The organism is Streptomyces lusitanus (genome assembly GCF_042647945.1).
GTDB lineage: Bacteria > Actinomycetota > Actinomycetes > Streptomycetales > Streptomycetaceae > Streptomyces > Streptomyces pseudogriseolus.
Window position 1 is genome coordinate 169,519 of sequence record NZ_JBHRWL010000019.1, and the last position, 54,122, is coordinate 223,640.

Genomic DNA, 54,122 nt, shown 5'->3' on the forward strand with positions numbered 1-54,122 from the left:
GACGACGCGTCACCGGACGGGCTGCCTGACGTCCCGGCGCTCGAGGCGTTCGTGCGGGACCACGAGGTCAGCGAGGTCGGGGTGCTCACCGAGTTCGACCTGGCCGCGGTGCGCAAGATCCGCGGCCGGTTCGCCTCGGTGTTCGCCGCTCCCGACGCCCGCGGCGCGGCCACCTTGATCAACGAGCTCATCGCGGCCGCCGGCACCACTCCCCGGCTCACCGACCACGACGGCTACGACTGGCACGTGCACTACTTCGCCCCCGGCGCCTCCGTGGCCGACCATCTGGCCGCCGACTGCGGGATGGCGCTGGCGTTCTTCGTGGTCGCCGGCGAGCAGGAGCGTCTGCGCCGCTGCGAGGCGCCGGACTGCCGGCACGCCTTCGTGGACCTGTCCCGCAACCGCTCGCGCCGCTACTGCGACAGCCGCACCTGCGGCAACCGGCTGCACGTCGCCGCCTACCGGGCGCGCCGCAAGGAGGCGGCGGGCTGATTCCTCCCGCGCGACGGGACGTCACCGGAGATGTCCGTGCCGACGCGGTCCCGACGGGTGACGCCGGGAACCGCGGGTACGGCTCAGAGCCACAGCAGGTCGTGCAACGCGGCCGAGAGCAGCAGACACCCGATCACCGCAAGGAAGATCATCAGCGGTGGCTGGGATAGGGCGAAGAGGCATCCGCGCGGCTCGTCCTGCGGCGGCGCGGCATCGCTCTGTGTCGTGTCCAGCATCTCGCCGCGATGATGACGCATCGGACGGGCAGGACGCGATCAACACCCACGGAAATCGTGTCGGTACACGGAAAGCGCGGTCTACCGGTCAGGGCGTGATCGTTTCCGCGCGGTCCGGGACCTGCTGTGACGCATGTGGTCCCGGGCGGTCATATGCCGTGCTTCTTGAGGATGGCCTCGATGTCGCTGAAGTCGTCGTCGCCCTGCGCGGCCTGCTTCCGCCGGGGTGCGGGGCTCTGCCCGCGGGAGGCGGCCTGTCCCAGGGCGGGCGCGGACGCGCCCGGCGCCGTGGCGGCGGGGGCGCTCGTCTCCCGTGCCGCCTCCCGGGCCGCCTTGCGCTCCTTGCGGGTGCCGCCGCGCCGGCGCTCGACCGTGCGGGTCGTGGCGAACAGCAGCCAGGACAGGCCCAGCACGCCGAAGCCCGCCCATGCCGTCGGGCTGAAAGCGGTGTCCGCGAGCCACTCGACGACGCCGGTCATCACCAGCCCGAGCGGCACCAGCGCGTACGCGGCGATGCGGGTCGCCGTGAGGTAGCGCTTGCGGTAGGCCGCGACCACCGCGATGCCCAGGCCTGCCGCGGCGACGGCGGAGCAGACGGTCTCGGCAATCATCCGGTCCTCCAGGGCAGCGTGCGTGCGGTCGCGAGGGTCTTCGTCTTCCGTCCCTTCCATCCTGCACCCGGTGGGCCCGGAGCAGCCATGGCCGGGGCGGACATCAGGGACATCTCCGGGTCACTGCTCCTCCGCAGGTGCCGGTCGGCCCGCACCTGAGGGATCTCAGGGTTGTGGGCGCGGGCCGCGGAGCCCGGGGGCCGGATTGGGTGGTGCCGGGGACCGGCTGGAAGACTGTCGGCATGAGCGACTCCTCCCCCGCCCGCCCGGCCGCCCCCGTCCTCGACGTGTGGTGCGAGCTCCAGTGTTCCGACTGCCGAACCGCCCTGGACGACCTCCGTGCCCTGCGGGCCCGGTACGGCGACCGGCTGGAGATCCGGCTGCGGCACTTCCCGCTGGAGAAGCACAAGCACGCCTTCGCCGCGGCCCAGGCCGCCGAGGAGGCGTGGGAGCAGGGCCGGGGCTGGGACTACGCGGAGGCCGCGCTCGGCCGGGTCGAGGAGCTGGAGCGCCGGGGCGAGGAGGTCCTGGTCGAGGTCGCGCGCGAGCTGGGGCTGGACGCCGACGAGGTCGACACCGCCCTGATCGACGGCCGGCACATCCTGGTGGTCGACGCGGACCAGGCCGAGGGCAAGGCGATCGGGGTGACCGGGACGCCGACGTACGTCATCGGGGGTGAGCGGCTCGACGGCGGCAGGAGCCAGGAGGGGCTGCGCGAGCGGATCGAGGAGATCGCGGACCGGCTGCTGGCCGGGCAGGGCGCCTGACCCCGCCCGTTCTGTCCGCCCGTCCCGGCCGCCCTGCGGCTACACCAGCGGCTTGTACAGCGAGTACCGGGTCGCGGTGTAGCCGAGCGAGTCGTAGAGCCGTTCGGCCGGGGTGTTGCCGGCGAACACGTTGAGGCCGATGGTGCGGTTGCCCGCGGCGGCCGCCTGGGCCTCGGCGAGGAGCATCAGGCTGCGCCCGTGGCCCCGGCCGCGGTGGGCGGGCCGGGTCTCCACGTCGAACACGTACGCGCGCTCCCCGCGTACGGCGAGCCACAGCGTGCCGACCACGGCGCCCTCGTGCTCGAGGACGCTGAGGAGCATGTCCTCCGTGGCGAGGCCGTCGGGCAGCAGTGCCGCGTGGTCGGCGGCGGCCTTGGCCCGTGCCTCCTCCTCGGGCACCCCGCGCCGTGCCCACTCGCGCGCGTAGTCCGCGGAGCTCTCGGCCTGCCAGGCGTCGTACTCGTCCGCGGTCATGGGTCGTGCGCGGGTGCCGTCCGGCAGGGCGGGCGGGGTGTCGCCGAGGGCCTTCTCCATGTTCCGGTTGCGCACGACGTAGCCGAGCGCCGTGGCGAGGGCGAGGGCGGTGCCCGGTTCGGCGGGGACGGTGGCCTCGATGCGGCGGCAGCCCCAGCCGCGGGCCACCTCCTCCGCCGCGAGGGCGGCCACCGTGCCCCGGCCGCGCCCGCGGTCGGGTTCGTCGATGCGCAGGGAGATGATCCGGGCCACGGCGTCCCCGAAGACGGGGTCCGTGCCGAGGCGCACCTCCCCTACGGGACGGCTGTTGACGCAGACGTGGAAGTGACGCGAACGCGTCCCGTCGGGATTCTGCCGGAGCGGCTCGGTCGGCCGCAGGGTGGTGGTCATCAGAGGTGTTCTACCCCGACGCGCGCCGCGCTTCAGCCGGTTTTCCGGCCCCTCACGGGTCGATGTCCGCGGCGGACCGCTCGTCGAAGATCCGCATGGCCTTGGCCGTCACCGGGCCGGGGGTGGCGGACAGTTCGCGGTCGTCGACGCGGTGCACCGCCTGCACGTCGCGCAGGGTGGAGGTGAGGAAGATCTCGTCGGCCTCGCGCAGGACGTCCAGCGGCAGGTCGGTCTCCTTGGCGCCGGTCCACTCGGCGACCAGGGCGCGGGTGATGCCCGCGAGGCAGCCGGAGGCGAGCGGCGGGGTGTGGATCTCGCCGTCGAGGACGACGAAGACGTTCGACCCGGTGCCCTCGCAGAGCTGTCCGACGGTGTTGGCGAACAGCGCCTCGGTGGCGCCGTGTTCGTGGGCGCGGGCGAGGGCGACGACGTTCTCGGCGTACGAGGTGGTCTTCAGGCCGGTGAGCGCGCCGCGCTCGTTGCGGGTCCAGGGCACGGTGACGACGGCCGTGGTGTCCGGGCGGCGGGCGGTCCCGCCGAGGGCGACCACGAGGGTCGGGCCCTGGTCGCCGCGGTCGGAGCCGAGCGGGCCGTGTCCGCCGGTGTAGGTCAGGCGCAGCCGGCCGAGCGGCACGGGGTTGGCCTCGAGGACGGCGGCGCAGGCGCGGCGGACCTCGTCGAGGTCGGGGTCGGGCAGCCCGAGGCCGCGGGCCGAGCGGGTCAGCCGGTCGAGGTGCCGGGTGAGGGCGAACGGCCGCCCGTCCACGGCCTTCACCGTCTCGAAGATGCCGTCGCCCACGGTCAGTCCGTGGTCGAAGACGGAGACGCGGGCGGTCTCGGAGTCCCGCAGCGCGCCGTCGAGCCAGATCTTCACGTCCGGATCCTTTCGCTCACCTGGTACGTCCCCGACGCTACCGCGAGCAGCCGGGAAGCCTTCAGTTCGGTCTCGCGCCACTCCCCCTCGGGGTCGGAGCCCCAGGTGATGCCGGCGCCGGTGCCGAACCGCAGCACGGCCGCGCCGTCCGTGCCCCGGTCGATCCAGAAGGTGCGGATGCCGACGGCCAGCACGCCGGTGCCGCGGTCGGCGTCGACCCAGCCGATCCCCCCGCAGTACGGGCCGCGCGGGGCGGTCTCCAGCGCGTCGATGATCCGCAGCGCGCTGGACTTGGGCGCTCCGGTGACGGAGCCGGGCGGGAAGGCGGCGCGCAGCAGCGCGGGCCAGCCCTCGCCGTCGCGCAGTTCGCCGCGGACCGTGGAGACGAGGTGGACCAGGCCCGGGTGCTTCTCGACGGCGCAGAGGTCGGGGACGGTGACCGTACCGGTGGCGCAGACCTGTCCGATGTCGTTGCGGACCAGGTCGACGATCATGACGTTCTCGGCGTAGTCCTTCTCCAGCAGGTCCGCCTCGGTGCGGCCGGTGCCCTTGATCGGCCCGGACTCGACGACGCGGCCGTCCCGGCGGAGGAACAGCTCGGGCGAGGCGGTGGCGATCTCCACGCCGTGCCGCGGCAGCCGAATCGTTCCTGCGTACGGCGCGGGGTTGCCGCGCGCCAGCAGGGCGGTGAGGGCGTCCACGTCGGCGTCCGGGGGCACCGGCGCGGACAGGACGCGGCAGAGGTTCGCCTGGTAGACCTCGCCCGCCGCGATGTGGTCGCGGATCCGGCGCACCGCCGTCGTGTACGCGTCGCGGTCGAGGGAGGACGTCCAGTCGCCGGCGGCCGGTCCCCGCCAGGCGCCCGGGGCGGGCGGCGGCACGGGCTCGGTACGGACGTCCCGGAACCGGGCGCAGGTCAGGCGCCCCTCGAAGTCGGCGGCGACGGCCCAGAAGCCGGTGGAGTCCAGGGCGGCGGGGTCGTCGGTGACGTCGGCGAGGCCGGTGGCGACGCGGTCACCGAAGCGCGCGAGAGGTGGCAGGTCGTGCACGCCACGAGTCTATGGCGGGGGCGCGCGGGTGACGTGACCACGCCCCTGAGCAGGCGCAGCGCAGCACGCTGCGCAAACGGGTTTTTGTGCTGGCCCCGGAATCCGCTAGAGTTCAGTTCGTCGCCGGGACGCGCAAGCGGACCGAAACGACAGGCGGACGTAGCTCAGTTGGTAGAGCGCAACCTTGCCAAGGTTGAGGTCGCGAGTTCGAGCCTCGTCGTCCGCTCGAAGGAAGAGGGGGCTTCCCGGTCCCCTACACTCCTGGTGGAGTGGCCGAGAGGCGAGGCAACGGCCTGCAAAGCCGTCTACACGGGTTCAAATCCCGTCTCCACCTCCAAGGACGATTAGCTCAGCGGGAGAGCGCTTCCCTGACACGGAAGAGGTCACTGGTTCAATCCCAGTATCGTCCACTGGATCTCCGGATCCTGGATCTGCGAAGATCCGAACCCCGCGCGATTAGCTCAGCGGGAGAGCGCTTCCCTGACACGGAAGAGGTCACTGGTTCAATCCCAGTATCGCGCACGCAGTGCCCATGACCGGCTCCGCGGAGTGGTCATGGTCCCGAGGACGATTAGCTCAGCGGGAGAGCGCTTCCCTGACACGGAAGAGGTCACTGGTTCAATCCCAGTATCGTCCACACGGCTCGAAGCCCCCGGTCCTGCGACCGGGGGCTTCGTCGTGCGTCCGTCAGCTGGAGAAGAGCATGTGGCCGAAGCTCTTGTGACGGCGGTGGCCGTACTGGCCCCCGTGCGGCGCTCCCCACGCCGGGGCCTGCGGCGCCGCGGGCGGGTAGGCCTGGGGCGCGGCGGGCGGGGGCGGGGCGGGCTGCGACCACTGGGACTCGAGCCGGGTCAGCGCCTCGAGCTCGCCGTAGTCGAGGAAGATCCCCCGGCACCCGCTGCACTGCTCGATCTGGACACCGTTGCGGTTGTACGTGTGCATGGGGGCACGGCACTTCGGACACTGCATGGTCGGGTCAACTCCTCGCCGGTCGTACTGCTTCGCGTATCAGCTGGACAGACTCTGTCCGACTGTGGGCCGGTTGCACCCTACGTCGGGGAAATCTGTCTCAGTCCGCCGGGGCGACGGCCGGTGCGGACCGCATACGGGCACAGGCGTCGACCAGCCACTCCTCCACCTCGTCCAGCTCCCGGCCGGCCGCGGCCGCCTTGGTGACGGCGCGGGCGGCGGTCTGCGCGGTGAGCGCGCGGGCCGGGACGTCCAGCTGCGGCCAGGGGTCGCCGTCGGGCGGCACGGCCGGGCCGCCGGCGGCGCGGTAGGCGGTGAGGAAGCGGTGCCAGGCACCGGGGTCGAGCATCCCCACGGCGTACCAGGCGGCGGGGCGGGCCAGGTCCCAGACCGGCGGGCCCGCGCCGAGGTCGTCCACGTCGATCAGCAGCCAGGGGCTGCCCGGGGCGGGGTCGCGTATCAGCTGGCCGAGGTGGAAGTCACCGTGGCAGAGGCGTGCGGGTCCCGGCGCGGGCGCCTCGCCCCGGGCCCACGGCGGGAGATCCGCCCAGGCGTCCAGCACCGGGCCGGCGGCGGGGTGGCGCGGGGCGGTGTCGCTCAGGAGCGCGACGGCGCGGGCGGCCTTCTCGGGTCCGCGCACGGGCGGCACGGTCTCGGGGAGCGGGGCGCGGTGCAGGCGGGCGAGGAGGACGCCCGCCTCCTCCAGGGGGCGGCGTCCGGGTCGTCCGGGTCCACGGGCGTGCCGTACGGCCAGTACGTGACCGGGCGGCCGTGCAGTTCGGCGGGGGCCGGTGCGAGCGGGGGGAGCAAAATGCCGGGGAGCCGGGCGGCGACGGCGAGCCGGAGGCCCAGCTCCGCGGGGTCGGTGCCGGGGGCGTGCGCCTTGGCCACGGCGGCGGCGTGCCGGACGACGGTGGCGTCCTCGCGGTGGGCGAGGGTGGCCGCGGCGCAGGGGCAGGCGGGGTCGCGGGCGTGGGCCGCCTCCGTGGCGCGGGCGGTCAGGGCGGGGAGGAGGTCCTCGGTCACGGGGTGAGGCTACGCGGGCCCGCCGGGGGCGTGCCGGGCGCGAGCCGGGGGCACGCCGGGCGCCGGGGGAAAAGCAATGCCGGCGCAGCTCCCCAGCTGCGCCGGCATCTTGCCGTCCGCCGCACCCCCGTCCCCACGGGGTTTCATGGGTGGATGTCCCCGCCCGGACCGCTCTTCCGGGCCTGGGGTCGCTGGATCAGCGCCCCAGCATCTCGCCCACGGACGACGCCTGTGTGGTCACCGTCTCCCACCCGTCGAAGACGAGGAGGAGCAGGACCGCCAGGGGCAGGGCCATGAGCGTCGCCACCAGCGGGTGCCGGCGGCCCTGGCCGCGATCCCGCGTGCGGAGCAGTGTCCGCGGTGCCGTGTACGCCATGGTCCCTTCTCCTGACCGTTTCTGTTGTCCTTGGCAGCGGCGGGCGTCCGACCTCGGGGGACGAGTGCTGCACCCGCCGCTTGACCTCAAATCTAGGGTGCCTGCGCTTCCGCCACGTCATGCCCTCGTACCGATCGGTGGGCCTCCCCGAGGATGAGCGGGGCTACGCGCCGTACTCCCCTGGGTGGAGACGGCGTCCTACGCCTCGGGGACATCCCCGAGGGGACGGCCGGCGCGGCCCGCTCCCTCCGAGGTGTCCTGGCGCGGGACGGGCTGCTCCACCAGGGCGAGCACCCGGTTCGCCATGAAACGCGCCGTGCGCACCACAGCCCCGGTTCGGGTGACTTCGCTCACTTCGACCACCCCTCGTCGCACCGCCGTCTCGACCCTGCGCCCCGCCCGCGAGGCCACCACCTCGTACGTACGCGTCGTGTCCCCCGCGTCCACGACGATCTCGACCCTGTCACCCTTCACGCGATCAATCCCCCTTCGCTGTCGGGTGGTTGGGACCGGACGGGCCCGCCCTCGCGCGAACCCGGCCTGCTCACGCGCTCCCTGACCACTCTTCAAGTGTCCCACCGCCCACTGACAATCCGCCGAACGCGGAGGGCGCGGCCTCTGCGCACGGACGGCTGTGGAAACGTAAGCTGTGGCACGTCACAGGACCGGGCAGCGGGGATGAACATGGCGATGATGCGCCTGAGGCGCGAGGACCCGCGCGTCGTCGGCTCTTTCAGGCTTCACCGACGGCTCGGCGCGGGCGGGATGGGCGTGGTCTATCTGGGCTCCGACAAGAAGGGGCAGCGGGTCGCGCTGAAGGTCATCCGCCCCGATCTGGCGGAGGACCAGGAGTTCCGCTCACGGTTCGCCCGCGAGGTCTCGGCGGCCCGGCGCATCCGCGGTGGCTGCACGGCCCGGCTGGTCGCCGCCGACCTGGAGGCCGACCGTCCCTGGTTCGCCACCCAGTACGTCCCCGGCCCGTCGCTGCACGACAAGGTCGCCGACGAGGGTCCGCTCGCCGCCGCCGAGGTGGCCGCCGTGGGCGCGGCGCTCTCGGAGGGGCTGGTCGCGGTGCACGAGGCCGGTGTGGTGCACCGGGACCTCAAGCCGTCCAACATCCTGCTGTCCCCGAAGGGGCCGCGGATCATCGACTTCGGCATCGCCTGGGCCACCGGCGCCTCGACGCTCACGCACGTGGGCACGGCCGTCGGGTCGCCCGGCTTCCTCGCGCCCGAGCAGGTGCGGGGTGCGGCCGTCACGCCGGCCACGGACGTGTTCTCGCTGGGCGCCACGCTCGCGTACGCGTCGATGGGCGACTCGCCCTTCGGGCACGGCAGTTCCGAGGTGATGCTGTACCGCGTGGTGCACGAGGAGGCCCAGCTGCAGGGCGTCCCCGACGCGCTGGCCCCGCTGGTGCGGGCCTGTCTGGCGAAGGACCCCGAGGAGCGGCCGAGCACGCTGCAACTGTCGCTGCGGCTCAAGGAGATCGCCGCGCGGGAGGCACAGGGCCTCGCCGACGTCCGGCCGCCCGCGCCGCGCACCCCCGAGTCCGAGCGGGCGAGCGCACGCCTCGCCGACACCTACCCCGATCGGGACGCGCGCCGGCAGGGGGGCAGGGCCACGTCCCCGCGCGACGGTTCCGCCTCCCGTGGCGGCGGCCCGTCGTCCTCACGGGGCGGCAGGAGCGTGCCCCCGTCCCGGGGCGGCGGGTCCGAGCGGAACGGAGCGCCCCGCCAGGGCACGCCGGCCCGCCCCAGGCCGCGCACCGGCACGACGTCCCGCAACGGAACCCGCCCCGGCACCGGCACGGGCGGCCGCCGCCCGTCCCCCCGCACCGGCTCGGGCCTGCGCCCGGCCAATCCGCGGCTGCTGCGGCAGCGGCTGTTCGTGTTCGTGGTGGTGACGCTGGTGGTGGCGTTCGGGATCGCGCTGGTGCAGGGGTGCCAGGGGCCGTCCTGAGGGACGCCTCGCCGTGCGGTGGGGGGCGTCTGCCCCGGGCGGGCTGCGGCGGTGTGATTGCCGTAGCGGCTCAGCGGGCCGGGGCTGATGGACGCCTTGCGGGGACACGCTCGCCTGGTCGGCGGGGGTCCGGCGCCCGGCGGTTGTGGAGGGGAGCCGCTCGTTGGCCATCCGGCCGGAGGGGCGCCCGCACGTTTCGGTACGGGGAGCCGATTGCCCGGTCGGCGGGCGTCCGGCGCCCCGAACTTGGAGCGGGACTGCACGCCCCTCACCCGGCCGGAGGAGCGCCCACCCGTCCTGGTGCGTGAAGCCGCTCGCCCGGTCGGAAGGCGTCAAGCGCCCGGCCCTGGAGCGGGGATCCTCGCTGCTCACCCAGCCAGAGGGGCGCCAACCCGTCTCGGTGCGAGGAGCTGATCGGCCGGTCGGTAGCCCTGGACCGCCTTGCCGGCCCAGGCAAGCGACCTGCTGAGCGGCCGGCAGGCGAAGGCGCTCACCCGTCCGAGAGGCCGGAACAGGCAGCCGTCCGGCGGGTTCGGGTCGCCGTCCGTTCAGTGGGGCGGAGCCATCGGCCCCGTCCGGCAGGGACCGGCCGCTGTCCCCTCCGAGGGGCGGGACAGCGCACGCCGGTCAGAAGGGCGGAGCCCCCTACTCCTGCGGCCGGCCCGCCGTCACCGCGTAGAAGGCGACCGCCGCTGCCGCGCCCACGTTGAGGGAGTCCACGCCGTGGGACATCGGGATGCGTACCCAGGTGTCGGCGGCGGACAGGGCGCGGCGGGACAGGCCGGTGCCCTCCGCGCCGAGCATCAGGGCGACCCGGTCCATGCGGTGCGGGGCCGTCTCGTCGAGGGTGCGGGCGCGGTCGTCCGGGGTGAGGGCGAGCACGGTGAAGCCCGCGTCCTGCACCGTCGTCAGGTCCTTGGGCCACGTCTCCAGGCGGGCGTACGGCACGGAGAAGACGGCGCCCATGGAGACCTTGACGCTGCGGCGGTACAGCGGGTCGGCGCAGTCCGGGGAGAGCAGGACAGCGTCCATGCCGAGGGCGGCGGCCGAGCGGAAGATCGCGCCGATGTTGGTGTGGTCGTTGACCGACTCCATGACGACGACGCGGCGGGCCGTGCGGAGCACGTCGGCGGGCTCGGGCAGCGGACGGCGCTGCATGGAGGCAAGCGCGCCGCGGTGCACGTGGTAGCCGGTGACCTGTTCGGCGAGCGAGGGCTCCACGACGTACACCGGGGCGTCGGAGCGGTCGATGACGTCCCGCATGACGTCGACCCACTTCTGCGTCAGCAGCATGGAGCGCATCGTGTACCCGGCGTCCCCGGCGCGTCGGACGACCTTCTCGCCCTCGGCGATGAACAGGCCCTCGGCGGGTTCGCGGCGACGGCGCAGCTCGACGTCCGTGAGGTTCGTGTAGTCGTGCAGGCACGGGTCGTCGGGGTCGTCGACGGTGATGATCTCGCCCATGTCAGGCGGCCGTCCCGTCCGGGCCGACGGCCACGACGTCGCCGATGACGATGACCGCCGGCGGCTTCACCTCCTGGGCGACGACGGTCTCGGCGACCGTGGCGAGGGTCGCGTCGACGCGGCGCTGGGCGGCGGTGGTGCCCTCCTGGACGAGGGCGACCGGGGTGTCCGGGGACTTGCCGTGCGCGACGAGGGTCTCGGCGATCCGGCCGATCTTGTCGACGCCCATGAGGATCACCAGGGTGCCGGTCAGCTTGGCCAGCGAGGGCCAGTCGACCAGGGAGCGTTCGTCGTCGGGGGCGACATGGCCGCTGACCACGGTGAACTCGTGCGCCACACCGCGGTGGGTGACGGGGATGCCGGCCGCGCCGGGCACGGAGATGGAGCTGGAGATGCCGGGGACGACGGTGCAGGGGATGCCGGCCTCGGTGAGGGCGTGCAGTTCCTCCATGCCGCGGCCGAAGACGTACGGGTCGCCGCCCTTGAGGCGGACCACGGACTTGCCCTGCTTGGCGTGCTCGATCAGCGCGTTGTTGATGGCCTCCTGGGCCATGAACCGGCCGTACGGGATCTTCGCCGCGTCGATCACCTCGACGTGCGGCGGGAGTTCGGCGAGCAGGTCGCGCGGCCCGAGCCGGTCGGCGATGACGACGTCGGCCTCGGCGAGCAGGCGTCGGCCGCGCACGGTGATGAGGTCCGGGTCGCCGGGGCCGCCGCCGACGAGGGCGACGCCCGCGGTGCGGGTGCGGTGGTGCGGGGCGACGAGGGTGCCGTCGCGCAGTCCCTCGACCACGGCGTCGCGGATGGCGGCGGTGTGCCGGGGGTCGCGTCCGCGCGCGTCGGTGGTGAGCACCGCGACGGTGACGCCCTCGCTGTGGCCGGTCGCCGGAGTCCAGGCCGTGGCCTGGTCGGCGTCGTCGGAGCGGACGCACCAGACGCGGTGGTGCTCCGCCTCGGCGGAGGCCGCCGCGTTCGCGTCGGGGTCGCTGGTGGCGATCAGCGCGTACCAGGCGTCGGCGAGGTCGCCGTCGGCGTACGGACGGCGGTGCCAGGTGATCTCGCCGGCGTCCGCCATGGCCTCCACGGAGGGGGTGGCCTCGGGGGACACCAGGTGGATGTCGGCGCCGGCGGCGATCAGGGCGGGGAGGCGGCGTTGGGCTACCTGGCCGCCGCCGAGGACGACGATCCGGCGGCCGGTGAGGCGGAGGCCTACGGGGTAGGCGGGGTGTTCGGCCATGCGGGACGGCTCCTCTTGCGGCGTGCGGTAGCCCTGACGTGCGAATTTTAAAGGGGCCGGGGTTCTGGCGGGTCCGGTGTCCGGTGGGTGGGCAGGGGGACGCCGGGTGCCGGCTGTGGGGTGGTCGTGCCCACCCGTTCCGCCTGGGGGTACCTCCCAGGCCCTTAAGGCGCTGGGGGAGGAACGACTGCCCACGACCACCCGGCGTGTGCCCACGACCACCCCAGGCCTCGATGAGGCGCCTTCTACTTCTCCGTCACGCCCGCCGAGTCGAAGGTCGCGACCTCGTGCATGGCGCGGGCCGTGCTCTGGACCAGGGGGAGCGCGAGCAGGGCGCCCGTGCCCTCGCCGAGGCGCAGGTCGAGGTCGACCAGCGGGCGCAGGCCCAGCTTGTTGAGCGCGGCCACGTGGCCGGGCTCCGCGCTGCGGTGGCCGGCGATGCAGGCCGCGAGGACCTCGGGCGCGATGGCCCGGGCGACCAGCGCGGCGGCGCCGGCGCTGACGCCGTCCAGGATCACCGGCGTGCGCAGCGACGCACCGCCGAGCAGCAGGCCGACGATGGCCGCGTGTTCGAAACCGCCGACCGCGGCCAGCACGCCGAGCGGGTCGGACGGGTCCGGCTGGTGCAGCTCCAGCGCGCGGCGCACCACGTCGGTCTTGCGGGCGAGGGTCTCGTCGTTGATGCCGGTGCCGCGGCCGGTGACCTCCGCCGGGTCGGCGCCGGTGAACACGGAGATGAGGGCCGCGGACGCGGTGGTGTTCGCGATGCCCATCTCGCCGGTGAGCAGGGCCTTGTTGCCGGCCGCGACCAGGTCGCGGGCCGTCTCGATGCCCACCTCGACGGCCTGCTTGGCCTCCTCGCGGGTCATCGCGGGCCCGGCGGTCATGTCGGACGTGCCGGCGCGGATCTTGCGCGGCAGCAGGCCGGGCGTGGCCGGCAGGTCGGCGGAGACGCCCACGTCAACCACGCAGACCTCGGCGCCGACCTGGGCGGCGAAGGCGTTGCACACCGCTCCCCCGCCGAGGAAGTTCGCCACCATCTGCGCGGTGACCTCCTGCGGCCAGGGGGTGACGCCCTGGGCGTGCACCCCGTGGTCGCCGGCGAAGATCGCGACGGCCGCGGGCTCCGGGATCGGCGGCGGGCACTGCCGGGACAGCCCCGACAGCTGGGCGGAGATGATCTCCAGCATGCCGAGCGCTCCGGCCGGCTTGGTCATGCGCTTCTGGCGCTCCCAGGCCTCGCCGAGCGCCTTGGCGTCCAGCGGGCGGATCTGCGCGACGGTCTCTGCAAGCAGGTCGTGGGGGTCCTCTCCGGGCAGGGCGCGGCGGCCGTACGTCTCCTCGTGCACCACCCACGACAGGGGGCGGCGCTTGGACCAGCCGGCCTGCATCAGCTCGGGCTCGTCCGGGAATTCGTCGACGTAGCCGACGCACAGGTAGGCGACGACCTCCAGGTGCTCGGGCAGGTCCAGGGCGCGGACCATCTCGCGCTCGTCGAAGAAGCTGACCCAGCCGACGCCGAGCCCTTCGGCGCGGGCGGCGAGCCAGAGGTTCTCCACGGCGAGCGCGGAGGAGTACGGCGCCATCTGCGGCTGCGTGTGGCGGCCGAGGGTGTGGCGGCCGCCGCGGGTGGGGTCGGCGGTGACGACGATGTTCACCGGGGTGTCGAGGATGGCCTCGATCTTCAGTTCCTTGAACTGCTTGGCCCGGCCCTTGGGCAGCGTCTTGGCGTAGGCGTCGCGCTGACGCATCGCCAGTTCGTGCATCCGGCGCCGGGTCTCCTCGGAGCGGATGACGACGAAGTCCCAGGGCTGCGAGTGCCCGACGGAGGGCGCGGTGTGGGCGGCCTCCAGGACGCGCAGCAGCACCTCGTGCGGGATGGGGTCGCCACGGAAGCCGTTTCGGATGTCCCGGCGCTCGCGCATGACCTTCAGCACGGCCTCGCGCTCGGCGTCCGCGTAGCCGGGGGCGGCCGGTCCGGCGGGCTCCGCCCGCGGGGCGGGCTCGGGTTCGACGCCGACGCCCTGGGTGTCCATGTCGTCGGCGTTCTGCGCGACCTCGGCCTCGGCGTCGGCGGCGGGCGCCGGCGGTACGACGGCGACGGGCGCCTGGTCGTCCACGGGCACGGCCGGGGCCTCCGCGGGGGCGGCCGGGGCCTCCGCGGGGGCGGTCTCGGCGGGCGCTTCCTCGGGGACGGTCACGCCCTGCGGCGGGGTGGGGGCGAGATGGGGCGCGGTGGGCACGGTGCCGTCCACGGGGACGAACCGGCCCAGCGACTCGTCCGCCTGCGGCTCGAGCGGCAGGGTGCCGGGCAGCGGGGTCGCGTGCGCGGGCGTCTGCTGGGGGCCCTGCACGGCGTCGGGGGCGGTCGGAGGCTCCGGGGTCGCCCGGGGCTCGACCGGGGTCGCGGTTCCCGGGGCGGGCTCGGGAGCCGGAGGGGTCTCCGCGGCCGGGTCCGCCGCGGGGGCCGCGGCTTCCGGCGCGGGCGCCTGGTCCGTGGCCTGCTCCTGCTCAGGGGCCTGTTCCTGATCCGGGACCGGGGCGGCCACGGTCGCCGGGTCCTCGGCGGCCGGTACGGCGGTGTCGACCGCCGGTACGGCGGCGTCGGCGGCCGGGGCCTCCGGCGCCTGGGCGCCCTGCGCCGCTACGGCATCCGGCACCGGCGCGGGTTCCGGCGCTTCCGGCGCCTCCGGTGCGGGAACGGCCTCGGGCGCGAGGGTTTGGGCGACAGGGGCGTCCTGCGGCACGTCGGCAACGGCGTCGACGTGGGCCGGGGCCTCCGGCGTACCGGCGGTCTCGTCAGCGGGCGCCTGCGGCGCGGCGACGTCGGCCGCCTCGGCGACAGCGGCCTGGGCGGCGGCGTCCTGCCCGTCCGCCACGACGGCCTCCGGCGCCTGGGTCTGCTCGGGCACGACCACGGCCGCCCCGGTGTCCTGCGGCTCCTGAGCGACGGGCTCCTGAGTGACAGGCTCCGGGCCGACAGGCTGCTCCTGGACGGCCGACACCTCCGGAACCACAGCCTCCTGCGGCCCCTCCGCGCCCTCGCCCTCAGCCACGGGCACGTCACCGTGCCCCACCTCACCGGCGTCCGGCGCGTCCGGCACCACAGCGCCCACCGGCGCCGCGTCAGCAGCAACGTCCACCGGCACCGACGCCCCAGCGTCACCGCCCGAGTCGCCACCGCCCGCGTCGCCAACGCCCGCGTCACCACCAACCACCGCGTCCCCGGGCGCACCCGGGCCCGGCACCACCGGCGCGACCGGCGCGGCCTGCTCCTCGTGAGCCGCCGCAGGCGTCTGCTCGCCCTCGGGGGCGACCGCCGTGCCGACCGCCTGGGTGGCGACCCGGGCGACGGCCGCCTGGGCCGCGTCCGCGAGCGCCGCGGCCGGAGCCGCCGCGCCCTGGGCCACCCACGGCGTGGCGTGCGAAGACGCCGCCTCAGGCGTGCGCGGGACGTCGAGGTACTCCGGGCCGAGGGTCGGCGGGCCCGGCTGGCGGGCGGGCAGGTCGGCGGGGCCGCGGTCGGCGAGGGAGCGGACCGGGCTCGCGGACAGGTCGGGCAGCGGCGGGCCGAGGTGCAGCGGACGGCGCGGCGTGGCCGGAGCCGCGGACGGCGCAGGCGCGGGCGCCGGCTGCTGCGGCTCGGGCGGGCGGACGCCGCCGAGGTCGACGGAGCCGCTGTCGCGGCCGTCCGTCTCGTGCGGGCCCGGCTGGTGGACGGTCTCGACGACCGGCGCGGGCGCGGGCGGCGCGATCTCGTTGCCCCAGGCGCCCTGGGCGCCCGGCAGCAGCAGGTCTACGTCCTCGGCGGGACTGTCGGAGAGGTAGGTGTACGCGTCCGGCGCGGTGACGCCCGGCTGCTCCACCCTGCCTGCGTTCTCCGGCAGTCCCTCGCCCGGGACCTGGCCGGTGTCGGTCATGCGTACCCCTCGCCCATCGGTTAGTGCTCCTACGACCAGCTCACCCGGAACGGCGCACCGACCGCCCCACACTGAAGAACGAGCGTGCGTCCCCAGCGGCACGAACGGCCCGCCCGGAAAAGGCGACAAAGCCATTCACTGGCATTGTCGCGGGCGCACCGCCGTCGCGTCAGCTTGATCGGCGACGGTTCCGCTGTGGACTGCGCCACGTTGCGCGTCCTCCGGTTCCTGCCGTACCACGACCCACCCCAAAACGGGCGCGCTTTTTGGACATTGGCCGACGAAGCGTCGGGTGACCAGTGCGGTACAACGATCGGCCAGCCTACCGCGCGCGGTAAGACAAACCGATCACGGGGACGGCAATGCGGCTCAGCGGCCTCGGGCGGGCAGCACCCCGCTGAGCAGGAACGCGACGCTCCGTTCCTTCTCCGTCCAGGCCCGCGTGTCGAGTTCGACGGACTGGAGCAGGGCGCACTCGACGCGGTAGCCGTGTTCCGTCAGGTTCCGGCCGATCAGTTCCGCGGCGTCGCGGGTGGCGGCGTGCGTGACGATGCGCTGCGGGCGGCGGTCGGCCACGGCGGAGACCACGGCCGCTCCCCCGCCGCCGACCCGGACCACGTCGGGTTCGGGGAGGTTCTCCAGGACCTGCGGCGCGGTGCCGTGGACGATCTGCATCTGGACGCCGTGGCGGCGCGCGGCGGCGTCGGTGCGGGCGCAGGCGTCCCGGTCGCGGTCGACGGCGATGACGGCCGCCCCGGCCCGTGCGGCGTCGGTGGCGAACGCGCCGGAGCCGCAGCCGATGTCCCAGACGAGGTCGCCCAGGCCCGGCCCGAGGCGGGCGAGTTGGCCGATGCGGACGGGCTCCCGCTCGCCCTCGCCGAGGTCGCCGCCGTACTCCCCCGCGGGCAGCGTCCAGCCGCGCGGTCCGGCGGAGGGGTCGCGTCCGGCGATCCAGCCGGCGGTGTCGCCGGCGGCCACCGGGCCGCCGATGACGATGACCACGTTGGGGTCGCGCCAGGTGTGGTCGGCGGCCTTGTCGGAGGTGACGACAGTGACCTGTTCGCGCTCGGTGCCGAGTTCCTCGCAGATGACGAAGGAGCGGTGCACGCCCTCCATCAGCAGGCCGAGTTCGGCGGGTCCGGCGCCGGGCGAGGTGAGCACCGCCACCTTGGTGTGGGCCCGGCACACGTTCACCGCGCGGCGCAGGGTGCGCGGGTGGGCGACGACCACCTCCGCGTCGTCCCAGGGCATGCCGGCCCGGGCGAAGGCGGCGGCGACCGAGGAGACGGCGGGCACGACCTCGACCTCCAGGCCGAACTCCGGCGCGCGCAGGGTGCGTACGACGCCGAAGAAGCCGGGGTCGCCGTCGGCGAGCACGACGGCCGTGCCGCGGTGCGCGGCGATACGGCGGGCGGCGAGGGAGACGGAGCCGAGGCGGATGCGCTCGGCCGCGGCGGGCACCTCGGGGAGCGCCAGGTGGTGTGCGGCGCCGGCGACCAGCGTGGCGGCGCCGAGTGCGGCGCGTGCCGCGTCGGTGAGCGGCGAGCCGTCCCAGCCGATCACCGTGACCCGGTCGGCCATCGTCGTCAGTCTCCTGGGGTTCGCGCAGGTCGTCGTCGGCTGTTCCGCCCGGAGGCGGTCTGCTGAGATTACCTGGTGCGGTCACGGGCCGCTTCGCCGGTGTGGTCCGCCGGACGCCCCTCGGACTCAGTTCCAGTCGGTGTAGCCGGGGAAGCCTCCGCTGTCGGCCAGTTGTCCGTCCGCGCCCTCGATGTCCTCGGGCAGCAGGCTCCACACGATGTAGTCGGTGCGCACCTCGCTCCAGCCGCCGTCCTCGCCGCGGACGCGGGCTATGCAGGCGTTGCGCAGCACGCCCTCGCTGATGCAGCCGATCTTCTGGGCGACCTGCTGGGCGGCGGTGTTGTCGGCGGCGGTGCGCAGCTCGACGCGCTGGAGTTTCTGGTCGCCGAACAGCCACTGCGCCGTGGCGAGGGCGGCCTCGGAGGCGTAGCCCTCGCCGCGCGCCCAGGGGGCGACGATGTACGACAGCTCGGTGGAGCGCACGTGCCAGTTGGTGCGGGTGAGCCGGATGAGGCCGACCAGGCGCTGGGTGAGGAACTCGGCGACGGCGAGGTCGAGGCCGTGCCCCGCGGCGCGCTCGGCGGGCGCGTACTCGGTGATCCAGGTGCGGGCGGTGTCCTCGGTGAACGGCTGCGGGACGGCGGTCCAGGCGCCCACCTGCTCGTCGCTCATCATCGCGGCGAGGGCGGGGACGTCGTCCGCGTCGAGGGGACGCAGCACCAACCGCTCCGTGCTGAGGGAGATGTCGGGGAAGGTGCTCGTCATGCGTGGCTCCGTAACCTGAGAGACCGTCGGGTGCTGCTGAACTGCCCAGCATGCAGCATGAAAGCACCGGAACGCACGACGGGGTCCTCCCCCGTCGCCGAGCGGCGCGGAGTCGGACCCCGTGGCGGGTGTCGCGGTGCGGTGAGGGCGGACCGGAACGGACCGGAGCGGATCAGAAGGAGGGGAGCACCGAGCCGGCGTAGGTGTCCTCGATGAACTTCTTCACCTCGGGCGAGGTGAGGAGCTTCGCGAGCTTCTTGACGCGCGGGTCGTCCTCCTGGCCCTCCTTGACGGCGAGGAGGTTGCTGTTCGGGTTGTCCTTGGCCTTCTCGAGGACCAGGGCGTCCTCGGCGGGCTTCAGGTCGGCCTCGATGGCGTAGTTGCCGTTGACCACGGCGGCGTCGACGTCGTCCAGGGAGCGCGGGGTCTGGGCGGCCTCGAGCTCCTTGAAGGTGAGCTTCTTGGGGTTCTCGGTGATGTCCGCGGGGGTCGCCGAGGTGCCGACGCCGTCCTTGAGGGTGAGCAGGCCGTTCGCGGCGAGCAGCTGGAGGGCGCGGCCCTCGTTGACGGTGTCGTTGGGGATCGCGATCGTCGCGCCGCTCTTCAGCTCGTCGGCCTTCTTCACCTTGTGCGAGTAGAGGCCGAGCGGCTCCAGGTGCACGTCGACGACCGACACGATGTGGGTGCCGTTCTTCTTGTTGAAGTCGTCGAGGTAGGGCTGGGTCTGGAAGTAGTTGGCGCCGACCGAGCCGTCCTCCGTCGCGGTGTTCGGGGTGACGTAGTCGGTGAACTCCTTGACCTCGAGGTCGAGGCCGGCCTTCTCGGCGAGGTTGTCCTTCACGAAGTTCAGGATCTCGGCGTGGGGCACGGGGCTCGCGGCGACGACCAGCGGGCCGGAGGTGTCGGAGGCGGCGTCCTGGTCCGCGCCGCAGGCGGTGAGCCCGAGGGTGAGGGCTCCGGCGGCGAGGACGGCGGTGGTGATCTTGGCGGTGTTACGCACGAAAAGCGCCTTTCCTTGGGTGGTGCGACCCCGTCTTGGTGCACGGGGAGTCCGGGGAGGGGGGCCGGGCGGCCCGGCCGGCGGCTACGCGACCTTGCCGACGTCGGCGGTGGCGGGCTCGCCGCTCTTCAGCAGCCGCAGCCTCGGACCGGGTCCGGAGCGGGCGCCGCGGCGGTGCAGGGCGCGGGCGGCGAAGTCGCCGGCGAACTGGATCAGCGAGATGGCCACGGCGAGGACCGCGACGGTGATCCACATCAGGCCGGTCTCGAAGCGCTGGTAGCCGTAGCGGACGGCGAGGTCGCCGAGTCCGCCGCCGCCGACGGTGCCGGCCATGGCGGAGTAGCCGATGAGCGCGATGACCGTGGTGGTGGTGGAGGCGATCAGCGAGGGCAGCGCCTCGGGGACGAGGACCTTGCGGACGATGGTCCAGGTGTTGCCGCCCATCGCCTGCACGGCCTCCACGAGCCCGTGGTCCACCTCGCGCACGGCCGTCTCGACGAGCCGCGCGAAGAAGGGGATGCCGCCGATGGCGAGCGGCACGATCGCGGCCTCGCTGCCGATGGTGGTGCCGGTGACCCAGCGGGTGAAGTTCATCAGGGCGACCATGAGGATGATGAACGGCAGCGAGCGGCCGATGTTCACGATCTGCCCGATGACCTTGTTCACCACGGTGTTCTGGAGCAGTCCGCCCTTGTCGGTGAGGACCAGCAGGATGCCGAGCGGGAGGCCGCCGACGACGGCGATCAGGGTGGACCAGCCGACCATGACCAGCGTCTCGGTACAGGCCTGTTCCAGCAGCGGCTGCATCTCGGACCAGGTCACTTGGCACCCTCCTTCACCAGCGCGGGCTCGTCGTGGCCGACGACGTCGATCTGCAGGCCCTGCTCGCGCAGGAAGCCGATGGGCACGACGTTGTCCTCGTAGCGGCCGGGCAGTTCGATGCGCATGCGGCCGACCTGGAGTCCGCCGACGGTGTCGATGGCGGCGCCGAGGATCGATATGTCGATGTTGTAGGTGCGCGAGAGCTGGGAGATGACCGGCTGGGTGGCGCTCTCGCCGTGGAAGGTCACGTCGAGGACGGTGCGGTCGTCGCCGCTCGCCTCGCCGCCGACGGGGAACAGCGCGGCGGCGAGTTCCGAACCGGGGGTGGCCAGCAGGTCGGCGACCGTGCCGGACTCGACGATGCGGCCCTTCTCCATGAGGGCGGCCGAGTCGCAGACCGACTTCACGACGTCCATCTCGTGCGTGATGAGCAGGACGGTGAGGCCGAGCTGGCGGTTGAGGTCGCGCAGCAGCGTCAGGATCGAGCGGGTGGTCTCCGGGTCCAGGGCGCTGGTGGCCTCGTCGGAGAGCAGCACCTTGGGGTCGCCGGCGAGGGCGCGGGCGATGCCGACGCGCTGCTTCTGGCCGCCGGAGAGCTGGGCGGGGTAGGCCTTGGCCTTGTCGGCGAGGCCGACGAGGTCGAGCAGTTCCAGCGCCTTGCGGGAACGTTCCTTCCCCGACGTGCCGAGGATCTCCAGCGGAAGTTCGACGTTGTCCTGCACGGTGCGCGAGGACAGCAGGTTGAAGTGCTGGAAGACCATGCCGATGCGGCTGCGCGCCTGGCGGAGCTCCCGGCCGGCGCGGGGGCCGCGGCCGGCGAGCGCGGTGAGGTCCTGGCCGGCCACGGTCACGGTGCCGGAGGTGGGACGCTCCAGCAGATTGACGCAGCGGATGAGGGAGGACTTGCCGGCGCCGGACTGGCCGATGACGCCGTAGACCTCGCCTTCGCGGACGTGCAGGTCGACGCCATCGAGGGCGGTGACCTCGCGGCCGCGTGAGCGGTGAGTCCGATAGACCTTCGTGAGGCCCGAGGTGGTGATCACGTGGGTTTCCGTCACTGTCGAGTGCGCGGCGCGTCGTGGGCGCCGGGCACGGGCATGCAGGGAAGGGCGGCAGGGCGGCACGGATCCCGCGGACATGCGGGGGTCCGGAAGGAAACGTGCGCGGGGCGTGGCTCGGTCGCGCGTGCGGGGCACGCGGGCGGACGTGAGCCGGCTCTCGCTTCGGGGCGCGAGGCTCAGGCGGTGCGGGGGCCCTCTAGCAGGCGCGCATTCGGCGCGGACACATACAACGAGCACCGGGCGTCATGGTCGCCTCGGTCGCAGGGGTGCGGTCGCTCGTCGTGGTCATGCGGTCAGTAAAGCAGACGTTCACTGCTGAACGGACCCGGCCGTCCGCATAGTGGACGGCCGTGGACACGCGCAGCCGCACGTCAGGGCCGTACGGAGATCTCGATCCCGGTGCCGGTGACCAGTGCGGACAGGGCCGACAGGTCCGTCACCACCAGGTCGGCGGTCAGCTCCTCGGCACGGTGGGTTGTGGCCAAGGCCACGGTCGTCATGCCGGCGGCGCGGCCGGCCTGGAGCCCGGCGGGGGCGTCCTCGAAGACGACGCAGTCGGCGGGGTCGACGCCGAGCGTGCGGGCGGCGAGCAGGTAGGGCTCGGGGTCGGGCTTGCCGCGGGTGATGTCGTCGGCGGCGATCAGGGTCTTGGGCAGGATGCCGACGGCCGCGAGCCGGGCCTCGGCAAGGCGCCGGGTGGCGGAGGTGACCACGGCCCAGCGCTCGGCGGGCAGTCCGGCGAGGAACTCCTCGGTCCCGGGCAGGAGACGGACCCCGCCGTCGGCGACGTCCTCCACCTCCAGGTCCTCGATGCGCGCGACGGCCTGCGGCACGACATGGGCGGGCAGCAGGTCGGCGGCTATCTCGGCGGCCGGCCGCCCGTGCAGCTCCACCCGCGCGAAGTCCTCGGCCGTGAGCCCGTACTCCACGGCCCACCGCGTCCAGCAGCGGTTGACGGACTCCAGGGAGGAGACCAGGGTCCCGTCGTTGTCGAAGAGCAGGGCACGCGCATGAATGGTCATGCCATCGACCATACGGTCCCGCCGGACGGGGCCGGATCCGGCCGTGGCGCATCATGACGGCATGAGACCCGAGGTGAGCGCCTTCGTGGCGGACGGACCGCTGCCCGGCGAGGAGACCGGGGAGGAAGCCGAGATCGACCGCAGGGCGCGGCAACTGGACGCGATCCCGCGCCCGTTGAGCCTCGCCGAGGCGGAGGCCCTGGCCGGCTGTTTCGGGCCGGACGACTGCTACGGGCTCGCCTGGACGATGGCCCGTCTGATCGAGACCGCCCCGGGTCCGGTGCGCACGCCGGCGCCGGCGCCCGGCGGGGGCGCGCACGCGCGGATCCACAGATGGGCGGTCGCCGCCGGACTCGTCACCGAGGGCCCCGGGCCCGTTGCTCGCGGGGGCGGGGACGGCGGGGCTTTTCCGGCGTAATAGGCTCCCTGCCATGCTGGATGTCCTGACCGTGGTGACCGCTGTCGCCGCGCTGCTGCTCGCCGCCTGGTGCGGCTGGGCCGCCTACCGTGACCAGCCGACGAAGGACTGGCACTTCATCGGCATGGCCGTGGTGACGCTGCTGGCGCTGGTGCAGCTGGTGGTCGGGATCGTGCAGCTGGCCCGGGGCGAGAAGCCGGAGCAGGGCACGACGATCTTCGTGGCGTATCTGCTGGGCTCGTTCGCCTGTGTCCCGGCGGCAGGCTTCCTGTCGCTGGGCGAGCGCTCCCGCTGGGGATCGTTGACCGTCGCCGCGAGCGGCGTGGTGCTGGCCGTGCTCGAGGTGCGGCTGTTCGACATCTGGGGAGGCTGAGATGACCGCGACCCACAAGAGGCCGGGGCGGACCCGGCTGGCGAGCGGGCCCGGACTGCTGCTGGTCTGGCTGTACGGGGTGATGGTGGTGGGCGCCGTGTCGCGCTCGGCCTACCAGATCGCCACCGAGTTCGACCGCGCGCCGCTCGCCTACACGCTGTCCGCGCTGGCCGGCGTGGTCTACGGCTTCATCACGTACACGCTGGTGCGCGGCGGGGAGAGGGCCCGCAGGGCGGCGCTGGTGTGCTGCGCCGCCGAGCTGGTGGGCGTGCTGACCGTCGGCACCTGGACGCTGGTGGAGCCGTCCGCCTTCCCCGACGCCACCGTGTGGTCCGACTACGGGATGGGCTATCTCTTCATCCCGGTGCTGCTGCCGCTGACCGCCGTGTACTGGCTGCGCCGGGCGCGCGTCGAGGAGCCGGCCGCCTGACGGGCGGCGGCCGGCCGGTCCGTCGCGGACGCTCGGTCAGGCGGTCGTCGCGTACGTCTCCGCCGTCTTCTCCAGCACGATCATCGGTACGCCGTCGGCGCCGCGGGACGTGCCCACGCGCTGGTAGCCGACCTTGCTGTAGAGGCGGAGGTTGCTCTCGCTGCGGTGACCGGCGTGCAGCCGGAAGGTGCGGGCGCCGCGCTCGCCGGCGAGGGCCGCCTCGGCCGCCTTGAGCAGCCGGGCGCCGATGCCGTGGCCCTGGAGACGGGGGTGGACGCAGAGCTTGCCGATCGCGGCGGCGCCGTCCTCGGTGATCCTGCCGTGCACCGACCCGACGATCTCGTCGCCGAGACGCGCGACGAACACGCAGTCCCCGGCGACCTCCTCGCGGACCGAGTCGAGGGTCTGGACCAGGGGATCGATGCGGTAGTTGCCGTAGAGGGCCGCCTCGCTCTGGAAGCACAGGTACTGCAACCTGAAGATCTGCTCCGCGTCCTGCTCGGCCGCCGCAGAGATGGTCACGCTCATGCCCATGTGCGCACGCCTCCCGCTCACCTGATCACCTGTTGTCCCTCACTCCTATCCCCGTCCTCAGCCCGCCGCAACCTCCGCCGCGAGTAAACGACGCAGACATCCCAGGCATCTGGAGCGTTCCGGGCCGAGACTGCCCTGTGAGATACCCAACTCCCCTGCGATTTCCCGGTATGTCGGATCGTGCGGGGACAGCAGCGCGGCGAGCAGGCCGGGGCAGCGGCCGGGGAGCCTGCGCACCGCGTCACGCAGGGCGCGGCGGCGGGCGGCGGCGAGCGCGAGCCGTTCCGGGTCGTGCCGGCCGGCGTCGGCGGGTTCGCGGGTCAGCGCCGTCTCACGGCGGGCGGTACGGCGGACGCGGCGGGCCTCCGCGCGGACCGCGCGACGCAGCCACAGCGGCGGGTCGTCCGGCGGTCCGTCACGGTGGAGCCGCTCGAGGAGCCGGAGCCAGACCGCCTGTTCCAGGTCGCCCGGTTCGGCGCCGCCTCCGGACGCCTCGGCGGCGGCCTCCGCGACGAGCAGCGGACCGAGCAGCGCCATCAGGCGCGGCACGGCGACCAGGTCGTGGGCGAGCGGCGGGTCGTACGCGAGCGGCGGGTCGGTTGTCCTCACACGCGCAACGACCCGTCCGCCCCGGGCGGGGTTGCCCGGGACGGACGTACCTCACCCCTTCCGGGGCGGGGCGGGTCAGCGGTTGACGAAGTCCTCGCGGGCCAGCAGCCCGGTGTCCGGGTTGTCGGTGAAGACGCCGTCGATGCCGGTGGCGAAGTAGACGCGGTAGGCGCCGAAGACGTCGCCGTAGGCATCGGGGTCGGAGCCCTTGCGGAACTCCGCGGACAGGAACGGGTTCTCGTTGCGCATCGTGTACGGGTGCAGGATCAGGCCCGCGCGGTGGGCGTCACGGACCAGGGTGGTGGGCTCGGTGAGCCGGCCCGAGGCGTCGCGCGGGATGACCAGGTCGAGCGTGGGGCCGATGCCCTGCGCGTAGGAGGCGATCTCCTTCAGACCCTTGGGGGTGACGAGGTCGGCCGTGGTGCGCGGGTCGCCGGTCTCGACGAAGTCCCAGGGGCGGCTCGCGGCGTCGGACAGCAGCACCACCAGCGGGTTGTCCACGAGCTTGCTCAGGCGCCGGACGCTGGTCGGCTCGAACGACTGGAGGATCACCGGCGAGTTCCCGCGGTCCTTGCGGTGCTTGCGCAGCAGTCCCACCACCCGCTCCTCCAGGCCGAGGCCCAGCTTGCGGAAGTAGGTGGGGTGCTTGAGCTCGGGGTAGATCCACACCTGCTTGCCGCGCGCACGGGTCTGCTCGTCCTGCCAGCGCAGCGCCTCCTCGAAGGTGGGGATCTCCCAGCGGCCGTTGTACAGGGTGTTGTGCGGGCGGTTGGCGGGGATGCGCTCCACCGCCCGCAGCCGCTTGAGCTCGGCGAGCGTGAAGTCCTCGGTGAACCAGCCGGTGACCTGGACGCCGTCCAGCGTCTTCGTGGTGCGGCGGCCGGCGAACTCGGGGTGGTCGGCGACGTCGGTGGTGCCGCCGATCTCCGGCTCGTGCCGGCAGACGAGGTGGCCGTCCTTGGTGGCCACCAGGTCGCCGGCCTCGACGATGTCGGCGCCCATGTCGAGGGCGAGCTGGTACGAGCCGAAGGTGTGCTCGGGCCGGTAGCCGCTGGCGCCCCGGTGGCCCACGATCGTCGGCACGGGCAGGCCGCTCAGGCCCCGGCCGCGTCCCCGCGCGGGCCCGTGTCCGGTGTTCGGGACCGCGCCGGCCGTGCCGCCGAGTCCGAGGACGGTGCCGCCCGCGCCGAGGACCGCCGCCCCGAGCAGGGCCCGCCGTCCGGTCCCGCTCGCCTGTTCGTTCGACTCCCGTGTCGCCATGAACGCCTCCTGTGTCGGCTGGTGCGGTGCGGGCCGATCGTAGGTGCGCACGGTTGACGCGGGGGAGGCATCGAGCCGAACAGACGGGTGGTGTCGCGTGACGTACGCCCTCCTGTGTTTGACGTACGTCTGTCGTATTCCGGGGGTGATGTGATGGGGCGTCCGGTTCGCTCCGGGGGGTGCGGGTACCCGGCGGGGCGCGGGCCTGGGCGAGCTGCGTCACAGCGTGACGGTCGCTTTCCCGTCGCACGCGGGCGCGGGCGCGCAGGTGGACCCGGGTCAAGAGACCGCAAGACCTCGGTCAACTGCCACGAGCCCGATGTGCGCGACTCCCCGGACCGCGAGTAATGTCCTCACCTGCACAGACTCATACGGCATTCGTCGACGTCCGCTTCCCACCGGAGGGCCCGTTGTCCCGCTTCGCGCTCATCAAGGCAGTGCTCGGTCCGATCATGCGCCTGATGTTCCGCCCACGGGTGGAGGGCGCGGAGCACATCCCGGGCGACGGTCCGGTGATCCTGGCCGGCAATCACCTCACGTTCATCGACTCGATGATCCTTCCGCTGGTCTGCGACCGGCAGGTCTGCTTCATCGGCAAGGACGAGTACGTCACCGGCAAGGGCCTCAAGGGCCGTCTGATGGCGTGGTTCTTCACCGGCGTCGGCATGATCCCCGTCGACCGTGACGGCGGCCGGGGCGGGGTGGCCGCACTCATGACCGGGCGCCGGGTGCTGGAGGAGGGCAGGGTCTTCGGCATCTACCCCGAGGGCACCCGCTCCCCCGACGGCCGCCTGTACCGCGGCCGCACCGGCATCGCCCGGCTGACGCTGATGACCGGCGCGCCGGTGGTGCCGTTCGCGATGATCGGCACGGACAAGCTGCAGCCGGGCGGGGCGGGGCTGCCCCGGCCGGGGCGGGTCACCGTGCGGTTCGGTGAGGCGATGGAGTTCTCGCGGTACGAGGGGATGGACCGCGACCGGTACGTGTTGCGGGCGGTCACCGATTCGGTGATGGCGGAGGTCATGCGGTTGTCGGGGCAGGAGTACGTGGACATGTACGCGAGCAAGGCCAAGGAGGCCGCGTAGGTGTTCGGCCGGGCCGCGGTTGCCGGTTCCCTGCGGGTAAGTGGGGGCTTGTCGCGCAGTTCCCCGCGCCCCTTGCGGGTGTGACTGCGGGGCTTGTTGGTCAGGTGTTGGGGAGCTTCTCGTCGCGGAGCATGAACCACGCCGCCGCTGACGCCGTCAGGAGGACCGCCGCTCCTGCTCCCGCTGCCAGGGTGAGGCCGTTGACGAACGCGTCGCGGGCCGCTTCCAGCATGGGTTCCGCGGCGGAGGCGGGCATGCGGGTCGCCGCTTCCACCGCGCTGCCCAGGGACTCGTGCGCGGTGGCCGGGGTGCCCGGTGGGGCGGGGAAGTCGCGGTAGACGCCCGTGACGATGGAGCCCAGGACGGCGATGCCCAGGGCCGCGCCGAGTTCGTACGCCGTCTCGGAGACGGCGGAGGCGGCGCCCGCCTGTTCCTTGGGGACGCTCGAGAGGATCACGTCCGCCGTCACCGTGAACGAGAAGCCCGCGCCCGCGCCGACCACCAGCAGCGCCGCGCCGAGCAGCGGATAGCCGGTCGACCGGCCGATGACCGTGAGAGCGGCCAGGGCCAGGCCGATCGCCGCCAGGCCGCCGGCGACGACCGAGCGCACCGAGAAGCGGCGGGCGGTCCGGCCGGCGATCAGACCGGCCGCCACCGCGCCGATCGCGGCGGGCAGTTCCGCGAGACCCGCCTCGAACGGGCGTCGCCCCTGGACCAGTTGCAGGTACTGGGAGAGGAAGAACACCAGGCCGGACAGGCCGAGGACGGTCAGCAGGTCGGCGAGCACCGCCCCGCTGAAGCCCCGGCTGCGGAACAGCCGCATGTCCAGGAGGGGCTTCGGGAGGGTGAGCTGGCGGCGGACGAACAGGTACAGCGCCGTCGCGCCCAGCAGGCCCGCGGCCAGGGCGGACGCGGCGGGGCCGTGGCTGGCGGTCTCCTTCACCGCGTAGACCACGCCGATCATGCCGGCCAGGGACAGGGCCACGCTGGTCAGGTCCCACGGGCCCGGTTCGGGGGTGCGGGACTCCGGCAGCAGCTTGATGCCGACGACCACCAGGACCGCCATGACCGGCAGGTTGATCAGGAAGACCGAGCCCCACCAGAAGTGCTCCAGCAGCAGCCCTCCGAGGATCGGTCCGACCGCCGTGCCGGCGGACGCGGTCGCGCCCCAGATGCCGATGGCGAGGCTGCGCTCACGCGGGTCGTGGAAGAGGTTGCGGATCAGGGCGAGGGTGGCCGGCATCAGCGTGGCCCCGGCGACGCCGAGCAGGGCGCGCGCCGCGATCATCACCTCGGGCGTGTGCGCGTAGGCGTTGAGGATGGAGATCAGGCCGAAGGCGGCGGCGCCGTACAGCAGGATCCGCTTGCGGCCCATGCGGTCGCCGAGGCTGCCCATCGACACGAGCAGTCCGGCGAGCACGAAGGAGTAGACGTCGCCGATCCACAGCAACTGGGAGCCGGTGGGTGAGAGGTCCTCGCTGATGTACGGGGTGGCGAGGCCGAGGACGGTCGCGTCGACGGCCACCAGCAGGACGGCGAGCACGAGGACCGACAGGGCGAGCCAGCGGCCGGGGCGGCGCGCTTCCTCGGTCGTGGTCCGCGGCCGTATGGCGCTGGTCATGATTCCTTCCTCGACGCCGGTTCCTCCGGGCGTCGTACGCCGCCGAGCAGCAGCTCGACGATCATGTGGGTGAAGTCCTTGGGGGCGACCCTGCCTTCCGCCACCGCCCAGGCGGCGGAGGCGAGCAGGCCGTAGAGGGCCTCGGTGAGCCAGGCCGGGGTGAGGTCGATGCGGAACTCGCCGCTCGACTGGCCGCGCCGGAACAGCGCGGCGACGCCCTCGTCGATCCTGGTCCAGCCCTCGTTCTGCTCCTCGCCCTCGAACAGCTGGTTCTCGGAGTAGAGGAAGGCGAGCAGGCCCGCGTGCGGCTCGATCTCGGCGACCAGGCGCCGTACGGCGTCGGTCGCGGGCCCCTCGTCGGTGCGGGCGGCGGCGAGGGCGGCCTCGCACTCGGCGATGCCCAGTGCTTCCAGGGCGCGGACCAGCGCGTCCCGGCCGGCGAACTGCCGGTGCAGGGTGGCGCGGCTGATCCCGGCGGCCCTGGCGACCTCGTCCATGGTCGCGGTGGACTTACGGGTCAGCAGGGCCGCGGCGCTGCGCAGCACATGGTCTCGGTCGACAGCCATGAGACGACGGTACCGCATGTGAGACATCTTTGTCTCATTCGGGGTGTGGGCGTCTCAGAGGATGCGCGCTCCGACGCGGTGGCTGTCAGTGCCAGGGCAGCGTGCCTCGGTGCTGCCAGTACGCCTCCGGGGTCTCCGCCAGCGGGGCCAGGCGGGCGAGCTGGTCGTCGGTGAGGTCGACGGCCGCCGCGTGGAGGTTGGAGGCCAGCTGGACCGTGGTCGCCGCGCCGGACAGGACGACGCCCGTCCAGGGCAGGCGGAGCACGAAGGCGAGCGCGACCGCGTCGCAGCCCAGGCCGGTCTCCTCGGCGACGGCGCGCAACGGCTCGGGGGCGTGCGGTCCGGCCAGGCGGCCGTTGGCCATGCCCTCCTTGACGATCACGGTGAGTCCGGCGTCGTGGGCCTCGGCCAGCGCGGGGCCGGCGGAGGTCTCCAGGACGTTGTAGGTGGACTGCACCGTGCGGAAGAGGGGTTCGCCGTCGACGGTGACGGCGAGGGCCGCGCGGACGGCGTCCGCCTGACGGGGGCCGCTGGTGGAGAAGCCGACGGTCAGGCCCTGCGCCGCCGCCTCGGCGAGGCGGGCGTGCAGGTCCTTGTCGGTGAGGGCCGGGCTGTCCGGGGTGAGCGAGTGGATCTGGTAGAGGTCGAGGCGGTCGCCGAGGATCGCGTCGGTCTCGGCGCGCTGGCGTTCGTACGCGGCGAGGGAGTGGTCCTTGACCTCGTGCCGCTCGGCGTCGGTGGTCCAGCCGGCGGTGTAGGTGTAGCCCCATTTGCTGCCGACGACCACGTCGGTGACGTCGGGGCGGCTCGTCAGCCAGTCCGCGAGGAACTCCTCGCTGCGGCCGTAGGAGCGGGCCGCGTCGATGTAGCGGACGCCCTGGGCGTAGGCGGCGTCGAGGAGTTCGTGGGTGCGGGTGCGGAGGTTCTCGACCGTGCGGTCGTGGCTGTCGCCGAGGTCGGCGGCTCGGTCGAGGGTGATGTAGCCGGGGCGGCCCACCGCGGCGAGGCCCAGGCCCAGGTGGGCGGTGGGGGTGGTGGCGGTGGCCAGGCGGGCGAAGGGCATGTCGACTCCGTCGGTTGGCTACGGTTCGGCGGTGCCCAAGGTAACCCGGGGGGTGGTTTGCCCTGTGCAGGGCGGGGCTGTTTTGCGCAGTTCCCCGCGCCCCTGGAGGGGGGGTGGTCCCCTCCGGGGCGCGGTACGTGCGGCGGCGTGGGGGTTTCTCGCGCAGTTCCCCGCGCCCCTGGAGGGGGTGGTCCCCTCCAGGGGCGCGGTACGTGCGGCGGCGTGGGGGCTTGGCGCGCAGTTCCCCGCGCCCCTGGGGAGGGTGGTCCCCTCCGGGGCGCGGTGCGTGCGGCGGCGTGGGGGCTTGGCGCGCAGTTCCCCGCGCCCCTGGAGGGGCGCGCCCCTCAGGGGTGCTGTGCCTTGGCCCAGTTGTGTTGGAGGGAGACGTTTTCCTTCAGCTCTGCCAGTTGGACCGCCACCGCGCTGGGGGCCGTGCCGCCGCGGCCGTTGCGGGAGGCCAGGGCGCCGGGGACGTCGAGGACCGTGCGGACCTCGGGCGTCAGGTGGGCGGAGATCTTCGCGAACTCCTCGTCCGTGAGGTCGTTGAGCTCCTTGCCCTCCGCCTCGGCGACCTTGACGCACTCGCCGGCGACCTCGTGGGCCACCCGGAAGGGCACGCCCTGCCGGACCAGCCACTCGGCGATGTCGGTGGCGAGGGAGAAGCCGGCCGGGGCCAGTTCCTCCATCCGCTCGCGGTGCACGGTGAGGGTGGCCATCATCCCGGTGAACGCGGGGAGCAGGATCTCCAGCTGGTCGATCGAGTCGAAGACCGGCTCCTTGTCCTCCTGGAGGTCGCGGTTGTACGCGAGCGGGAGGGCCTTGAGCGTGGCCATCAGGCCGGTCAGGTTGCCGATCAGGCGGCCGGACTTGCCGCGCGCCAGCTCGGCGATGTCCGGGTTCTTCTTCTGCGGCATGATCGACGAGCCGGTGGAGAAAGCGTCGTGCAGGGTCACGAAGGAGAACTCCTTCGTGTTCCAGATGATGATCTCCTCGGCGATCCTGGAGACGTTCACGCCGATCATCGCGGTGATGAAGGCGAACTCGGCGACGAAGTCCCGGGAGGCCGTGCCGTCGATGGAGTTGGCGGCGCTGCCGTGCTCGAAGCCGAGGTCCTTGGCGACCGCCTCCGGGTCCAGGCCGAGGGAGGAGCCCGCCAGGGCGCCGGAGCCGTACGGCGACACCGCCGTGCGCTCGTCCCACTGGCGCAGCCGCTCGGCGTCCCGGGAGAGGGACTGGACATGGGCGAGCACATGGTGGGCGAAGAGCACCGGCTGGGCGTGCTGGAGGTGCGTGCGGCCGGGCATCGCCACGTCCGGGTGGGCCTCCGCGAGCCCCACCAGCGCGTCCTGGAGGTCGGCGATCAGACCGCCGATGATGCGGGCGTGGTCGCGCAGGTACATCCGGAAGAGGGTGGCGACCTGGTCGTTCCGGGAGCGTCCGGCGCGCAGCTTGCCGCCGAGGTCGGGGCCGAGCCGCTCCAGCAGTCCGCGCTCCAGGGCGGTGTGGACATCCTCGTCGGCGATGGTGCCGGTGAAGGCGCCGGAGGCGACGTCGGCCTCGAGCTGGTCGAGCCCTTCGAGCATGCGGGTCAGCTCGTCCTCGGTGAGCAGCCCCGCCGTGTGCAGCACGCGCGCGTGGGCGCGGGAGCCGGCGATGTCGTAGGGGGCCAGCCGCCAGTCGAAGTGGACGGACGCGGACAGCTTCGCCAGGGCCTCGGCGGGACCGTCGGCGAACCGCCCGCCCCAGAGCCGTACGTCACCGCTGCTGCTGCTCACTACCTGTGCTCCTCAAGGAAGGTGATGTACAAACGCGCCCCGAAAGGGGCGCGGGGAACTGCGCGATCAACCACGACGGACCCGCAGTTCCCCTCCCACAGCGACCGAACCGGTCAGGCCAGATCCCGCTTCGCCGCGATCTTCGCCGACAGGCTGTAGATGTCGATGAACCCCTTGGCCGCCGCCTGGTCGAACGTGTCGCCCGTGTCGTACGTCGCCAGGTTGAAGTCGTACAGCGACGACTCCGAGCGCCGCCCGGTGACGACGGCGCGACCACCGTGCAGCGTCATCCGGATGTCGCCGTTGACGTGCTGGTTGGCCTCGGCGATGAAGCCGTCGAGGGCGCGCTTCAGCGGGGAGAACCACTGGCCGTCGTAGACGAGCTCGCCCCAGCGCTGCTCGACCTGCCGCTTGTAGCGGGCCAGCTCGCGCTCGACCGTGACGTTCTCCAGCTCCTGGTGGGCCGTGATCAGCGCGATCGCGCCGGGGGCCTCGTAGACCTCGCGGGACTTGATGCCGACGAGACGGTCCTCGACCATGTCGATCCGGCCGATGCCCTGGGCGCCGGCGCGCTCGTTGAGCTGCTGGATGGCCTGGAGCACGGTGACCGGCTTGCCGTCGATGGCGACGGGGACGCCCTCCTTGAAGGTGATGATCACCTCGTCGGGCTCCCGCGGCACGGCGGGGTTCTGCGTGTACTCGTAGACGTCCTCGATCGGGGCGTTCCAGATGTCCTCCAGGAAGCCGGTCTCGACGGCGCGACCGAAGACGTTCTGGTCGATGGAGTACGGGGACTTCTTGGTGGTGGCGATCGGCAGGCCCTTGGCCTCGCAGAAGGCGATGGCCTTGTCACGGGTCATCGCGTAGTCGCGGACCGGGGCGATGCACTTGAGGTCGGGGGCGAGGGCGACGATGCCGGCCTCGAAGCGGACCTGGTCGTTGCCCTTGCCGGTGCAGCCGTGGGCGACGGTGGTGGCGCCGTGCTTCTGCGCGGCGGCGACGAGGTGCTTGACGATCGTCGGCCGGGACAGCGCGGAGACCAGCGGGTAGCGGTCCATGTAGAGGGCGTTGGCCTTGATCGCCGGGAGGCAGTACTCCTCGGCGAACTCGTCCTTGGCGTCCGCGACCTCGGCCTCGACGGCACCGCAGGCGAGCGCGCGCTTGCGGATGACGTCCAGGTCCTCGCCGCCCTGGCCGACGTCGACCGCAACGGCGATGACCTCGGCGCCCGTCTCCTCGGCGATCCAGCCGATGGCGACGGAGGTGTCCAGACCGCCTGAGTAGGCGAGTACGACGCGCTCGGTCACGGGTTTCTCCTCACAGTGCATTCGCTGACATGCATGAGTATGCAGGAGTCCGCATGATTCGTCAATCCGCCTGGTCACGGAACGGCGGCCGGGAACGGCCGGAACCCGGCCGGGACCCGGCCGGGCCGCTTCCGCAGGGAAGGTGAACGCGGCAGACGGCCGGCGCGTATGGCTCGTCGGACGCGGAACGCCCCGCCGGCCCCGACCCCCTTGCCGCCTGCACACTCACCACGTGAGGTGACAGGCGCCGCGGCCGCCCCGTACAAGCGCCGGCCGGGGCGGCCGCGGTCCCCTTCCCGTGCCGCAAGGCCGTCAATTATTTAGACAGGCGAAGGATCTGCCCGGATAATGCGTGGACATGGGAAAAACGTATGAGCGCATCGAAGGCCGGCTCCGCACCTTCATCGAGGAGCAGCCGGTCTTCTTCACCGCCACCGCGCCGCTGTCCGCCGACGGCACGGTCAACCTCTCCCCCAAGGGGCTCAAGGGCTCCTTCGCGGTGCTCGACGAACTCACCGTCGCCTACCTCGACTTCGCCGGATCCAACGCCGAGACCGTCGCCCACCTCCGGGAGAACGGCCGGATCACCCTGATGTGGTGCGCCTTCCAGGGGCCGCCGAACATCGTGCGCGTGCACGGCCGCGGGGAACCCGTGTTCCGGGACGACCCGCGCTTCAAGGAGCTGCTCGACCGCTTCCCCGCCATCGACCCGTGGACCCACGGACTGCGCGCGGTCGTCGTCGTGCACGCCGAGCTGATCCGGGACACCTGCGGCTACGCCGTGCCCTACATGGCGTACGAGGGTGAGCGGGATCTGCACGAGAAGCGGTTCGCCAGGGAGGACGACGTCTCCCTCGACGCCTACTTCACCAAGAAGGAGCACGTCGCGACCAGTCTGGACGGACTTCCCGGGCTGCCGTTGCCGCTGCCCCCGTCCAGCATGTGAGCCATGCGCCCACGTCGTGTCTCCGTCGCCGTCCTCGTGTTGTCCCTGTCCCTGCTCTCGCTCGGCACCGCGCAGCGGCCCGCGTCGACGCTGCCGGAGCGGATGGCGGACACCGGGGGCGACACCCAGCTCGTCACCGCGGTGGCGGCGCGGACCGGGTCCACCACCGGCACGGTCACCTGGTGGGACCGCAGGGGCGGACGCTGGGTGGCGGCCGGGTCCGCCAAGGCCCGCTTCGGCGCGAACGGGCTCACCGAGGGCACGACCCGCAAGCAGGGCACCAGCACCACCCCCACCGGGCTGTACGGGCTGCCGTACGCCTTCGGCGTCGAGGCGGCCCCCTCCGGCACCCGGTACACCTACCGGCCCGTGCGTCGGAACTCCTGGTGGTGCCAGGACAACTCCTCGCGCGTCTACAACCGCTGGACCGAGCCCCGGGCGGCCGACTGCCGGGCGAGCCAGGCCGAGCACCTGATCACCTACCGCACGCAGTACGCCCACGCCCTGGTCGTGGACTTCAACTACCGCCGCCCGGTGCGCGGGCGGGGCGCCGGCATCTTCCTGCACGTCAACGGGCGTGGCGCCACGGCGGGTTGCGTGTCGGTGCCGAGGAGCGCGATGCGGAGGATCCTGCGCTGGGCCGACCCCTCGCGGGCCCCGCACCTCGCCGTCGGCACGACCGGCGGGCGCACCGCGATCACCCGCTACTGAAACGGGCGACGAATCCACGGTTTCCGCTGAACACTCCAGCGTGGCGGCACGTATGTGAGGACCAAGGGCCGAGTCCCACGGAGGAACCGTGACCACCACGCTCGCCGGCGGCCGTGCCGCCCGCCGCCAGACGATGCGCCGCATCCGTCCACGCCGCTCCCCCGCCGTCCCGCTGCTGCTCGCCGTGGGTGCGGGCGCGGTGGCCGTGCTGTGGCTCTGGTGGACGAGCACACCGTCCATCGCGGACACCACCGGGAAGATCATCGCCGCCGGGCGGATCACCGGCCTGCTCGCCGGATATCTGATGGCCCTGGTCGTGCTCCAGATGGCGCGGGTGCCCGCGCTGGAACGGCGGGTCGGCTCGGACCGGGTGGCCCGCTGGCACGCGATGAGCGGCCGCTACACCGTGAGCCTGGTCGTCGCCCACGTCTTCCTGATCATGTGGGGCTACGCCCGCCAGGCGGGCAAGACCCTCGCCGACATCGTGTCCCAGACGGTCACCTCCATCAACACGCTGCCGGACATGGGCAAGGCCGCCGTCGGCACCGGCCTGCTGTTCGTCATCGCCCTCCTCTCCGTCGGCCCGGTCCGGCGCCGGCTGCCCTACGACGGCTGGTACCACGTGCACCTGCTGACGTACGCGGCGGTGTTCCTGACGTTCTGGCACCAGATCACCACCGGCAACGAGTTCGCCGTCACCCCGTCCGCCAAGACCTTCTGGTACGGGCTCTACGGCGCCGTGACCGTGCTGGTCCTGTGGTACCGGATCATCACCCCGGTCCGGCTGAACCTCCGGCACCGGATGCGGGTCCAGGCGGTCATCGAGGAGACGCCCGGCGTGGTGTCGGTGCTGATCGGCGGGCACCGGCTGCACCGGATGGGCGCCGAGGCGGGGCAGTTCTTCCGCTGGCGGTTCCTGGCCCCCGGGATGCGGTTCAGCTCCCACCCGTACTCGCTGTCCGCGGCGCCCCGCCCGGACATGCTGCGGATCACCGTGAAGGCGATCGGCGACCACAGCTCCCGGCTGCGCGAGCTGGAGCCCGGCACCCGGGTGTGGGCGGAGGGCCCCTACGGGGCGCTGACCGCGCAGCGCCGCAGCCGCGGCAAGGTGCTGCTGGTCGCGGGAGGGGTGGGCATCACCCCGATGCGCGCCCTGTTCGAGACGCTGCCCGGCGCGTCCGGCGACATCACCCTGCTGTACCGGGCCAACAGCACGCAGGACCTGGCCCTGTGGGGTGAGCTGGCGAAGATCGCCGACGAGCGCGGCGCCCGGCTGATGTACGCGGTGAACAGCCCCGACGGGGAGCGCCCGGACATCTCGGCGGAGAGCCTGCGCCGCAAGATCCCGGACGTCGACCGCCACGACGTCTTCATGTGCGGGCCGCCCGGATTCGCCCAGCAGGTGTACGCGGCCCTGCGGGACGCCGGGGTCCCCGCGCGCCGGATCCACCACGAGTCGTTCGAGATGTGAGCGGCGGCCCGTCGGCCCCGGTCGCCCGTCACCCATCAGGAGCTTGAGAAGCGATGAGGAAGAGTCACCCCGTCCGGCGTGCCGTTCTGGCGACCGCCGCCACCGTCTCCGGGATCGTGCTGCTGCTGTCGCTGAAACCCGCGTCCGACCCGGGGTCGGCCGAGGCGGCGGGCGGCGCCCCGCCCGCGGCGGAGTCCGTGCAGGGCGGCGCCCGGCCCATCGGGGACGGCACGGTCACCGGCGACGCGGCGCAGACCCAGTACGGGGCGGTGCAGGTACGGCTGACCGTCAGCGGCGGCAAGATCACCAAGGCCGAGGCCGTGCAGGCCCCCAAGGGCGGCCAGAGCGACCAGGTCACCTCCAACGCCGTACCCAAGCTCAACCAGGCGGTCGTACAGGCGCAGAGCGCGGACATCGACGCGGTGTCCGGCGCCACCTACACCAGCGCCGGCTACCAGGAGTCCCTCCAGTCCGCCCTGGACAAGGCGCGTGCCGCCGCGCCCGCCGCCCCCGCCGATCCGGGAGGCGGCGGCGCCGCCCAGGCGCGGACGGTCACCGGCGACGTCGCGCAGACCCAGTACGGGCCGGTCCAGGTGCGGATCACCGTCAGCGGCGGCAAGATCACCAAGGCCGAGGCCGTCCAGGCACCCAAGGGCGGCCAGAGCGACCAGGTCACCTCCAACGCCGTACCCAAGCTCAACCAGGCCGCCGTGCAGGCCGGCACCGCGGACATCGACGCCGTGTCCGGCGCCACCTACACCAGCGCCGGCTACCAGGAGTCCCTCCAGTCCGCCCTGGACAAGGCCGGTGGCTGACACGGTGACGGAACCCGTTGAGGCGCCCGCCGCGGAGCGTCGTGTGGTGGAGACGATGGGGACCGTCTTCTCCCTCGACGTCCGCGGCGGGGAACCGGACGCGGTGCGCGCGGCGCTGGAGGAGGCCGCCGCCGGGCTGCGCCGGGTCGACGAGGTGTTCAGCACCTACCGCGAGGACACCCAGATCTCCCGGCTGGCGCGCGGCGAGCTGGAGGTCGGGCAGTGCGATCCCGAGGTCGCCGAGGTGCTGGAGCTGGCCGCGGAGGCGGAGCGGATCAGCGAGGGGTGGTTCAGCACCCGGTACCGGGGGGAGCTCGACCCGACCGGGATCGTCAAGGGCTGGGCGACCGAACGCGCCGCCCGGCAGCTCCTGGCGGCCGGCGCTTCCGGGGTGAGCGTCAACGGCGGCGGTGACGTCCAGCTGCTCGGGTCGCCGGGCACGGGGCGGCCCTGGCGGGTCGGCGTGTCGGACCCGCTGCGTCCGGGCGGGCTCGCCGCGGTGGTCTCCGCCGCGGGGGCGCGGGAGCTGGCGGTGGCCACGTCCGGGACCGCGGAGCGCGGCGACCACATCGTGGACCCGCGCACGGGCCGCTCCGCGGTGACCGACCTGGTCGCGGTGACGGTGGTCGCTCCCCGCCTGACCTGGGCGGACTGCTGGGCCACGGCGGCCTTCGCGATGGGCTCCCGCGAGGGCCTGCGGTGGCTGGACTCCCTGCCCGGCGCGGAGGCACTCCTGATCACCGCGGGCGACGAGGTCCGCTGCACCGGCAACTTGGCGGAGTGGCTCGGCTGACCGAGCGCCCCGCCAGGGGCGCGGGGAACTGCGCGACCAGCCACGATGCGGCTGCACCCGACGTGCAACAGTCCCCGGCACCCCAGTGGCCGTGGGGGTGGGTCACACAACCCGGCGCTTGCGGGGGGCCGTCTGCGCCCCGTCAGGGGCGCGGGGAACTGCGCGACCAGCCACGATGCGGCTGCACCCGGCATGCGACAGTCCCCGGCACCCCGGTGGCCGTACGGGGGTGCAGCGCAGGCCCGCTGGAGGGTGCCGCCTGCGCCCACCCGTGCCGCCCCAGCGGCACGACTGCCCGCAGGCGGCAGGCGCCTCAAGGGGCGCGGGGAACTGCGCGACCGGCCCGCACCCACCCGCACCCGGCGACGACCCGCAACCAGCCCCTTCAGCTGCCGTTCTGGGCCAACCGCAGCAGATGATCAGCCAGCGCCTGCCCGCCCGTGGGGTCCCGGCTGATCAACAACAGCGTGTCGTCCCCGGCGATGGTGCCGAGAATGTCCTGCAACTCGGCCTGATCGATCGCGGACGCGAGAAACTGCGCCGCCCCCGGAGGCGTCCGCAGCACCACCAGATTCGCGGAGGCCTCCGCGGAAATGAGCAGCTCCTGCGACAGCCGCCGCATCCGCTCCTCCTTCGCGGACTCCCCCAGCGGCGCACGCGGCGTGCGGAACCCGCCCTCGCTGGGCACCGCGTAGATCAGATCCCCGTCGTTGTTGCGGATCTTCACCGCGTTCAGCTCGTCCAGGTCCCGCGACAGCGTCGCCTGGGTGACGCTCAGCCCGTCGTCGGCGAGCAGCTTCGCGAGCTGGCTCTGCGACCGCACCGGCTCCCGGTTGAGGATGTCCACGATCCGGCGGTGCCGCGCGGTGCGGGTCTGCGGCACGGCAGGCCCGGCCTGGCCGGACTGCCCCGCCGTACGCCCCTGATCCTGCTCCTGGCTCATCGTCGTCTCATTCTCCGGTCATTCTCCGGATCGTCCTGCCCCACCCGCGCGTCCGGCGGCGTCCAGGATGCCGGGCAGCGCCCCGAGGAGCGCGGCCACCGCGTCGTCCCCGAGGTTCAGCGGCGGCATGAGCCGTACGACGTCGGGGGCGGCGGCGTTCACGAGGAACCCGGCGTCCTGAGCCGCCTGTTGCGCCTGGGGCGCGAGCGGCTCGGTGAGCACGATACCCAGGAGCAGGCCCGCTCCCCGGACGTGGTCGATCAAGGCGTGCCCGAGACCCTCGACGCCCTCGCGCAGCTTCTCGCCCTGCCGCTTGGCGTTCTCCAGCAGTCCGTCGCCGGCGATGGTGTCGAGTACGGCGAGTCCGGCGGCGCAGGCGACCGGGTTGCCGCCGAAGGTCGTGCCGTGGTGGCCGGGCTGGAGGAGCTGGGCGGCGCGGCCGAAGGCGACGGTGGCGCCGAGCGGCAGGCCGCCGCCGAGCTGCTTGGCGAGGGTGACCACGTCCGGCAGGACGCCCTCGTGGGCCTGGTACGCGAACCAGTCGCCGGTCCGGCCGACGCCGGTCTGCACCTCGTCCAGCACGAGCAGCGCGCCCTTGGCGGCCGTAATGGCGCGGGCCGCCTTGAGGTAGCCCGTGGGCGGCACGACGACGCCGAGTTCGCCCTGGATGGGTTCGAGGACGACGAGGGCCGTGTCCTCGGTGACGGCCGCGTCCAGCGCCTGGGCGTCGCCGAACGGCACATGGGTGACGTCCCCGGGCAGCGGCAGGAACGGCTCCCGCTTGCCGGCCTGCCCGGTGAGGGCGAGGGCGCCCATGGTGCGGCCGTGGAAGGCTCCCTCGGCGGCGACGACGTGCGTGCGTCCGGTGAGCCGGCCGATCTTGAAGGCGGCCTCGTTGGCCTCGGCGCCGGAGTTGCAGAAGAAGACCCTGCCGTCCCGGCCGAAGAGCTGGAGCAGCCGCTCGGCGAGGGCGACGGTCGGCTCGGCGAGGAAGAGGTTGGAGATGTGGCCGAGGGAGGAGATCTGCCGGGTCACGGCCTCGACGATCGCCGGGTGGCCGTGACCGAGGGCGTTGGTCGCGATGCCGCCGACGAAGTCGAGGTACTCCTTGCCGTCGGCGTCCCAGAGCCGCTGGCCCTCGCCGCGTACGAGCGGGAGGCGGGGCGTGCCGTAGTTGTTCATCAGCGCGCCCTGCCACCGGGCGGTCAGTTCCGCGTTGCTCACGACTCCCCCTGTTCGTCGGGCACGACCATCGTGCCGATGCCCTCGTCCGTGAAGATCTCCAGCAGGATCGAGTGCTGGACCCGGCCGTCGATGACGCGGGCGGTGTTCACGCCGTTGCGCACGGCGTGAAGGCAGCCCTCCATCTTGGGCACCATGCCGGAGGACAGGTCCGGCAGGAGCTTCTCGAGCTGGGACGCGGTGAGACGGCTGATCACCTCGTCGCTGTTCGGCCAGTCCTCGTAGAGTCCCTCGACGTCCGTGAGGACCATGAGGGTTTCGGCGCCCAGTGCAGCAGCGAGTGCCGCAGCCGCCGTATCAGCATTGACGTTGTAGACATGATGATCGTCCTGGCTACGGGCGATGGACGAGACGACCGGGATGCGGCCGTCGGCGAGCAGGGCCTCGATCGCGCCCGTGTCGATCTCGGTGATCTCGCCCACCCGCCCGATGTCGACCAACTCCCCGTCGATCTCGGGCTGGTGCTTGGTGGCGGTGAGGGTGTGCGCGTCCTCGCCGGTGAGGCCGACGGCGAGCGGTCCGTGCCGGTTGAGCAGTCCGACCAGCTCCCGCTGGACCTGCCCGGCGAGCACCATGCGTACGACGTCCATGGCGTCCTCGGTGGTGACGCGCAGGCCGGCCTTGAACTCGCTGACGATGCCGTGGGTCTCCAGCGCGCGGCTGATCTGCGGGCCGCCGCCGTGCACGACGACCGGCTTCAGTCCGGCGTGCCGCAGGAAGACGACGTCCTGGGCGAAGGCGGCCTTGAGGTCCTCGTCGACCATGGCGTTGCCGCCGAACTTGACGACGACGGTTTTGCCGTGGTGCCGGGTCAGCCAGGGCAGCGCCTCGATGAGGATCTGCGCCTTGGGCAGCGCGGTGTGCTTACGGGTGACGGTCATGAGGAATAGGCGCTGTTCTCGTGGACGTAGTCGGCGGTGAGGTCGTTGGTCCAGATGGTGGCGGTGGCGTCGCCGGCGGCCAGGTCGGCGACGATGTGCACCTCGCGGTAGCGCATGTCGACCTGGTCGCGGTCCTCGCCGACGCCGCCGTTCCTGCACACCCAGACGCCGTTGATGGCGACGTTCAGCCGGTCGGGCTCGAACGCGGCCTTCGTCGTGCCGATCGCGGAGAGGACGCGGCCCCAGTTGGGGTCCTCGCCGTGGATCGCGCACTTGAGGAGGTTGTTGCGGGCGATGGAGCGGCCCACCTCGACGGCGTCGTCCTCGGTCGCGGCGCCCACCACCTCGACCTTGATGTCCTTGCCGGCGCCCTCGGCGTCGCGGATGAGCTGCTGTCCGAGGTCGTCGCAGACGGTCCGCACGGCCTCGGCGAAGTCGTCGTACTCCGGGGTGACGCCGGAGGCGCCGGAGGCGAGCAGCAGCACGGTGTCGTTGGTGGACATGCAGCCGTCGGAGTCGACGCGGTCGAAGGTGACCTTGGTGGCGGCGCGGAGCGCCTTGTCCAGGGTGGCGCTGTCGACGTCGGCGTCGGTGGTGAGGACGACGAGCATGGTGGCGAGGCCGGGGGCGAGCATGCCGGCGCCCTTGGCCATGCCGCCGACGGTCCAGCCGTCCCCGCCGGCGACCGCCGTCTTGTGGACGGTGTCCGTGGTCTTGATGGCGATGGCGGCCTTCTCGCCGCCGTGCTCGGACAGCTGGGCGGCGGCGGTCTCGACGCCGGGGAGCAGCTTGTCCATGGGGAGCAGGACGCCGATGAGTCCCGTCGAGCAGACCGCGATCTCACCCGCTCCGGTCCCCAGCACCTCGGCGGCCTTCTCGGCGGTGGCGTGGGTGTCCTGGAACCCCTTGGGTCCGGTGCAGGCGTTGGCGCCACCGGAGTTGAGGACGACGGCGGTGAGCTGCCCGCTCTTGAGGACCTGCTCGGACCAGAGCACGGGCGCGGCCTTCACGCGGTTGGAGGTGAAGACGCCGGCGGCGGCGCGTCGGGGGCCGTTGTTGACCACGAGGGCCAGGTCGGGGTTGCCGTTCTCCTTGATCCCGGCGGCGATGCCCGCCGCCGTGAACCCTTTCGCTGCCGTCACACTCACGGCGCAACTCCGATCGTCGTCAGCCCCGTGGCCTCGTCAAGGCCCAGGGCGAGGTTCATGCTCTGGACGGCACCGCCCGCGGTGCCCTTGGTCAGGTTGTCGATGGCGCTGATCGCGATGATCCGGCCGGCGGCGGCGTCGTACGCGACCTGGACCTGGACGGCGTTGGAGCCGTACACGGACGCGGTGGCGGGCCACTGTCCCTCGGGGAGGAGCCGCACGAACGGTTCGTCGGCGTAGGCCTTCTCGTAGGCGGCGCGGACGGACTCGGCGGTGACGCCGGGCTGCTTCGCCTTCACGGTGCAGGTGGCGAGGATGCCGCGGGGCATCGGCGCGAGGGTCGGCGTGAAGGAGACGGTGACGCGCTCGCCGGCCGCCGCGCTGAGGTTCTGGATCATCTCGGGGGTGTGCCGGTGCCCGCCGCCGACGCCGTACGGCGTCATGGAGCCCATGACCTCGCTGCCCAGCAGGTGCGGCTTGGGCGACTTGCCCGCGCCCGAGGTCCCGGAGGCGGCGACGACCACGGCCTCGGGCTCGGCGAGGCCGGCGGCGTACGCCGGGAAGAGGGCGAGGGAGACGGCGGTCGGGTAGCAACCGGGCACCGCGACGCGCTTGGACCCCTCCAGCGCGGCGCGGGCACCCGGAAGTTCGGGCAGGCCGTAGGGCCAGGTGCCGGCGTGCGGGGAGCCGTAGAACGCCTCCCAGTCGGCGGCGTCCTTCAGCCGGAAGTCGGCGCCCATGTCGATCACGAGCACCTCGTCGCCGAGCTGCTCGGCGACGGCGGCGGACTCGCCGTGCGGCAGCGCGAGGAAGACGACGTCGTGCCCGGCGAGCACCTCGGGCGTGGTGGGCTCGAGGACGCGGTCGGCCAGGGGCAGCAGGTGCGGCTGGAGCGCGCCCAGCCGCTGGCCGGCGTTGGAGGCGCCGGTCAGGGCGCCGATCTCGACCTCGGGGTGCGCGAGCAGCAGACGCAGCAGCTCACCGCCCGCGTACCCGCTCGCTCCGGCCACCGCCGCACGTACCGCCATGGAAAACCCTCCTCCTGGATGGCATGACTATACGTTTCGCTGCACGTTTATGCAATGGGGGTCATGCGCGGGCCGCCGTCACCGACGACGGCGGCCCGTGTCCGGCTGCTACCTGTGGCCCGCTACTCGCTCCGCTACCGCTGCCTGATCCGCAGGAACGTCACCGAGTGCGCCGGGAAGGTGTACGTGAACCTGCTGTCGACGCCCCGGAAGGTGGAGGTCACCGGGGTGACCGGAGCGTCCGTCTCGGTGTTCACCGCGTCCGCGTCGGCGGCCAGGGTGGTCACACGGGCCCGTGAGGAGACCCGGGCGCCGCCAAGATCGATCGCGGTGCGCGCCTCGGACGGCTGGGCGTTGACGACCTTGACGATCAGGTCGCCGGTGCGGGCGTCCTCGGTGACCACCTGGCGGAACGGCTCGGCCGGCTTGTCGTCGGTGAAGCTGCCCCACTCCTGGCCGTCGAGGTAGAGGGTGACCTGGCGGCCGCGCACCTTGAGGTCGATGTCGTAGGCACGGCCCGTCTCGATGGAGCCGGGCTCGGAGATCAGCGTGGACTTGCCGCCGTCGACGGCCTGCTCGACCGCGGACTGCGTGTTGTTCCAGCCGCCCAGGTTCCACCAGTAGTAGGTGCCGGTGTCCTTCACGCCGAAGGCGATCAGGAAACCCTCCTTGCCGGACTTCTTCGTGGCCTTCACATGCAGGTCGTAGTCGTGCCAGGCCGGGTCACCGGCCGTGACCAGGGTGTTCTCGGCGGCCTCGTCGGTCTGCACGTACTGCCCGTCCTGGACGCCCCAGCTGCCGCCGCCGCTGTGGGTCCACTGCGAGGCGCCGCCGGAGAAGTCGTCGGTCAGCAGCGTCGTGCCGTCGGCGGCGGTCACCCTCACGTCGTCGTACGCCGCGCTCGTCGCCCAGGTGGAGAGGCCGACCGCTCCCGCGATGGGGCCGGCGGCGTCCGGAGTGGTGCTCGCCTCCGAGGGGACGACCCGGTCACCGACGTTGGTCATGAACAGCTTCTGGACCTCGTAGTCGGCCGAGCCCCAGGAGGCGTGGTTGTTGAACCAGATCATGTCCGGGGACCACTGGACGTAGTCCTCGTTGGCGAGCAGCGGCGCGTACGAGGCGAGCTTCACGATGTCGGCGTTGCGCTCCAGGCCGGTCATGTACGCCGCCTCGGCCAGGCCGTTCTTCCAGGCGTTGCCCTGGGAGGCGTACTCGCCGAGGAAGACCTGGGGGCCCTGCCGGTCGTAGGAGTCGTAGCGGTCGTTGTTCTGGAGGAACCACTGCGGGCTGTTGTAGTAGTGCTCGTCGACCATGTCGACGCCGCCCTCGCGGTTGAGCTGCCAGGCGGTGTCGAAGGTGGTGCCGGAGTCGTCGGGGCCGGAGTTGGAGATCACCGTGATGTCCGGGTGCTCCGCCTCGATGGCGGCGCGGAAGCGCTGGAAGCGGGCGAAGAACTCGCGCGGCAGGTTCTCCTCGTTGCCGACGGCGATGTGGGTGAGGCCGAAGGGCCTGGGGTGGCCCATCTCGGCGCGCAGGCCGCCCCACGTCGACGTCCTCGGGCCGTTGGCGAACTCGATCAGGTCCAGGGTGTCCTGGATGTGCCGCTTCAACAGTGCCTCGTCGTCGGTGGCCTTGTTCTGGCCGCAGCCGGTGACCAGCGCGGGGACGACGGGCAGCGGCATCGCGCCGACGTCCTCGGCGAAGCGGAAGTACTCGTAGTAGCCGAGTCCGTAGCTCTGGTTGTAGCCCCAGAAGTTGGCGTTGGCGGCGCGTTCCTCGACCGGGCCGACGGTGTCCTTCCACTGGTAGGCGCGCTTGCGCTGCCAGCCGGAGGCCTCGCTGTAGTCCTCCATGGAACCGGTGTTGACCAGGCAGCCGCCGGGGAAGCGGACGAAGCCGGGCTTGAGCGCGGCGATCTTCTCGGCGAGGTCCTCGCGCAGCCCGTTGGGCTGGTTCTTGTACGTCTCGCGCGGGAACAGCGACACCATGTCGAGGGCCGCGTCGGCGGTCGACGCCACGGTGAGGCGGCCGCGGTTGCTGGTGCGGGTGGCGGTGAACGTGGCCTTGTACTGCGTCCAGCCGCCCCGCACGGCCACCTTGCGGCTGCCGGCGAGGGTGCCCGCCGCGTCCTTCAGCGTGACGGTGAGGGTGGTCCCGGCCTCGGCGCGGGCCCACACCGAGACGTCGTACCGCTCGCCTTTCTCGACCCGGACGCCGGTGTTGTAACCGGAGTTCGTGACCGACGAACCGGCGCCCAGGGAAAGGTAGTTGCGGCTGCGTTCGTTGAGGCGGCCGGAGTCGTTCACCACCTCGGCCGTGCCGCTCACCGACCAGGAGGTCAGCGGGGTGTAGGAGCCGTTGTCGGCGGTGGAGTACTCGAAGGAGCGGTTCTGGACGAGTTCGGCGTACAGGCCGCCGTCGGCGGCGCGGTTGATGTCCTCGAAGAACACGCCGTACATGGTGTCGTCGATCGCCGGGCCGCGGGCGCCGGTGTCGACGGTGATCGTGTAGTCGGCGACGTCCTCCGCGTGGGCGGGGACCGGGAGCAGGACGGCGGCGGTCAGCAGGGCGGTGCCGGCGAGGAGGGCTCTGCGGCGGGTGCGGTGCCGGGCGGTGCGTGACATGGGTACTCCGCGGCTCTGGGGAGATGGGCGGGTGTTCGAAATGTCGGACGCTGTGCAGCACTTCGAACGGCAAGATAGGGAGGAGGCAGAAGCACGTCAATGGGGCGTGCGGCGCCGCGGAGCACGAGAGAGCACGGGAGAACGGGGCGCCATGGGTGAGTTCTGGCCGGTACCGGACGTACTGGCGTATCTGGGCGGCACCTGGCGGGCCGAGCGCGTCGTACGGGACCTGGCGAGCGGTGACGACGGGCGGTTCACCGGGACCGTGGTGTTCGAGCCGCTCGAGGACGGGGAGGGCGACGGCCTGCTGCAACGGGAGTCCGGCGACTTCACCTGGCGCGGCGTCACCCGGCCCGCCGAGCGCACGCTCCGCTTCCTGTCCGGCCCCGAGGGCACGGCGGACGTGCGGTTCGCGGACGGCCGCTTCTTCCACGGCCTGGACCTCAGGTCCGGCCGGCACATCGCCGACCACCCCTGCTCGGCGGACCTCTACCGGGGTGAGTTCACCGTGCGGGACGCGAACCACTGGCGCGCGGTGTGGCGGGTGCGCGGTCCGGCGAAGGACCTCGAACTCGTCACGGACTACGCGCGCGTGAAGTGAACTCCGCTTCTGTACGTGGGATTTACGCGCGCAGGGGCTGCGTCGAGACGCTCTCCAGCCGCAGGCTCCAGCGGCCCGGCCGCCCGGCGACGCTGATCGTCGACAGCGAGCGGACGTCGATGTTCCAGTAGGTGCCGGGCGGCGCCTTCAGCGCGTAGACGAGCGCCGCGCGGATCACCGACGGCTCGGCCACCGCGACCACCCGGCAGCCGTCCTCGGCGGGCCGGGTGTCGAGCCAGTTGCCGACGCGTCCGATGAAGTCCAGCAGGGACTCCCCGCCGTGCGGTGTGGACCGCGGGTCGGCGAGCCAGGCGTCCACCGCCTCCGGCTCGCGGGCCATCGCCTCGCCGAGGGTCAGTCCGCGCCAGCGCCCCATGTCGCAGTCGCGCAGGGCGAGCTGGACGAGCGGCGCGTAGCCGAGGCCCTCCCCGGTGGCGCGGCTTCGGGGCGCCGGGGAGCAGTAGCGCAGGTCGGCCGCCGCCAGGGGCAGCAGTTCGTGCGCGACGCGTTGCACCTCGCCCCATCCGGTCTGGTCGAGCGGCCGGGGGTCCTCGAAGCGCTCGGACAGCACCGTGGAGCTCCCCGCTGCGGCGACGAACGTGACCCGAAGTGCCATGCGGCGATGGTCAGCCGCCGGGGTCGGCTGGTCAAGGGGTGCCGGCCGGCCATGACGCTTGGTGGCGCGGCCCTCACCCTCCGCCGGGGGCATACGGCACAACCCCGCCCTATGCCCCCGCCGGACCGTGCGTCACGCCTGCTCGAAGATCAGCGCCATCCACTGGTCCGGCCGCTCCAGTGGCCGGAAGCCGATGGGCGCGTACACCTCGTGCGCGTCGTGCGTGGCCAGCAGCACACGCCGTACCCCGTAGCCCCGTACCTCCTCCCGTACGGCGATGACCAGCGCGGTGCCGAGGCCCTTGCCGCGGACGGCGGGGTCCACGTACACGTCGCACAGCCAGGCGAAGGTGGCCCGGTCGGTGATGACGCGCGCGTACGCCACCTGCGCTCCCGTGACCGTGTCGTACACGCCGAAGTTGAGCGAGCCGCCGATCGCCCTGTCCTGTGTCTCGCGGGGGCGGCCGAGGGCCCAGTAGGCGTCGGTGGACAGCCACCGGTGCACCGTGTCGGCGTCGATCCGGGCGGGGTCGGTGGAGAGTTCGTAGCCCTCGGGCAGGCGGGGTGCGGCAGTCATGCGCCGATGCTGGCAGCCGGTGACCTGGGGCGTCGAGCCGTTATCCCACCACCTGGGACCAGGCGGTGCGCAGCCGGTGCACGCCCTCCGTGATCTCGCCGGTGCCGGCGACGGCGGCGAAGCTGAGGCGCAGGTGTCCGGCGGGCGGTTCGGCGCTGAAGTAGGGGCGTCCGGGGGTGACGGCGACGCCCGCGCGCAGGGCGGCGGCGGTCAGGGCGGGCTCGGACGCGCCGTCGGGCAGGCGCAGCCACAGGTGGTAGCCGCCGGAGGGGATGTGCGGCAGGGTCAGGCCGGGCAGCTGGAGGCGCAGTGCGGTGGTCATGGCGTCGCGGCGGGTGCGCAGGGCGGCGGCGATCGCGCGCAGGTGGCGGGGCCAGGCGGGCGAGCCGACCAGCTCCAGGGTGGCCTCCTGGAGCGGGCGCGGCACGAAGAAGGTGTCGACGATCTGGATGGCCCGCAGCCGCTCCAGCACCGGGCCGTGCGCGGCGAGGGCGCTCACCCGGAAGCTGGGCGAGGTCGCCTTGGTCAGCGAGCTGACGTGCACCACCACGCCGTCGGGGTCGTCGGCGGCGAGCGGGCGCGGCAGCGGGCCCGCGTCCTCGTGCACGAGCCGTCGCACGAAGTCGTCCTCGACGACGAACGCGCCGGCCTGCCGGGCGATGCGCAGCACCTCGGCGCGCCGCTCGGGGGCGAGGACGGCGCCGGTGGGGTTCTGGAAGAGGGGCTGGCAGACGAAGACGCGGGCGCCGGTCGCGCGGAAGGCGTCGGCGAGCAGGGACGGCCGTACGCCGTCGGCGTCGACCGGGACGGGCACCGGGCGGAGTCCGGCGGCGCGGGCGATGGCCAGCATGCCGGGGTAGGTGGGCGACTCGACGAGGACGGGCGCGCCGGGCGGGGCGAGGGCGCGCAGGGCGGTGGTGAGGGCGGACTGTCCGCCCGCGGTGACCAGCACGCCGGCCGCCGTCACCGGCCCGCCGATGGCGCGCGCGAACCACTCGCGCAGTTCGGGCAGCCCCTCCATGGGCGGCCGTCCCCAGGCCCCCGGCCTGCGTCCGGCGCGAGCCAGCGCGGCGGCCATCGCGCGCTCCGGCTGGAGGGAGGGGTGCAGATAACCGCCGTTGAACTCGATCACCCCGGGCGCGGGTGCGGCCAGCGAGACGAGGACGCCGGACGCGTCGACCGAGCGGGGTACGAGGTCGGCGGCGCCGTCGGCGCTGAGGGCGACCTCCTGCCAGGAGGTGTCGCCGGTGGGGGCGGCCGGGGTGCGGGGCACGGCGCGGAAGGCGCCGGCGCCGGGCCGGGTGACCACCAGCCCCTCGGCGGCGAGGCGCGCCAGGGCGCGGGAGACGGTCACGGGGCTGACCCGGAACCGCTCGACGAGGGCCCTGCTGGACGGGAGCTTCTCTCCTGAGGAGTAGCGGTCCAGCTCCTGCCTGAGCTGTTCCGCCAGTTCACCGACGCTGCTACTCTCATGCATGAGAGTACAGAGTAGCGCTACCGCGCCCGCCCCGATAGCAGTCGCCGCTCCCCCGCGCGGCCGTGGCTTCGGCGCCCTCCAGGCCGCCCTCGGAGTGGTGGCCTTCTCCCTGACCTTCCCCGCCACCGCCTGGGGCCTGGAGGGCTTCGGCCCCTGGTCGCTGGTGGCCGTGCGCAGCGTGCTCGCGGCGGTGATCGCCGGGGGCTGTCTGCTGGCCCTGCGCGTCCCGCTGCCCGCCCGCCGCCACTGGCCGGGGCTCGCGGTGGTCGCCGCGGGGGTGGTGCTCGGCTTCCCGCTGCTGACCACGCTTGCGCTCCAGACGTCCACGACGGCGCACGCGGCCGTCGTCGTGGGCCTGCTCCCGCTCACCACGGCCCTCTTCTCGGCCCTGCGGACGGGCACACGCCCCTCGCGCACCTTCTGGGCGGCGGCCCTCGTCGGCGCGGCGGCGGTGGTGGCGTTCACCGTGCAGCAGAGCGGGGGCGCGCTGACGACGGCGGACCTGTACCTGTTCGGCGCGCTGCTGATCTGCGCGGCCGGCTACACCGAGGGCGGCAGACTGGCCGGGGCCATGCCGGGGTGGCAGGTCGTCGGCTGGGCCCTGGTGCTGTGCCTGCCGCTCACGGTGCCGGTCGCCGCGGTCGCCCTGGCGGCGGAGCCGGTCCGTTTCACCGCGCACAGCGTGACCGGCCTGCTGTGGGTGGCGGCGGGCTCGCAGTTCCTCGGCCTGATCGTCTGGTACCGGGGCATGGCCGCCATCGGCATCCCGAAGGCCAGCCAACTCCAGCTGGCCCAGCCCCTGCTGACCTTGTTCTGGTCGGTGTTCCTCCTGGGCGAACACCTCCCGGCGGCGGCCCCGATCACGGCGGTGGCGGTGTTGGTGTGCATCGTGGTGACGCAGCGGGCGCGGGGGTAGGCCGCGGGGGCGGCCGGTTGAACGGGACGCGGCACGGCCGGGGCAGGGGCCGTACGCCGTGCCGGCGGGGCGCGCGGGGGCGTGGACGTGCGCCGTGCGCCGTGCGCCGTGCGGGCGACGGGGGGACGCTGTCCCTCGCCGGCGAGGGACAGGACGCGGCGCGGCCGGGGCAGGGCGTGTGGACGTACGCCGTGCCGGCGGGGGCGTGTGGACGTACGCCGTGCCGGCGGGGGCGTGTGGAACGTACGCCGTCAGGGCGAGCGGGACGCTGTCCGCGCCGACGAAGCGCAGGACACTTGTCCGGCCCCAGGCGGCGCAGTGTGCGGCCAGGCCGGATGCGCCCGGCGGCGGGAGCTGGACGCTGTCCGCGCCGGCGAGGTGCGGGACGCTTGTCCGGCCCGGGGCGGCAGAGCGTGCGGCCGGGCCGCATCCGTCCGGCGGCGGGGCGGGCCGGACGAGCCCACCCGGCCGGCGATGTGGCGAAGCCTGCCCCGCCGGAGGTGTGGCGCTGCCTGACCCGCCGGGGTGATGCGGGCCGGCCGGCCGACGGCGTCGGGTCCCGGCGACGCCGCGCGCGCTGCCCTCGGCCACCAGCGATCACGGGCCACCACATCGGCCACCGCCGATGACGGCAACCGCCCGTCGCCGGCTCCGAGAGGACGCCGTCCGGGCAACGCGCGCGTGCCACCACACAGGGCGCGACACGGCCTGTCCGACCCGATGCGCAGAGCCGCGGCGCGCGCGGCGTCGCCAAGGTGCCTCCCGGCGCCGGGGTGTGCCCGGAGCGCCTTACGAGCCGGGCGCGCTCCCGCCGAGGGGGGGTCAACCCGGCCGCGTGCCCCCGGCAACGCGGCCGGACCGCTGGCGCGTCCCGCACCCCGCCGTAGACTCGAAGAAGCATGGACCGCTGCTCCCGTCAGGTGAGGAGGCGACGATGCGCGCAACCGTGGGTGACCACCTCGTCCAGCACGGCAGGGTGGTCGGCCAGCACGACAAGGTCGGCGAGATCGTCGAAGTGCTCGGCCGGGACGGCGACCCGCCGTACCGGGTCCGGTTCGAGGACGGGCACGAGGGCATCTGCTCCCCCGGCCCCGACACCGAGATCCGGCACCGGGAGGTCGTCACCCGGCACTGATCAGGACGGGGGCCCGGCGGGCCGGCCGTAGTGGTCGGCCACCACCCGCGCCATCGCCCCGGCCGGATCGGCCGTCACCTCGCGCGCCGCGAAGAACACGTGCCCGCGTGCCTCGGGGTACCGCTTCGCCAGCGTGAGGTGACGGGACAGTTCGGCGGGGTCCTGCCAGGCGGCGGGCTGTGCCGGGTCCCCCGCCTTGTACAGCGCCTCCCCCGCGTACAACCGCGTGCCCGAGCCGCGCACGACGTCCGCCCACCAGGGCAGCAGCTTCGCGTAGTCGGCGGCGGCGAAGCCGATGTTCCAGTACAGCTGCGGGCAGATGTAGTCGATCCAGTTCTCCCGCGCCCACTTCCGGGTGTCCGCGTGCTGGTCGTCGTACGACTGCACGCCCGCGCGGGTGTCGGAGCCGCGCGGGTCGACGTCGGCGTTGCGCCACACCCCGAAGGGGCTGATGCCGAAGCGGGTGCCGGGGCGGACCGTCCGGATCGCCTCGGCCGTCTCGTGGACCAGCCGGTCGACGTTGTCCCGCCGCCAGGCCGCGCGGTCGGGGAAGGCGGCGCCGTACCGGTCGTAGGTGGCGTCGTCGCCGAAGGTCTGCCCGGCCACCGGGTACGGGTAGAAGTAGTCGTCGAAGTGGACCCCGTCGACGGGGTAGCGGCGCACCGCGTCCAGCATCGCCTCCCGCACGAACGCCCGGACCTCGGGCAGCCCCGGGTCGTAGTACAGCTTCCCGCCGTACGGGATCACCCAGCCGGGGTTGCGGCGCGCCGGGTGGGAGGGGGCGAGCCGGGCGGGGTCGGCGTGCAGGGCGACCCGGTACGGATTGAACCAGGCGTGCAGGTGCAGGCCGCGGGCGTGCGCCTCGGCGACCGCCGTGTCGAGGGGGTCCCAGCCGGGGTCGGCGCCCTGGGTGCCGGTGAGGTACTGCGACCACGGCTCGTGCGGCGACGGCCACAGCGCGTCGGCCGTGGGCCGCACCTGGAGCATGACGGTGTTGAGGCGGGCGCGGACGGCGGCGTCGAGGTGGGCGAGCAGCTCGGCGCGTTGCCGGCCGGCGCTCAGGCCGGGGCGGGACGGCCAGTCCCGGTTGGTGACGGTGGCCACCCACATGCCCCGCATCTCGCCGGTCGCCGCGCCGCCGCGGCCGGGTCCGCCCGTCGTGCCCGTGCCCGGCGCGGGCCGCGGTGCGGCGGACCCCGTGGTCGTCGTGGCCAGGGCGGCCAGCGCCGCCGCCGCGAAACCCCTGCGTGACACCCGCACCCTCGCCCCCTGCCTCCGCTGCGACGGCATCCGCCACGGTCGTCCCGGAACCGCCTGGTCAGGGCGGTCTCCCGGCCAGGATGCCCCACCCCCGCGATCGATCATCGATACTTCGGAGTAACGTGCACGAACGGAGCAGGCGCCGGGACCCGGCACCCTGCCACAGCCGTAAGCAGTAGCGAAAGGGACGATGTGACCGACATCGAACGCGTCGGAGTGGTGGGCTGCGGTCAGATGGGCGCGGGTATCGCCGAGGTGTGCGCCCGTGCCGGGCTGGACGTCAAGGTCGCCGAGACCACCGGCGAAGCCCTGGAGATCGGCCGTACCCGGCTGTTCAACTCCCTGTCGAAGGCGGCGGAGCGCGGCAAGATCAGCGCGGAGGAGCTGGAGTCCACGCAGGCCCGGCTGACCTTCACCACGGACCTCGGCGAGTTCGCCGACCGTGACCTGGTGATCGAGGCCGTCGTCGAGAACGAGCAGGTGAAGACGGAGATCTTCCAGGTGCTCGACCAGGTGGTGACGCGCCCCGACGCGATCCTGGCGTCGAACACCTCCTCCATCCCGCTGGTGAAGCTGGCGGTCGCCACGTCCCGCCCGGACCACGTCATCGGCATCCACTTCTTCAACCCGGCCCCGGTGCAGAAGCTGGTCGAGCTGATCCCGGCGCTCACCACCTCCGAGGGCACCCTGAGCCGCGCGCAGGTCTTCACCGAGAAGGTGCTGGGCAAGCACGCCATCCGCGCCCAGGACCGCTCCGGCTTCGTGGTCAACGCGCTGCTGATCCCGTACCTGCTGTCCGCGATCCGGATGTTCGAGTCGGGCATCGCCAGCCGCGAGGACATCGACAACGGCATGGAGATGGGCTGCGCCCACCCGATGGGCCCGCTCAAGCTCTCCGACCTGATCGGCCTGGACACGGTCGCCTCGGTCGCGTACTCGATGTACGAGGAGTACAAGGAGCCCCTGTACGCGGCTCCGCCGCTGCTCCAGCGCATGGTCGACGCGGGTCGCCTGGGCCGGAAGACGGGGTCGGGTTTCTACACGTACGAGTGACAGCCGCCTCGCGGGCCTGACGCGGGGTATCCCGTCAGGCCCACAGCAGTGGGGCCGGGCCCTCCTCGCGGGGCGGGGTCGGAGCCCCACCGCGCGCTTCAGCGGCGTCCGTCGGTGTGGTCAAGGCGAGGGCGCGTGGCGGCCGGCGCCCTCGGCACGGGCACACGCCCACGCGGACACCAGGGACAGGGCCTGAGCCTGGGTCAGCCGGGGGTCGCACAGCGTGGTGGACCGGTGGCCGGCGAGGCCGAGTTCCGAGGCGTCCGCCACGCATTCGAGGATGTCGTCCGGGGTGGTCTCCAGATGCAGCCCTCCGTCGGTGCCGCCGGCGCACGTCACCGCCTCGCAGAACTCCCGGACCTCCCGGGCCATGACGTCGAGAAGGCGGGTCTTCACGCCGCGCGGTCCGACGACGGTGTTCCCGTGCATGGGATCGCACAGCCAGATCACCGGGTGCCCCTCGGAGCGCACCTTGCCGACCAGTGCGGGCAGCCGGTCGGCCACCAGGCCGGCTCCCATCCGAGCGATCAGGGTGAGCCGTCCCGGTTCCCTGCCGGGGTCGAGCCGCGCGCAGAGTTCCAGCACCTCGTCAGTGGTCGTCAAGGGGCCGACCTTGCAGGCGACCGGGTTGACGACGCCCGCGAGCAGCGAGACATGCGCGCCGTCCACCTGGCGGGTGCGCTCCCCGATCCACGGCCAGTGGGTGGAGCCCAACCAGGACCGGCCGTCGTCGGCCCGGCGGACGAGCGG

52 protein-coding genes, 5 tRNA genes and 1 pseudogene (2 of these 58 only partly in view) are annotated in these 54,122 nt (G+C 73.3%); 21 read left to right on the forward strand and 37 right to left on the reverse strand.

The window, feature by feature from the left end:
- A protein-coding gene (locus ACFOSY_RS26205) for a CGNR zinc finger domain-containing protein (protein WP_394311205.1) crosses the window boundary here: on the forward strand, window positions 1-492 show its 3' portion. It extends 69 nt beyond the left edge of the window; only the last 492 of its 561 coding nucleotides appear in the window; its start codon lies beyond the left edge, outside the window; the stop codon is at window positions 490-492.
- A gap of 83 nt (window positions 493-575) precedes the next feature.
- Here the strand turns inward: ACFOSY_RS26205 and ACFOSY_RS26210 are convergent, their stop codons facing one another.
- Together ACFOSY_RS26210 and ACFOSY_RS26215 are read right to left on the reverse strand one after the other, a co-directional pair.
- The gene (locus ACFOSY_RS26210; RefSeq protein ID WP_394311208.1) at window positions 576-728 is read right to left on the reverse strand and encodes a hypothetical protein; all 153 of its coding nucleotides are present in this window, start codon (window positions 726-728) and stop codon (window positions 576-578) included.
- A 149-nt stretch (window positions 729-877) separates the two neighbouring features.
- The gene (locus tag ACFOSY_RS26215) at window positions 878-1,339 is read right to left on the reverse strand and encodes a hypothetical protein (protein ID WP_394311210.1); all 462 of its coding nucleotides are present in this window, start codon (window positions 1,337-1,339) and stop codon (window positions 878-880) included.
- A 242-nt stretch (window positions 1,340-1,581) separates the two neighbouring features.
- Here ACFOSY_RS26215 and ACFOSY_RS26220 point away from each other — a divergent pair, with 242 nt between their 5' ends.
- Window positions 1,582-2,106 carry a DsbA family protein gene (locus ACFOSY_RS26220; protein ID WP_394311213.1) on the forward strand — a complete coding sequence of 175 codons (525 nt, stop codon included), beginning with the start codon at window positions 1,582-1,584 and terminating at the stop codon, window positions 2,104-2,106.
- A 39-nt stretch (window positions 2,107-2,145) separates the two neighbouring features.
- Here ACFOSY_RS26220 and ACFOSY_RS26225 read toward each other — a convergent pair whose 3' ends face one another.
- Genes ACFOSY_RS26225 through ACFOSY_RS26235 form a run of 3 tightly spaced genes read right to left on the reverse strand, consistent with a single transcriptional unit; the run spans window position 2,146 to window position 4,893 of the window.
- On the reverse strand, window positions 2,146-2,970 hold the full coding sequence (locus tag ACFOSY_RS26225; protein WP_394311215.1) for a GNAT family N-acetyltransferase: 825 nt from the start codon (window positions 2,968-2,970) through the stop codon (window positions 2,146-2,148).
- Window positions 2,971-3,022: 52 nt separating this feature from the next.
- The gene (locus ACFOSY_RS26230) at window positions 3,023-3,844 is read right to left on the reverse strand and encodes an aminotransferase class IV (protein WP_394311217.1); all 822 of its coding nucleotides are present in this window, start codon (window positions 3,842-3,844) and stop codon (window positions 3,023-3,025) included.
- The gene (locus ACFOSY_RS26235) at window positions 3,841-4,893 is read right to left on the reverse strand and encodes a chorismate-binding protein (protein ID WP_394311219.1); all 1,053 of its coding nucleotides are present in this window, start codon (window positions 4,891-4,893) and stop codon (window positions 3,841-3,843) included. The genes ACFOSY_RS26230 and ACFOSY_RS26235 overlap by 4 nt, the downstream gene beginning before the upstream one ends.
- A gap of 153 nt (window positions 4,894-5,046) precedes the next feature.
- Between ACFOSY_RS26235 and ACFOSY_RS26240 the strand changes: the two genes are divergently transcribed.
- The 5 genes from ACFOSY_RS26240 (at window position 5,047) to ACFOSY_RS26260 (ending at window position 5,530) form a co-directional block, all read left to right on the forward strand.
- Window positions 5,047-5,119 (forward strand) — tRNA-Gly (locus tag ACFOSY_RS26240).
- Window positions 5,120-5,156: 37 nt separating this feature from the next.
- A tRNA-Cys gene (locus ACFOSY_RS26245) sits at window positions 5,157-5,230 on the forward strand.
- A 1-nt stretch (window position 5,231) separates the two neighbouring features.
- A tRNA-Val gene (locus ACFOSY_RS26250) sits at window positions 5,232-5,303 on the forward strand.
- 40 nt (window positions 5,304-5,343) lie between these two features.
- Window positions 5,344-5,415, forward strand: a tRNA-Val gene (locus tag ACFOSY_RS26255).
- Window positions 5,416-5,458: 43 nt separating this feature from the next.
- Window positions 5,459-5,530: transfer RNA gene (locus ACFOSY_RS26260), tRNA-Val, on the forward strand.
- Between the two features lie 50 nt (window positions 5,531-5,580).
- Here ACFOSY_RS26260 and ACFOSY_RS26265 read toward each other — a convergent pair.
- From ACFOSY_RS26265 to ACFOSY_RS26280, 4 genes and pseudogenes are all read right to left on the reverse strand, one after another.
- Window positions 5,581-5,862 (reverse strand): TFIIB-type zinc ribbon-containing protein, encoded by a 282-nt coding sequence (locus tag ACFOSY_RS26265; RefSeq protein WP_006130390.1) that lies wholly within the window; start codon window positions 5,860-5,862, stop codon window positions 5,581-5,583.
- A gap of 100 nt (window positions 5,863-5,962) precedes the next feature.
- A pseudogene (locus tag ACFOSY_RS26270) lies at window positions 5,963-6,888 on the reverse strand (phosphotransferase family protein).
- A gap of 196 nt (window positions 6,889-7,084) precedes the next feature.
- Window positions 7,085-7,264: a hypothetical protein gene (locus tag ACFOSY_RS26275; protein WP_006130392.1), complete on the reverse strand. Its 180-nt coding sequence runs from the start codon at window positions 7,262-7,264 to the stop codon at window positions 7,085-7,087.
- A gap of 198 nt (window positions 7,265-7,462) precedes the next feature.
- Window positions 7,463-7,738 carry a hypothetical protein gene (locus ACFOSY_RS26280; RefSeq protein WP_006130393.1) on the reverse strand — a complete coding sequence of 92 codons (276 nt, stop codon included), beginning with the start codon at window positions 7,736-7,738 and terminating at the stop codon, window positions 7,463-7,465.
- Between the two features lie 204 nt (window positions 7,739-7,942).
- Here ACFOSY_RS26280 and ACFOSY_RS26285 point away from each other — a divergent pair, with 204 nt between their 5' ends.
- Window positions 7,943-9,223, forward strand: a complete 1,281-nt coding sequence (locus tag ACFOSY_RS26285) for a serine/threonine-protein kinase (RefSeq protein ID WP_394311223.1) — start codon at window positions 7,943-7,945, stop codon at window positions 9,221-9,223.
- Between the two features lie 645 nt (window positions 9,224-9,868).
- Here ACFOSY_RS26285 and ACFOSY_RS26290 read toward each other — a convergent pair.
- The 9 genes from ACFOSY_RS26290 to ACFOSY_RS26330 form a co-directional block, all read right to left on the reverse strand.
- The gene (locus ACFOSY_RS26290) at window positions 9,869-10,687 is read right to left on the reverse strand and encodes a TrmH family RNA methyltransferase (RefSeq protein ID WP_394311226.1); all 819 of its coding nucleotides are present in this window, start codon (window positions 10,685-10,687) and stop codon (window positions 9,869-9,871) included.
- A gap of 1 nt (window position 10,688) precedes the next feature.
- Complete coding sequence (cobA, locus tag ACFOSY_RS26295) at window positions 10,689-11,924, reverse strand: uroporphyrinogen-III C-methyltransferase (protein ID WP_394311228.1); 1,236 nt, start codon at window positions 11,922-11,924, stop codon at window positions 10,689-10,691.
- A gap of 245 nt (window positions 11,925-12,169) precedes the next feature.
- Entirely contained in the window at window positions 12,170-15,844 is a 3,675-nt protein-coding gene (gene cobT / locus ACFOSY_RS26300) for a nicotinate-nucleotide--dimethylbenzimidazole phosphoribosyltransferase (protein ID WP_394311231.1), read from the reverse strand.
- 369 nt (window positions 15,845-16,213) lie between these two features.
- Window positions 16,214-17,425, reverse strand: coding sequence for a precorrin-6y C5,15-methyltransferase (decarboxylating) subunit CbiE (cbiE, locus tag ACFOSY_RS26305; protein WP_394311233.1), 1,212 nt, complete (start codon window positions 17,423-17,425; stop codon window positions 16,214-16,216).
- Window positions 17,426-17,551: 126 nt separating this feature from the next.
- On the reverse strand, window positions 17,552-18,190 hold the full coding sequence (locus ACFOSY_RS26310; protein WP_394311236.1) for a GNAT family N-acetyltransferase: 639 nt from the start codon (window positions 18,188-18,190) through the stop codon (window positions 17,552-17,554).
- 172 nt (window positions 18,191-18,362) lie between these two features.
- Entirely contained in the window at window positions 18,363-19,190 is an 828-nt protein-coding gene (locus ACFOSY_RS26315; protein ID WP_369155104.1) for a MetQ/NlpA family ABC transporter substrate-binding protein, read from the reverse strand.
- An 84-nt stretch (window positions 19,191-19,274) separates the two neighbouring features.
- Entirely contained in the window at window positions 19,275-20,012 is a 738-nt protein-coding gene (locus ACFOSY_RS26320; RefSeq protein ID WP_394311239.1) for a methionine ABC transporter permease, read from the reverse strand.
- On the reverse strand, window positions 20,009-21,055 hold the full coding sequence (locus ACFOSY_RS26325; protein WP_394311241.1) for a methionine ABC transporter ATP-binding protein: 1,047 nt from the start codon (window positions 21,053-21,055) through the stop codon (window positions 20,009-20,011). Before ACFOSY_RS26325 ends, ACFOSY_RS26320 begins: the two co-directional genes overlap by 4 nt.
- Window positions 21,056-21,444: 389 nt before the next feature.
- Window positions 21,445-22,095 carry an HAD family hydrolase gene (locus ACFOSY_RS26330; protein ID WP_394311244.1) on the reverse strand — a complete coding sequence of 217 codons (651 nt, stop codon included), beginning with the start codon at window positions 22,093-22,095 and terminating at the stop codon, window positions 21,445-21,447.
- A gap of 61 nt (window positions 22,096-22,156) precedes the next feature.
- Here ACFOSY_RS26330 and ACFOSY_RS26335 point away from each other — a divergent pair, with 61 nt between their 5' ends.
- Genes ACFOSY_RS26335 through ACFOSY_RS26345 form a run of 3 tightly spaced genes read left to right on the forward strand, consistent with a single transcriptional unit; the run spans window position 22,157 to window position 23,316 of the window.
- On the forward strand, window positions 22,157-22,513 hold the full coding sequence (locus ACFOSY_RS26335) for a hypothetical protein (RefSeq protein WP_394311246.1): 357 nt from the start codon (window positions 22,157-22,159) through the stop codon (window positions 22,511-22,513).
- A 13-nt stretch (window positions 22,514-22,526) separates the two neighbouring features.
- Window positions 22,527-22,886, forward strand: a complete 360-nt coding sequence (locus ACFOSY_RS26340) for a hypothetical protein (protein WP_394311248.1) — start codon at window positions 22,527-22,529, stop codon at window positions 22,884-22,886.
- A gap of 1 nt (window position 22,887) precedes the next feature.
- Complete coding sequence (locus tag ACFOSY_RS26345) at window positions 22,888-23,316, forward strand: hypothetical protein (RefSeq protein ID WP_394311250.1); 429 nt, start codon at window positions 22,888-22,890, stop codon at window positions 23,314-23,316.
- A gap of 36 nt (window positions 23,317-23,352) precedes the next feature.
- Here the strand turns inward: ACFOSY_RS26345 and ACFOSY_RS26350 are convergent, their stop codons facing one another.
- From ACFOSY_RS26350 to ACFOSY_RS26360, 3 genes are all read right to left on the reverse strand, one after another.
- The gene (locus tag ACFOSY_RS26350) at window positions 23,353-23,850 is read right to left on the reverse strand and encodes a GNAT family N-acetyltransferase (protein WP_394311513.1); all 498 of its coding nucleotides are present in this window, start codon (window positions 23,848-23,850) and stop codon (window positions 23,353-23,355) included.
- Window positions 23,851-23,907: 57 nt separating this feature from the next.
- Window positions 23,908-24,387, reverse strand: a complete 480-nt coding sequence (locus ACFOSY_RS26355; protein ID WP_394311516.1) for a sigma-70 family RNA polymerase sigma factor — start codon at window positions 24,385-24,387, stop codon at window positions 23,908-23,910.
- Between the two features lie 147 nt (window positions 24,388-24,534).
- The gene (locus tag ACFOSY_RS26360) at window positions 24,535-25,719 is read right to left on the reverse strand and encodes a glycerophosphodiester phosphodiesterase (protein ID WP_394311252.1); all 1,185 of its coding nucleotides are present in this window, start codon (window positions 25,717-25,719) and stop codon (window positions 24,535-24,537) included.
- A 410-nt stretch (window positions 25,720-26,129) separates the two neighbouring features.
- On the opposite strand from ACFOSY_RS26360, the gene ACFOSY_RS26365 reads away from it, so the two are divergent.
- Window positions 26,130-26,804, forward strand: coding sequence for a lysophospholipid acyltransferase family protein (locus tag ACFOSY_RS26365; protein ID WP_006132372.1), 675 nt, complete (start codon window positions 26,130-26,132; stop codon window positions 26,802-26,804).
- A 100-nt stretch (window positions 26,805-26,904) separates the two neighbouring features.
- On the opposite strand, the gene ACFOSY_RS26370 is transcribed toward ACFOSY_RS26365, so the two are convergent.
- From ACFOSY_RS26370 to ACFOSY_RS26390, 5 genes are all read right to left on the reverse strand, one after another.
- The gene (locus ACFOSY_RS26370) at window positions 26,905-28,425 is read right to left on the reverse strand and encodes an MFS transporter (RefSeq protein WP_394311255.1); all 1,521 of its coding nucleotides are present in this window, start codon (window positions 28,423-28,425) and stop codon (window positions 26,905-26,907) included.
- Window positions 28,422-28,991, reverse strand: coding sequence for a TetR/AcrR family transcriptional regulator (locus ACFOSY_RS26375; protein ID WP_394311257.1), 570 nt, complete (start codon window positions 28,989-28,991; stop codon window positions 28,422-28,424). The genes ACFOSY_RS26370 and ACFOSY_RS26375 overlap by 4 nt, the downstream gene beginning before the upstream one ends.
- 85 nt (window positions 28,992-29,076) lie before the next feature.
- Complete coding sequence (locus tag ACFOSY_RS26380) at window positions 29,077-30,054, reverse strand: aldo/keto reductase (RefSeq protein WP_394311259.1); 978 nt, start codon at window positions 30,052-30,054, stop codon at window positions 29,077-29,079.
- A gap of 344 nt (window positions 30,055-30,398) precedes the next feature.
- Window positions 30,399-31,829: an argininosuccinate lyase gene (gene argH / locus ACFOSY_RS26385; protein WP_394311261.1), complete on the reverse strand. Its 1,431-nt coding sequence runs from the start codon at window positions 31,827-31,829 to the stop codon at window positions 30,399-30,401.
- 113 nt (window positions 31,830-31,942) lie between these two features.
- Entirely contained in the window at window positions 31,943-33,136 is a 1,194-nt protein-coding gene (locus tag ACFOSY_RS26390) for an argininosuccinate synthase (RefSeq protein ID WP_394311262.1), read from the reverse strand.
- Between the two features lie 358 nt (window positions 33,137-33,494).
- Between ACFOSY_RS26390 and ACFOSY_RS26395 the strand changes: the two genes are divergently transcribed.
- The 5 genes from ACFOSY_RS26395 to ACFOSY_RS26415 all read left to right on the forward strand — a co-directional run bounded on the left by ACFOSY_RS26395 (window position 33,495) and on the right by ACFOSY_RS26415 (window position 37,872).
- Window positions 33,495-34,082, forward strand: coding sequence for a pyridoxamine 5'-phosphate oxidase family protein (locus ACFOSY_RS26395; protein ID WP_394311263.1), 588 nt, complete (start codon window positions 33,495-33,497; stop codon window positions 34,080-34,082).
- Between the two features lie 3 nt (window positions 34,083-34,085).
- Entirely contained in the window at window positions 34,086-34,793 is a 708-nt protein-coding gene (locus tag ACFOSY_RS26400; protein WP_394311265.1) for a L,D-transpeptidase family protein, read from the forward strand.
- An 88-nt stretch (window positions 34,794-34,881) separates the two neighbouring features.
- Complete coding sequence (locus tag ACFOSY_RS26405) at window positions 34,882-36,264, forward strand: ferredoxin reductase family protein (RefSeq protein WP_394311266.1); 1,383 nt, start codon at window positions 34,882-34,884, stop codon at window positions 36,262-36,264.
- Between the two features lie 53 nt (window positions 36,265-36,317).
- Window positions 36,318-37,079: an FMN-binding protein gene (locus tag ACFOSY_RS26410; RefSeq protein WP_394311268.1), complete on the forward strand. Its 762-nt coding sequence runs from the start codon at window positions 36,318-36,320 to the stop codon at window positions 37,077-37,079.
- 55 nt (window positions 37,080-37,134) lie between these two features.
- Window positions 37,135-37,872, forward strand: a complete 738-nt coding sequence (locus ACFOSY_RS26415; RefSeq protein ID WP_394311518.1) for an FAD:protein FMN transferase — start codon at window positions 37,135-37,137, stop codon at window positions 37,870-37,872.
- A 385-nt stretch (window positions 37,873-38,257) separates the two neighbouring features.
- Here the strand turns inward: ACFOSY_RS26415 and ACFOSY_RS26420 are convergent, their stop codons facing one another.
- The 6 genes from ACFOSY_RS26420 to ACFOSY_RS26445 all read right to left on the reverse strand — a co-directional run bounded on the left by ACFOSY_RS26420 (window position 38,258) and on the right by ACFOSY_RS26445 (window position 45,738).
- Window positions 38,258-38,815 (reverse strand): arginine repressor, encoded by a 558-nt coding sequence (locus tag ACFOSY_RS26420; protein WP_394311270.1) that lies wholly within the window; start codon window positions 38,813-38,815, stop codon window positions 38,258-38,260.
- Window positions 38,816-38,833: 18 nt separating this feature from the next.
- Window positions 38,834-40,039, reverse strand: a complete 1,206-nt coding sequence (locus ACFOSY_RS26425) for an acetylornithine transaminase (RefSeq protein WP_394311272.1) — start codon at window positions 40,037-40,039, stop codon at window positions 38,834-38,836.
- Complete coding sequence (gene argB / locus ACFOSY_RS26430) at window positions 40,036-40,938, reverse strand: acetylglutamate kinase (protein WP_394311274.1); 903 nt, start codon at window positions 40,936-40,938, stop codon at window positions 40,036-40,038. The genes ACFOSY_RS26425 and argB overlap by 4 nt, the downstream gene beginning before the upstream one ends.
- Window positions 40,935-42,086 (reverse strand): bifunctional glutamate N-acetyltransferase/amino-acid acetyltransferase ArgJ, encoded by a 1,152-nt coding sequence (argJ, locus tag ACFOSY_RS26435; RefSeq protein ID WP_394311277.1) that lies wholly within the window; start codon window positions 42,084-42,086, stop codon window positions 40,935-40,937. The genes argB and argJ overlap by 4 nt, the downstream gene beginning before the upstream one ends.
- Window positions 42,083-43,114, reverse strand: coding sequence for an N-acetyl-gamma-glutamyl-phosphate reductase (argC, locus tag ACFOSY_RS26440; RefSeq protein ID WP_394311279.1), 1,032 nt, complete (start codon window positions 43,112-43,114; stop codon window positions 42,083-42,085). Before argC ends, argJ begins: the two co-directional genes overlap by 4 nt.
- 134 nt (window positions 43,115-43,248) lie before the next feature.
- The gene (locus tag ACFOSY_RS26445) at window positions 43,249-45,738 is read right to left on the reverse strand and encodes an alpha-L-arabinofuranosidase C-terminal domain-containing protein (RefSeq protein WP_394311281.1); all 2,490 of its coding nucleotides are present in this window, start codon (window positions 45,736-45,738) and stop codon (window positions 43,249-43,251) included.
- Window positions 45,739-45,889: 151 nt separating this feature from the next.
- On the opposite strand from ACFOSY_RS26445, the gene ACFOSY_RS26450 reads away from it, so the two are divergent.
- Entirely contained in the window at window positions 45,890-46,339 is a 450-nt protein-coding gene (locus ACFOSY_RS26450; protein WP_394311283.1) for a DUF6314 family protein, read from the forward strand.
- Between the two features lie 22 nt (window positions 46,340-46,361).
- Here ACFOSY_RS26450 and ACFOSY_RS26455 read toward each other — a convergent pair whose 3' ends face one another.
- The 3 genes from ACFOSY_RS26455 to ACFOSY_RS26465 form a co-directional block, all read right to left on the reverse strand.
- The gene (locus ACFOSY_RS26455; protein ID WP_394311285.1) at window positions 46,362-46,955 is read right to left on the reverse strand and encodes a histidine phosphatase family protein; all 594 of its coding nucleotides are present in this window, start codon (window positions 46,953-46,955) and stop codon (window positions 46,362-46,364) included.
- A gap of 132 nt (window positions 46,956-47,087) precedes the next feature.
- Window positions 47,088-47,531, reverse strand: a complete 444-nt coding sequence (locus tag ACFOSY_RS26460) for a GNAT family N-acetyltransferase (RefSeq protein ID WP_394311287.1) — start codon at window positions 47,529-47,531, stop codon at window positions 47,088-47,090.
- Between the two features lie 40 nt (window positions 47,532-47,571).
- Window positions 47,572-49,008, reverse strand: a complete 1,437-nt coding sequence (locus ACFOSY_RS26465) for an aminotransferase-like domain-containing protein (RefSeq protein ID WP_394311289.1) — start codon at window positions 49,006-49,008, stop codon at window positions 47,572-47,574.
- Between ACFOSY_RS26465 and ACFOSY_RS26470 the strand changes: the two genes are divergently transcribed.
- Both ACFOSY_RS26470 and ACFOSY_RS26475 read left to right on the forward strand, forming a co-directional pair.
- Window positions 49,007-49,924: a DMT family transporter gene (locus ACFOSY_RS26470; RefSeq protein WP_394311292.1), complete on the forward strand. Its 918-nt coding sequence runs from the start codon at window positions 49,007-49,009 to the stop codon at window positions 49,922-49,924. The two genes, ACFOSY_RS26465 and ACFOSY_RS26470, sit on opposite strands and share 2 nt — an antisense overlap.
- Window positions 49,925-50,858: 934 nt before the next feature.
- Window positions 50,859-51,059, forward strand: a complete 201-nt coding sequence (locus ACFOSY_RS26475; RefSeq protein WP_394311295.1) for a DUF1918 domain-containing protein — start codon at window positions 50,859-50,861, stop codon at window positions 51,057-51,059.
- On the opposite strand, the gene ACFOSY_RS26480 is transcribed toward ACFOSY_RS26475, so the two are convergent.
- A complete protein-coding gene (locus tag ACFOSY_RS26480; protein WP_449343588.1) occupies window positions 51,060-52,313 on the reverse strand; it encodes a glycoside hydrolase family 10 protein in 1,254 nt (417 codons plus the stop codon).
- A 198-nt stretch (window positions 52,314-52,511) separates the two neighbouring features.
- Here ACFOSY_RS26480 and ACFOSY_RS26485 point away from each other — a divergent pair, with 198 nt between their 5' ends.
- A complete protein-coding gene (locus tag ACFOSY_RS26485) occupies window positions 52,512-53,372 on the forward strand; it encodes a 3-hydroxybutyryl-CoA dehydrogenase (protein WP_394311300.1) in 861 nt (286 codons plus the stop codon).
- 120 nt (window positions 53,373-53,492) lie between these two features.
- On the opposite strand, the gene ACFOSY_RS26490 is transcribed toward ACFOSY_RS26485, so the two are convergent.
- A protein-coding gene (locus tag ACFOSY_RS26490) for a 3-deoxy-7-phosphoheptulonate synthase (protein ID WP_394311302.1) crosses the window boundary here: on the reverse strand, window positions 53,493-54,122 show its 3' portion. The gene runs 591 nt beyond the window's last position; the window shows 630 of its 1,221 coding nt (coding positions 592-1,221); the start codon falls outside the window, past its right edge; its stop codon occupies window positions 53,493-53,495.

Excerpts from the sequence above, each read along its gene's own strand:
- ACFOSY_RS26210 (WP_394311208.1), bottom strand. The coding sequence starts at position 728 with ATGCTGGACACGACACAGAGCGATGCCGCGCCGCCGCAGGACGAGCCG.
- ACFOSY_RS26215 (WP_394311210.1), bottom strand. The coding sequence starts at position 1,339 with ATGATTGCCGAGACCGTCTGCTCCGCCGTCGCCGCGGCAGGCCTGGGC.
- ACFOSY_RS26220 (WP_394311213.1), top strand. The coding sequence starts at position 1,582 with ATGAGCGACTCCTCCCCCGCCCGCCCGGCCGCCCCCGTCCTCGACGTG.
- ACFOSY_RS26225 (WP_394311215.1), bottom strand. The coding sequence starts at position 2,970 with ATGACCACCACCCTGCGGCCGACCGAGCCGCTCCGGCAGAATCCCGAC.
- ACFOSY_RS26265 (WP_006130390.1), bottom strand. The coding sequence starts at position 5,862 with ATGCAGTGTCCGAAGTGCCGTGCCCCCATGCACACGTACAACCGCAAC.
- ACFOSY_RS26275 (WP_006130392.1), bottom strand. The coding sequence starts at position 7,264 with ATGGCGTACACGGCACCGCGGACACTGCTCCGCACGCGGGATCGCGGC.
- ACFOSY_RS26285 (WP_394311223.1), top strand. The coding sequence starts at position 7,943 with ATGAACATGGCGATGATGCGCCTGAGGCGCGAGGACCCGCGCGTCGTC.
- ACFOSY_RS26290 (WP_394311226.1), bottom strand. The coding sequence starts at position 10,687 with ATGGGCGAGATCATCACCGTCGACGACCCCGACGACCCGTGCCTGCAC.
- cobA (WP_394311228.1), bottom strand. The coding sequence starts at position 11,924 with ATGGCCGAACACCCCGCCTACCCCGTAGGCCTCCGCCTCACCGGCCGC.
- cobT (WP_394311231.1), bottom strand. The coding sequence starts at position 15,844 with ATGACCGACACCGGCCAGGTCCCGGGCGAGGGACTGCCGGAGAACGCA.
- cbiE (WP_394311233.1), bottom strand. The coding sequence starts at position 17,425 with ATGGCCGACCGGGTCACGGTGATCGGCTGGGACGGCTCGCCGCTCACC.
- ACFOSY_RS26310 (WP_394311236.1), bottom strand. The coding sequence starts at position 18,190 with ATGACGAGCACCTTCCCCGACATCTCCCTCAGCACGGAGCGGTTGGTG.
- ACFOSY_RS26330 (WP_394311244.1), bottom strand. The coding sequence starts at position 22,095 with ATGACCATTCATGCGCGTGCCCTGCTCTTCGACAACGACGGGACCCTG.
- ACFOSY_RS26335 (WP_394311246.1), top strand. The coding sequence starts at position 22,157 with ATGAGACCCGAGGTGAGCGCCTTCGTGGCGGACGGACCGCTGCCCGGC.
- ACFOSY_RS26340 (WP_394311248.1), top strand. The coding sequence starts at position 22,527 with ATGCTGGATGTCCTGACCGTGGTGACCGCTGTCGCCGCGCTGCTGCTC.
- ACFOSY_RS26345 (WP_394311250.1), top strand. The coding sequence starts at position 22,888 with ATGACCGCGACCCACAAGAGGCCGGGGCGGACCCGGCTGGCGAGCGGG.
- ACFOSY_RS26350 (WP_394311513.1), bottom strand. The coding sequence starts at position 23,850 with ATGGGCATGAGCGTGACCATCTCTGCGGCGGCCGAGCAGGACGCGGAG.
- ACFOSY_RS26355 (WP_394311516.1), bottom strand. The coding sequence starts at position 24,387 with ATGGCGCTGCTCGGTCCGCTGCTCGTCGCGGAGGCCGCCGCCGAGGCG.
- ACFOSY_RS26360 (WP_394311252.1), bottom strand. The coding sequence starts at position 25,719 with ATGGCGACACGGGAGTCGAACGAACAGGCGAGCGGGACCGGACGGCGG.
- ACFOSY_RS26370 (WP_394311255.1), bottom strand. The coding sequence starts at position 28,425 with ATGACCAGCGCCATACGGCCGCGGACCACGACCGAGGAAGCGCGCCGC.
- ACFOSY_RS26375 (WP_394311257.1), bottom strand. The coding sequence starts at position 28,991 with ATGGCTGTCGACCGAGACCATGTGCTGCGCAGCGCCGCGGCCCTGCTG.
- ACFOSY_RS26380 (WP_394311259.1), bottom strand. The coding sequence starts at position 30,054 with ATGCCCTTCGCCCGCCTGGCCACCGCCACCACCCCCACCGCCCACCTG.
- ACFOSY_RS26395 (WP_394311263.1), top strand. The coding sequence starts at position 33,495 with ATGGGAAAAACGTATGAGCGCATCGAAGGCCGGCTCCGCACCTTCATC.
- ACFOSY_RS26400 (WP_394311265.1), top strand. The coding sequence starts at position 34,086 with ATGCGCCCACGTCGTGTCTCCGTCGCCGTCCTCGTGTTGTCCCTGTCC.
- ACFOSY_RS26410 (WP_394311268.1), top strand. The coding sequence starts at position 36,318 with ATGAGGAAGAGTCACCCCGTCCGGCGTGCCGTTCTGGCGACCGCCGCC.
- ACFOSY_RS26415 (WP_394311518.1), top strand. The coding sequence starts at position 37,135 with ATGGGGACCGTCTTCTCCCTCGACGTCCGCGGCGGGGAACCGGACGCG.
- ACFOSY_RS26420 (WP_394311270.1), bottom strand. The coding sequence starts at position 38,815 with ATGAGCCAGGAGCAGGATCAGGGGCGTACGGCGGGGCAGTCCGGCCAG.
- argB (WP_394311274.1), bottom strand. The coding sequence starts at position 40,938 with ATGACCGTCACCCGTAAGCACACCGCGCTGCCCAAGGCGCAGATCCTC.
- argC (WP_394311279.1), bottom strand. The coding sequence starts at position 43,114 with ATGGCGGTACGTGCGGCGGTGGCCGGAGCGAGCGGGTACGCGGGCGGT.
- ACFOSY_RS26445 (WP_394311281.1), bottom strand. The coding sequence starts at position 45,738 with ATGTCACGCACCGCCCGGCACCGCACCCGCCGCAGAGCCCTCCTCGCC.
- ACFOSY_RS26450 (WP_394311283.1), top strand. The coding sequence starts at position 45,890 with ATGGGTGAGTTCTGGCCGGTACCGGACGTACTGGCGTATCTGGGCGGC.
- ACFOSY_RS26455 (WP_394311285.1), bottom strand. The coding sequence starts at position 46,955 with ATGGCACTTCGGGTCACGTTCGTCGCCGCAGCGGGGAGCTCCACGGTG.
- ACFOSY_RS26460 (WP_394311287.1), bottom strand. The coding sequence starts at position 47,531 with ATGACTGCCGCACCCCGCCTGCCCGAGGGCTACGAACTCTCCACCGAC.
- ACFOSY_RS26470 (WP_394311292.1), top strand. The coding sequence starts at position 49,007 with ATGAGAGTACAGAGTAGCGCTACCGCGCCCGCCCCGATAGCAGTCGCC.
- ACFOSY_RS26465 (WP_394311289.1), bottom strand. The coding sequence starts at position 49,008 with ATGCATGAGAGTAGCAGCGTCGGTGAACTGGCGGAACAGCTCAGGCAG.
- ACFOSY_RS26475 (WP_394311295.1), top strand. The coding sequence starts at position 50,859 with ATGCGCGCAACCGTGGGTGACCACCTCGTCCAGCACGGCAGGGTGGTC.